Origin of the sequence: Deinococcus apachensis DSM 19763, from assembly GCF_000381345.1 — a bacterium.
Taxonomy (GTDB): Bacteria; Deinococcota; Deinococci; order Deinococcales; family Deinococcaceae; genus Deinococcus; species Deinococcus apachensis.
Genome location: NZ_KB906398.1, coordinates 810275 through 867184, shown reverse-complemented (window position 1 = coordinate 867184; position 56910 = coordinate 810275). Strand labels below are relative to the sequence as shown.

Annotated in this window: 57 protein-coding genes and 1 pseudogene (1 of these 58 running past the window's edge); 45 read left to right on the top strand and 13 right to left on the bottom strand. The window is 70.2% G+C overall.

The genetic code is table 11. From position 1 onward, the window contains the following. The 6 genes and pseudogenes from F784_RS0104395 to F784_RS0104375 all read left to right on the top strand — a co-directional run. Positions 1–18, top strand: partial view of an N-acetyltransferase gene (locus tag F784_RS0104395; RefSeq protein ID WP_019585492.1) — the end only. It extends 513 nt beyond the left edge of the window; only the last 18 of its 531 coding nucleotides appear in the window; the start codon falls outside the window, past its left edge; the stop codon is at positions 16–18. A 49-nt stretch (positions 19–67) separates the two neighbouring features. Continuing rightward, the gene (locus F784_RS0104390) at positions 68–1705 is read left to right on the top strand and encodes a hypothetical protein (RefSeq protein ID WP_019585491.1); all 1638 of its coding nucleotides are present in this window, start codon (positions 68–70) and stop codon (positions 1703–1705) included. 52 nt (positions 1706–1757) lie between these two features. Then, a complete protein-coding gene (carA, locus tag F784_RS0104385; protein WP_019585490.1) occupies positions 1758–2942 on the top strand; it encodes a glutamine-hydrolyzing carbamoyl-phosphate synthase small subunit in 1185 nt (394 codons plus the stop codon). A gap of 112 nt (positions 2943–3054) precedes the next feature. Then, positions 3055–3405 (top strand): annotated as a pseudogene (locus tag F784_RS26990) (deoxyribodipyrimidine photo-lyase); the annotation flags it as partial. A gap of 386 nt (positions 3406–3791) precedes the next feature. Continuing rightward, positions 3792–5363: a uracil-DNA glycosylase gene (locus F784_RS26765; protein ID WP_019585489.1), complete on the top strand. Its 1572-nt coding sequence runs from the start codon at positions 3792–3794 to the stop codon at positions 5361–5363. Next, positions 5360–6418, top strand: coding sequence for a DNA topoisomerase IB (locus tag F784_RS0104375; RefSeq protein ID WP_019585488.1), 1059 nt, complete (start codon positions 5360–5362; stop codon positions 6416–6418). Before F784_RS26765 ends, F784_RS0104375 begins: the two co-directional genes overlap by 4 nt. A 68-nt stretch (positions 6419–6486) precedes the next feature. Here F784_RS0104375 and F784_RS0104370 read toward each other — a convergent pair whose 3' ends face one another. The 3 genes from F784_RS0104370 to F784_RS0104360 form a co-directional block, all read right to left on the bottom strand. Continuing rightward, positions 6487–6909, bottom strand: a complete 423-nt coding sequence (locus tag F784_RS0104370; RefSeq protein WP_019585487.1) for a VOC family protein — start codon at positions 6907–6909, stop codon at positions 6487–6489. 21 nt (positions 6910–6930) lie between these two features. After that, a complete protein-coding gene (locus tag F784_RS0104365; RefSeq protein ID WP_019585486.1) occupies positions 6931–7389 on the bottom strand; it encodes a MarR family winged helix-turn-helix transcriptional regulator in 459 nt (152 codons plus the stop codon). A gap of 268 nt (positions 7390–7657) precedes the next feature. After that, a complete protein-coding gene (locus tag F784_RS0104360; RefSeq protein ID WP_019585485.1) occupies positions 7658–8770 on the bottom strand; it encodes an alpha-hydroxy acid oxidase in 1113 nt (370 codons plus the stop codon). Between the two features lie 66 nt (positions 8771–8836). On the opposite strand from F784_RS0104360, the gene F784_RS0104355 reads away from it, so the two are divergent. The 16 genes from F784_RS0104355 to F784_RS0104280 all read left to right on the top strand — a co-directional run bounded on the left by F784_RS0104355 (position 8837) and on the right by F784_RS0104280 (position 23398). After that, the gene (locus F784_RS0104355; protein WP_026332265.1) at positions 8837–9334 is read left to right on the top strand and encodes a DUF427 domain-containing protein; all 498 of its coding nucleotides are present in this window, start codon (positions 8837–8839) and stop codon (positions 9332–9334) included. Between the two features lie 200 nt (positions 9335–9534). After that, positions 9535–9945, top strand: coding sequence for a hypothetical protein (locus F784_RS0104350; RefSeq protein WP_026332264.1), 411 nt, complete (start codon positions 9535–9537; stop codon positions 9943–9945). Positions 9946–9948: 3 nt separating this feature from the next. Next, the gene (gene pth, locus F784_RS0104345) at positions 9949–10563 is read left to right on the top strand and encodes an aminoacyl-tRNA hydrolase (protein ID WP_019585482.1); all 615 of its coding nucleotides are present in this window, start codon (positions 9949–9951) and stop codon (positions 10561–10563) included. Positions 10564–10881: 318 nt separating this feature from the next. Then, complete coding sequence (locus F784_RS0104340; protein WP_245557754.1) at positions 10882–11928, top strand: M42 family metallopeptidase; 1047 nt, start codon at positions 10882–10884, stop codon at positions 11926–11928. A gap of 35 nt (positions 11929–11963) precedes the next feature. Continuing rightward, positions 11964–12521, top strand: a complete 558-nt coding sequence (locus F784_RS0104335) for a DUF4126 domain-containing protein (RefSeq protein WP_019585480.1) — start codon at positions 11964–11966, stop codon at positions 12519–12521. 269 nt (positions 12522–12790) lie between these two features. Beyond that, positions 12791–13186: a P-II family nitrogen regulator gene (locus tag F784_RS22285; protein WP_019585479.1), complete on the top strand. Its 396-nt coding sequence runs from the start codon at positions 12791–12793 to the stop codon at positions 13184–13186. Next, positions 13183–14481, top strand: a complete 1299-nt coding sequence (locus F784_RS0104325) for an ammonium transporter (RefSeq protein ID WP_019585478.1) — start codon at positions 13183–13185, stop codon at positions 14479–14481. The genes F784_RS22285 and F784_RS0104325 overlap by 4 nt, the downstream gene beginning before the upstream one ends. 305 nt (positions 14482–14786) lie before the next feature. Further along, on the top strand, positions 14787–15104 hold the full coding sequence (locus F784_RS0104320) for a V-type ATPase subunit subunit G family protein (RefSeq protein ID WP_019585477.1): 318 nt from the start codon (positions 14787–14789) through the stop codon (positions 15102–15104). Then, the gene (locus F784_RS0104315) at positions 15101–17119 is read left to right on the top strand and encodes a V-type ATP synthase subunit I (RefSeq protein WP_157464969.1); all 2019 of its coding nucleotides are present in this window, start codon (positions 15101–15103) and stop codon (positions 17117–17119) included. The genes F784_RS0104320 and F784_RS0104315 overlap by 4 nt, the downstream gene beginning before the upstream one ends. Before the next feature lie 62 nt (positions 17120–17181). Beyond that, on the top strand, positions 17182–17490 hold the full coding sequence (locus F784_RS0104310) for a V-type ATP synthase subunit K (protein WP_019585475.1): 309 nt from the start codon (positions 17182–17184) through the stop codon (positions 17488–17490). A 7-nt stretch (positions 17491–17497) separates the two neighbouring features. Continuing rightward, a complete protein-coding gene (locus F784_RS0104305) occupies positions 17498–18067 on the top strand; it encodes a V-type ATP synthase subunit E (RefSeq protein WP_019585474.1) in 570 nt (189 codons plus the stop codon). Between the two features lie 11 nt (positions 18068–18078). Beyond that, positions 18079–19059, top strand: a complete 981-nt coding sequence (locus F784_RS0104300) for a V-type ATPase subunit (RefSeq protein ID WP_019585473.1) — start codon at positions 18079–18081, stop codon at positions 19057–19059. Continuing rightward, a complete protein-coding gene (locus tag F784_RS0104295) occupies positions 19052–19378 on the top strand; it encodes a V-type ATP synthase subunit F (protein WP_019585472.1) in 327 nt (108 codons plus the stop codon). The genes F784_RS0104300 and F784_RS0104295 overlap by 8 nt, the downstream gene beginning before the upstream one ends. Before the next feature lie 86 nt (positions 19379–19464). Then, positions 19465–21231: a V-type ATP synthase subunit A gene (locus tag F784_RS0104290; RefSeq protein ID WP_019585471.1), complete on the top strand. Its 1767-nt coding sequence runs from the start codon at positions 19465–19467 to the stop codon at positions 21229–21231. After that, a complete protein-coding gene (locus F784_RS0104285) occupies positions 21228–22640 on the top strand; it encodes a V-type ATP synthase subunit B (RefSeq protein ID WP_019585470.1) in 1413 nt (470 codons plus the stop codon). Before F784_RS0104290 ends, F784_RS0104285 begins: the two co-directional genes overlap by 4 nt. Positions 22641–22729: 89 nt before the next feature. Beyond that, positions 22730–23398 carry a V-type ATP synthase subunit D gene (locus F784_RS0104280; RefSeq protein WP_019585469.1) on the top strand — a complete coding sequence of 223 codons (669 nt, stop codon included), beginning with the start codon at positions 22730–22732 and terminating at the stop codon, positions 23396–23398. Between the two features lie 42 nt (positions 23399–23440). Here the strand turns inward: F784_RS0104280 and F784_RS0104275 are convergent, their stop codons facing one another. The 4 genes from F784_RS0104275 to F784_RS0104260 all read right to left on the bottom strand — a co-directional run bounded on the left by F784_RS0104275 (position 23441) and on the right by F784_RS0104260 (position 26055). Continuing rightward, complete coding sequence (locus F784_RS0104275; protein ID WP_019585468.1) at positions 23441–24010, bottom strand: HD domain-containing protein; 570 nt, start codon at positions 24008–24010, stop codon at positions 23441–23443. 20 nt (positions 24011–24030) lie between these two features. Beyond that, positions 24031–24258 (bottom strand): hypothetical protein, encoded by a 228-nt coding sequence (locus F784_RS22280; RefSeq protein ID WP_019585467.1) that lies wholly within the window; start codon positions 24256–24258, stop codon positions 24031–24033. Positions 24259–24337: 79 nt separating this feature from the next. Next, entirely contained in the window at positions 24338–25321 is a 984-nt protein-coding gene (locus tag F784_RS0104265) for an NAD(P)H-dependent glycerol-3-phosphate dehydrogenase (protein WP_245557753.1), read from the bottom strand. Beyond that, on the bottom strand, positions 25300–26055 hold the full coding sequence (locus F784_RS0104260) for a class I SAM-dependent DNA methyltransferase (RefSeq protein WP_019585465.1): 756 nt from the start codon (positions 26053–26055) through the stop codon (positions 25300–25302). The genes F784_RS0104265 and F784_RS0104260 overlap by 22 nt, the downstream gene beginning before the upstream one ends. 162 nt (positions 26056–26217) lie before the next feature. On the opposite strand from F784_RS0104260, the gene F784_RS0104255 reads away from it, so the two are divergent. Beyond that, complete coding sequence (locus tag F784_RS0104255; RefSeq protein ID WP_019585464.1) at positions 26218–26685, top strand: hypothetical protein; 468 nt, start codon at positions 26218–26220, stop codon at positions 26683–26685. An 82-nt stretch (positions 26686–26767) separates the two neighbouring features. On the opposite strand, the gene hisD is transcribed toward F784_RS0104255, so the two are convergent. The 3 genes from hisD to F784_RS0104240 all read right to left on the bottom strand — a co-directional run bounded on the left by hisD (position 26768) and on the right by F784_RS0104240 (position 30033). Then, the gene (gene hisD, locus F784_RS0104250; RefSeq protein WP_019585463.1) at positions 26768–28147 is read right to left on the bottom strand and encodes a histidinol dehydrogenase; all 1380 of its coding nucleotides are present in this window, start codon (positions 28145–28147) and stop codon (positions 26768–26770) included. Between the two features lie 78 nt (positions 28148–28225). Further along, positions 28226–28870, bottom strand: coding sequence for a hypothetical protein (locus F784_RS0104245; protein WP_019585462.1), 645 nt, complete (start codon positions 28868–28870; stop codon positions 28226–28228). Next, positions 28867–30033, bottom strand: a complete 1167-nt coding sequence (locus F784_RS0104240) for a phosphopentomutase (RefSeq protein WP_019585461.1) — start codon at positions 30031–30033, stop codon at positions 28867–28869. The genes F784_RS0104245 and F784_RS0104240 overlap by 4 nt, the downstream gene beginning before the upstream one ends. Before the next feature lie 141 nt (positions 30034–30174). On the opposite strand from F784_RS0104240, the gene lptB reads away from it, so the two are divergent. Both lptB and F784_RS0104230 read left to right on the top strand, forming a co-directional pair. Next, positions 30175–30945 (top strand): LPS export ABC transporter ATP-binding protein, encoded by a 771-nt coding sequence (gene lptB, locus F784_RS0104235; protein ID WP_019585460.1) that lies wholly within the window; start codon positions 30175–30177, stop codon positions 30943–30945. A gap of 13 nt (positions 30946–30958) precedes the next feature. Further along, entirely contained in the window at positions 30959–32815 is a 1857-nt protein-coding gene (locus F784_RS0104230; protein WP_019585459.1) for a DUF3084 domain-containing protein, read from the top strand. A 6-nt stretch (positions 32816–32821) separates the two neighbouring features. Here F784_RS0104230 and F784_RS0104225 read toward each other — a convergent pair whose 3' ends face one another. Next, entirely contained in the window at positions 32822–33097 is a 276-nt protein-coding gene (locus F784_RS0104225; protein ID WP_019585458.1) for a hypothetical protein, read from the bottom strand. Between the two features lie 171 nt (positions 33098–33268). On the opposite strand from F784_RS0104225, the gene galT reads away from it, so the two are divergent. The 12 genes from galT to wecB all read left to right on the top strand — a co-directional run bounded on the left by galT (position 33269) and on the right by wecB (position 48670). Further along, a complete protein-coding gene (galT, locus tag F784_RS0104220; RefSeq protein WP_019585457.1) occupies positions 33269–34357 on the top strand; it encodes a galactose-1-phosphate uridylyltransferase in 1089 nt (362 codons plus the stop codon). After that, entirely contained in the window at positions 34344–35393 is a 1050-nt protein-coding gene (galK, locus tag F784_RS0104215) for a galactokinase (protein WP_026332262.1), read from the top strand. The genes galT and galK overlap by 14 nt, the downstream gene beginning before the upstream one ends. A 495-nt stretch (positions 35394–35888) precedes the next feature. Then, on the top strand, positions 35889–37049 hold the full coding sequence (locus tag F784_RS0104210; protein ID WP_019585455.1) for a glycosyltransferase family 1 protein: 1161 nt from the start codon (positions 35889–35891) through the stop codon (positions 37047–37049). Positions 37050–37309: 260 nt separating this feature from the next. After that, positions 37310–39169, top strand: a complete 1860-nt coding sequence (locus tag F784_RS0104205) for a glycoside hydrolase family 2 protein (protein ID WP_019585454.1) — start codon at positions 37310–37312, stop codon at positions 39167–39169. 268 nt (positions 39170–39437) lie between these two features. Beyond that, positions 39438–40982, top strand: a complete 1545-nt coding sequence (gene rpoD, locus F784_RS0104200) for an RNA polymerase sigma factor RpoD (protein WP_019585453.1) — start codon at positions 39438–39440, stop codon at positions 40980–40982. A gap of 231 nt (positions 40983–41213) precedes the next feature. Next, positions 41214–42680 carry a DUF4129 domain-containing protein gene (locus tag F784_RS26760; RefSeq protein ID WP_019585452.1) on the top strand — a complete coding sequence of 489 codons (1467 nt, stop codon included), beginning with the start codon at positions 41214–41216 and terminating at the stop codon, positions 42678–42680. Then, positions 42677–43666, top strand: coding sequence for an AAA family ATPase (locus tag F784_RS0104185; RefSeq protein ID WP_019585451.1), 990 nt, complete (start codon positions 42677–42679; stop codon positions 43664–43666). Before F784_RS26760 ends, F784_RS0104185 begins: the two co-directional genes overlap by 4 nt. 62 nt (positions 43667–43728) lie before the next feature. Beyond that, complete coding sequence (locus F784_RS0104180; protein ID WP_245557752.1) at positions 43729–44778, top strand: DUF58 domain-containing protein; 1050 nt, start codon at positions 43729–43731, stop codon at positions 44776–44778. A 68-nt stretch (positions 44779–44846) separates the two neighbouring features. Then, positions 44847–45116, top strand: a complete 270-nt coding sequence (locus tag F784_RS0104175; protein WP_019585449.1) for a hypothetical protein — start codon at positions 44847–44849, stop codon at positions 45114–45116. A gap of 221 nt (positions 45117–45337) precedes the next feature. Then, positions 45338–45961 carry a uracil phosphoribosyltransferase gene (gene upp / locus F784_RS0104170; protein ID WP_019585448.1) on the top strand — a complete coding sequence of 208 codons (624 nt, stop codon included), beginning with the start codon at positions 45338–45340 and terminating at the stop codon, positions 45959–45961. A gap of 342 nt (positions 45962–46303) precedes the next feature. Further along, complete coding sequence (locus tag F784_RS0104165; protein WP_019585447.1) at positions 46304–47446, top strand: MraY family glycosyltransferase; 1143 nt, start codon at positions 46304–46306, stop codon at positions 47444–47446. Between the two features lie 66 nt (positions 47447–47512). Then, positions 47513–48670, top strand: coding sequence for a non-hydrolyzing UDP-N-acetylglucosamine 2-epimerase (gene wecB / locus F784_RS0104160; protein ID WP_019585446.1), 1158 nt, complete (start codon positions 47513–47515; stop codon positions 48668–48670). 6 nt (positions 48671–48676) lie between these two features. Here the strand turns inward: wecB and F784_RS0104155 are convergent, their stop codons facing one another. Further along, a complete protein-coding gene (locus F784_RS0104155; RefSeq protein ID WP_019585445.1) occupies positions 48677–49006 on the bottom strand; it encodes a hypothetical protein in 330 nt (109 codons plus the stop codon). A gap of 91 nt (positions 49007–49097) precedes the next feature. On the opposite strand from F784_RS0104155, the gene F784_RS0104150 reads away from it, so the two are divergent. Further along, on the top strand, positions 49098–50033 hold the full coding sequence (locus F784_RS0104150) for a diacylglycerol/lipid kinase family protein (RefSeq protein ID WP_019585444.1): 936 nt from the start codon (positions 49098–49100) through the stop codon (positions 50031–50033). Positions 50034–50104: 71 nt separating this feature from the next. On the opposite strand, the gene F784_RS0104145 is transcribed toward F784_RS0104150, so the two are convergent. Then, entirely contained in the window at positions 50105–50815 is a 711-nt protein-coding gene (locus F784_RS0104145; protein WP_019585443.1) for a tetratricopeptide repeat protein, read from the bottom strand. Between the two features lie 159 nt (positions 50816–50974). On the opposite strand from F784_RS0104145, the gene F784_RS0104140 reads away from it, so the two are divergent. From F784_RS0104140 to F784_RS0104110, 7 genes are all read left to right on the top strand, one after another. Next, positions 50975–53830 carry a hypothetical protein gene (locus F784_RS0104140; protein WP_019585442.1) on the top strand — a complete coding sequence of 952 codons (2856 nt, stop codon included), beginning with the start codon at positions 50975–50977 and terminating at the stop codon, positions 53828–53830. A 44-nt stretch (positions 53831–53874) separates the two neighbouring features. Then, positions 53875–54840, top strand: coding sequence for a protein-methionine-sulfoxide reductase catalytic subunit MsrP (gene msrP, locus F784_RS0104135; RefSeq protein WP_019585441.1), 966 nt, complete (start codon positions 53875–53877; stop codon positions 54838–54840). A gap of 71 nt (positions 54841–54911) precedes the next feature. Then, positions 54912–55466: a protein-methionine-sulfoxide reductase heme-binding subunit MsrQ gene (locus tag F784_RS0104130; protein ID WP_245557751.1), complete on the top strand. Its 555-nt coding sequence runs from the start codon at positions 54912–54914 to the stop codon at positions 55464–55466. A 52-nt stretch (positions 55467–55518) separates the two neighbouring features. Further along, entirely contained in the window at positions 55519–55881 is a 363-nt protein-coding gene (locus tag F784_RS0104125) for a DUF3208 domain-containing protein (RefSeq protein WP_026332259.1), read from the top strand. After that, positions 55878–56096 carry a hypothetical protein gene (locus F784_RS0104120; protein ID WP_019585438.1) on the top strand — a complete coding sequence of 73 codons (219 nt, stop codon included), beginning with the start codon at positions 55878–55880 and terminating at the stop codon, positions 56094–56096. The genes F784_RS0104125 and F784_RS0104120 overlap by 4 nt, the downstream gene beginning before the upstream one ends. Next, positions 56093–56653, top strand: coding sequence for a type 1 glutamine amidotransferase family protein (locus F784_RS0104115; RefSeq protein WP_019585437.1), 561 nt, complete (start codon positions 56093–56095; stop codon positions 56651–56653). Before F784_RS0104120 ends, F784_RS0104115 begins: the two co-directional genes overlap by 4 nt. A 17-nt stretch (positions 56654–56670) precedes the next feature. Beyond that, positions 56671–56898 carry a hypothetical protein gene (locus F784_RS0104110; RefSeq protein ID WP_245557750.1) on the top strand — a complete coding sequence of 76 codons (228 nt, stop codon included), beginning with the start codon at positions 56671–56673 and terminating at the stop codon, positions 56896–56898. The last annotated feature ends 12 nt before the right edge of the window (positions 56899–56910 follow it).

Sequence of the window (56910 nt, the reverse complement as noted above, 5' to 3'; positions counted from 1 at the left end):
TACAAGGAGCTGGAGTGAGGCAGATGTGCGTCCCCAGTATGCCGAGCTCACGGCTAGGATGGGGGCTATGAGACTTCCCCTCACGGCTGCCCTGACCACGCTCCTCGCCGTCTCCGCTGCCGGGGCTGCCCCGCTGGCCGAGCAACTTCCGGCGGGGGCTCTCCTGACCCTGGAGACGCGGAACGCCGCGCCCACCTTTGGACGTGTCGCGGGTCTGTTGGAACGTGCGCTGGGGGTGGACGCCGAGGGGGAGGCGGGGCAGACCGTCCAGGGGCTTCAGGCGATCCTGGCCGACTCGCTGGGGCAGGAAGCGGCGCTCGGGGTGTTCACGGTGGGCCAGGGGTCCAACTTCTCGCCGGAAGTGCTGGGCGTCACGCGGGCGGGCGACCTCGCCTCCGAGTTCTTCGGGGCGCAGCTTCCCAAGGTACCCGGGGCGCGGGTGGGAGCGTATCCCCTCGTGCGGGCGGGGAACGTGTTCGCTGGGCAGGCGGGCGGCCTGGTCTACTTCTCCACCGACAAGACGCTGCTGATGAATTACCTGGGGCGGCTGGGGGGCAAGGCTGCCCCGAAACTGGGCGATTCCGCGACCTACACCACACCTACGCGGACGGTGGGCAACCAGGAGCTGAGCCTCTTCCTCAACTTCTCGGGGATCGCGAAGGTCGTTCGGGGGCAGTTCGCGCGCTTCGGGCTGCCCCGGCTGCTCTCGCCCATCGTGGACGCGGTGGACACGCTGGGGCAGTACGCGGCGGGCTTCACAACCACGGCGGCGGGGCTCACGGCCCGCAGCGCCCAGGTGCCCAACGCGCAGGGCAAGGATCAGCCCCTGCGCCGCATCCTGACCCACACCACCAACTTCCGCGTGCAGGACGTGATTCCCGCTGATGCTGAGAATGTGTCGGCGAGTGCGTGCGCCCCTGAGCAGCCCGCGTATGTGGCCCGCTGGCTCACCCGGGTGGACCTGCTGGAGCCCTTCGGGTTCCTGACGGACAGCCAGCTCGCCAACTACCTGGAACGGAGCAGCCAGTATCTGGGGGACGAGTGCGCCCGGGTCACCCTGGCGGGCGGGAGCCGGGCGGGGCTGAACACGAACGATCCCCTCGCTGCCCTGCGGTACTCCGTCACCTACCAGCGCGTCACCGAACGCGCCGCCGCGGAAGCGCAACTGCCCGAGTACGCCGCGAGCGTGAACGCTGCCCTGGCGGGGCTGAAAGGCAACCTCGGGGGCCTGTTCAAGGGGCTGACTGGGTCGTTGACCTCCGGTGAGCAGAGCCCAGCGGAAGCCGCGGCCCTGAACACCGCCAACCGCAGCCTGGAGGACCTGACGAACGCTCTCGGCCGCCTGAAGATGGTGTACGGCTTCCGCGGCGACTATCTCGTCACGGCCTACAACGAGGAGGCGCTGCGGGCCGCCCTCGCCGGGGGTGCCCCGACGCTTGGCACCAGCGACGCCTTCCGGGCTGCGGGCATCAACCTGACGAATGCGGCGGGGTGGAGCTATGGCCGCAACCTGCCGGACCTGAGCGCGGCGGACTTCCAGGCCGCCCTTGCTGCGGCGACGACCGGCGGGAACGCGGACCCTATGCTCGGCCGCTTCTCCAATGTCTTCGCCGACCTCATCAACCGGTATGACGGCATGACGTCACAACGCTCCTTGCAGGGCGGTGTCATCATCGGTCAGTCGTCGGTCCAGTACCGCTGGTGACCGGCGCCGACCATGAAGCGCGTCCCGTGAGGCGCGCATGGAGGGCTTATCTATGATCAGAAAAGAACGGGCGATCCTGGCCCTGGAAGACGGCACGGTGTACCGCGGTTACGCTTTCGGGCACCGCGGCGAGACGGTCGGCGAGGTGGTCTTCAACACCTCCATGACGGGTTACCAGGAGATCATGACAGACCCCTCGTACAACGGGCAGATCGTGACGATCACCTATCCCCACGTGGGCAACTACGGCGTGGCGATCTACGACATGGAGAGCAACAAGCCGTACGTGCGCGGCTTCATCTCCCGAGAGTTTTCGGGCGAGTATTCCAACCACCGGGCGCAGCAGTCGCTTGAAGCCTTCATGCAGCAGTACGGCGTGGTGAGCATCCAGGGGATCGACACCCGCGCCCTCGTGCGGCGGCTGCGGACGGGCGGCGTGGTCAAGGGTGTGATCGCCCACCGCTCGTACACTCACCCCGGGGACCCCTACGGCGAGTTCACCCCCGCCGAGGAGCAGGTCTACGTCCAGCGCGCCCGCGACCATCAGGACATCGACGGGCACGACATGACGCGGGAGGTCACCACCCCGCTGCCCTACGCCTTCCCCACGCTGCGGCACGGCAAGCGGGTCGTGCTGATGGACTTCGGGATCAAGCACACCATCATCGAGCGGCTGTCGGAGGTCGGGATCGAGCCCATCGTCGTTCCGGCGCACACCACCCCGGCGCAGATCATGGCCCTTCAGCCGCACGGCCTCTTTCTGTCGAACGGCCCCGGTGACCCCGCCCCGCTGGAGTACGCGCACAAGACCGCCTGGGAACTGATGGGCCTGCTGCCCACCTTCGGCATCTGCCTGGGGCACCAGATTCTGGGGCTGGCGGCGGGCGGCCAGACCTTCAAGATGAAGTTCGGGCACCGGGGCGGGAACCAGCCCGTCAAGAACCTGCTGACCGGGAACGTGGAGATCACCTCCCAGAACCACGGGTACGCGGTGGACATCGAGTCCATCCCGAACGGCTCGTTCGTCGCCACGCACGTCAACCTCAACGACGGCACGCTGGAGGGCATGGCGCACAGCCGTTACCCCGTCTTCTCGGTGCAGTACCACCCGGAGGCCAGCCCCGGGCCGCACGACAGCCGCTACCTCTTCGACCGCTTCATCGAGGAGATTGACGCCTTCGACGGGGCGAACGGCTCGCCCGTGGTGAAGGCCGTGACGGGGAGGCTGGGCGTCTAGGCTTCTCGTGATTGAGGGCGGGTCGTCCAGAGAGGCGGCCCGCTTTACCTTTTCCTGAGTGTGGGCGGGCGCCTACCGTCCACGCGGATGAGGTGGGGGAGACTCCTCCCCGATGCCCCGTCCGCCCAGCGGTCCCCCGGTGCAGGTCGTCTGGTTCAAGAAGGACCTGCGCGTGCGCGACCACGCTCCCCTGATTCGGGCAGCGGAGCGCGGGCCTGTGCTGCCCCTTTACCTCTACGAGCCCGAGCAACTCCACCACGAGGAGTTCGCCGGGCACCACCTGACGTATCTGAACGGCTGCCTGGCCGAGTTGGACGAGCGGCTCCGGGTGCTCGGCACTCCCCTCGTCGTACGCCGGGGCGAGGCGGTCGCCGTGCTGGAAGAACTGTCCGAACTCGTGCCCATCGGCGGCCTGTGGGCACACGAGGAAACCGGGAATGGGGTCAGCTACGGGCGGGACCGGCGAGTGCGGGCCTGGGCGCGGAAGCGGGGCATTCCCTTCACCGAACTGCCGCAAAGCGGAGTGGTGCGGAGGTTGCGCGACCGGGACGGCTGGGCGGACACGTGGGAGGAGAGAATGGCGGCGCCGCTCGTCCCCACGCCCTCCGCTTTGAGGGGGACGGACCTCTCACCCGGCGGCTTGTGTACCCACGCGGAACTGGGCGTCCCACCCAACGACAAGCTCATCCTTCCTGGTGGAGAGTCAGTCGCCCACGGCATCCTCGACTCGTTCCTCACCGTGCGCGGGGTGGACTACCAGCGCGAGCTGAGCAGTCCCCTAACCGCCGAGGAAAGCTGCTCTCGTCTCTCAGCCCCCTCGCCTTCGGGACCATCTCGCTGCGGGAGGTCGTGCAGGCGACCCGGCGGCGCCTCGCGGCGGTCAGGGGTGAACCGGACGCTGATCCCCGCTGGGTGCGCTCCCTCCGCTCCTTCGAGAGCCGCCTGCACTGGCACTGCCACTTCATCCAGCGCCTGGAATCCGAGCCGGAGATGGAGTTTCGGAACCTCAACCCGGTCTTTGACGGCCTTCGGGAGCCCCACTGGGATCAGGAGTTCTACGACCGCTGGTCGCACGGGCAGACGGGGTATCCCCTCGTGGACGCCTGCATGCGGATGCTGCACGCGACGGGCTGGCTCAACTTCCGCATGCGCGCGATGCTCGTCTCCTTCGCCTCGCAGCACCTGTGGCTGCACTGGCGGCCGATTGGTCTCTTCCTGGCGCGGCAGTGGCTCGACAACGAACCCGGCATCCACTGGTCGCAGATGCAGATGCAAAGCGCCACGGTGGGCATCAACCGCGTCCGCATCTACTCGCCCACCCGGCAGGCGCGGGAGCAGGACCCGGATGGAACCTTCATCCGCCGCTGGGTGCCGGAACTCGCGGACGCGCCCCTGGATTTCCTGCACGCCCCGTGGGAGTGGAGCGGCTCGGCGCGCCTGGATTACCCGCCGCCCATCGTCGATGAAGGAAAAGCCGGGGCCGCCGCGCGGGCCAGAATCTATGCTGCGCGGGAGAGTGCAAGCTTCGAGGCCGAGGCCCGGCGCATCTACGGGCGCCACGGCAGCCGCAAAAAGGCCGTGCTGCGCGCCGAGCGGGCCGCCCGGGGCCTGCCGCCCAAGCCCGAGAAGCCGCCCCGAACTGCCCCGAAACGGAGATCCCCACCCATGAGTGACCAGCCCGACCTGTTCGGCCTCACGTCCAGCGACCCCAAGTCCGGGGTCCCCAAACCCATCCTGCCCGCCGGTCTTCCCGAGTCGTGGCAGCGCGCCCTCGCCCCCGAGTTCGCCGCGCCGTACTTCCACACCCTCAAGGATTTCCTGGTCGAGGAACGCCGCACCCACAACGTCTTTCCGCCCGCACCCGACGTGTTCAACGCCCTGCGCTACACGCCGCTGGAGAACGTGAAGGTCTTCATCCTGGGCCAGGACCCTTACCACGGCCCCGGGCAGGCGCATGGCCTGGCCTTCAGCGTGCGGCCCGGTGTCCGTCCGCCCCCCAGTCTCGGGAACATTTACAAGGAGTTGCAGAGCGACGTGGGGTTCAAGCCGCCGCGGCACGGCTACCTGCACCACTGGGCCGAGCAGGGCGTCCTGCTGCTGAACGCTGTCCTGACCGTTCGCCAGGGCGAGCCCAACAGCCATGCGGGCAAGGGGTGGGAGCAATTCACCGACGCCGTGATCCGCGCCGTGAACGACAAGCCCACGCGGGTCGTGTTCGTGCTGTGGGGCGCCTACGCCCGCAAAAAGGCCAAGCTCGTCACCAACCCGCAGCACGTCATCATCGAGTCGGCCCACCCCAGTCCCCTCAGTGTGGCGAAGTTCCTGGGCACACGGCCCTTCTCACGGGTAAACGCCGCGCTGGAGGAGGCGGGGGAGACGCCGATTGACTGGCAGTTGCCGATGGAGGCCCGCGAGTCATGACGAGCCGCACCGAAATTCTTCAGGACGAATACCTCCGCCGCGAGGGCAACAAGCCCGACGAGTTCCGCTACTTCTGGCCGGACGGGGAGGAGTACACCGACGAGGAGGGCATCGCCCGCATCTCGGCCCTCGCCGTGCCGCCCGCCTACGAGGGCGTGTACGTCTCACCCGACCCCGACGCGGAGCTTCAGGCCTTCGGGCGCGACGCCGCCGGGCGCCTCCAGTACCGCTACCACTCCGACTTCGTGCAGGCGGGGGCGCTGAAGAAGTGGCAGCGGCTGGCCCGATTTGCCGACGCCCTGCCCACCCTCCGACAGGCGACCGCCTCCGACCTGCGCCTCTCCGGCCTGCCCCGGCGCAAGGTCCTTGCCGTCATGACGAGGCTCCTTCACGTCGCCCACTTCCGGGTGGGCAGCGACGCCTACATGCGTGCCCACAAGACCTACGGCCTCTCCACCCTGCGGCAGCGGCACGTGAAGCTGGAAGGGGGCGCCATCACCTTCCACTTCCGGGGCAAGCACGGCATCGAGCAGCACAAGACGGTGCGGGACCGCACGCTCGCCACCAACGTGGAGCGGCTGCTCGAACTGCCCGGTCCCTGGCTTTTCCAGAGCGTGGACGACGGGGTTCGAACCCGTGTCCGTGCCCCCGATCTGAACGCCTATCTGCGCGAGGTCATCGGCCCCTTCACCGCCAAGGACTTCCGCACCTGGGGCGGCACCCTGATCGCCGCCGAATTCCTGGCCGAGGCCGGGCCGCCCGAGTCCGAGCGGCAGGCCCGCAAGACGCTGGTGGAATGCGTCAAGTACGTCGCCGAGGACCTGGGCAACACCCCCGCCGTCACCCGCGGCAGCTACATCTGCCCGGTGATCTTCGACCGCTACCAGGAGGGCAAGGTGCTGGACGACTACGAGCCCCGCGCCAACCGCACCGAGCCCGAGCTGGAGGGCCTGACCCGCGCCGAGGCGGCGCTCAAGCGGATGCTGGAAAGCGAGAAGGCGCTCAGGACGCCGAGGACGAGAAGGAGACAGAAACAGCAGGTGGAGGCGGCTTAGGGTTGGGGCGGGCTTCGCTGGCGCTCAGCATGACAACGCTTCTGCGCCCCGCCGCACCGGACGTGGAGCTACCCGTCCGCCGCCTGCCCAGCCCAGGGACTGCCCTCCGGTGCCGGGACCCACTGGACCAGTTGCAGGATCACGCCGTTGGGGTCCGAAACCTGGAAGTAGCGCTCGCCCCACGGCTCGGTCTCGATGGGCGTGACGATGGGCACCCCTTCGGCCCGCAAGCGCGCGTACTCGGCGTCGATATCGTCCACCACGAAGACGACGAGCAGCCCCTGCCCGGCGCTTCCGGCGATGTGCCGCGGCTTGAAGGTGGACAGGCCCGTTTGCAGGAAGATCAGGTTGAATCCCGCGTCCCCCCGGGTCAGGGACGCCACGCCTTCATATTCCATCTCGGGCACGAAGCCGAAGTGCCGTTGCAGGAACTCGGCGGAGGCGCGGAGATCCGGCACGTTGAGCGACAGGGCCGACTGGGTGATCTGCATGGTTGTTCCTCCTGGGGGAGATCAGGGGGCCGGGTTCGCGTCCTGCTCCAGCCGCTCGCGCAGGGCACGGAGCGTGGTCAGCGCGGCCTGGAGGGTTTCTGAGGTCTGCCCTTCACCCATCCGGTTGGCCCACTCGGCCTGTGCGGGGATGAGGTGGGCGGCAGCGGCCTCTCCTTTCGCCGTGAGCTGGACCAGCCGGGCGCGGCGGTGCCCCGGATTGTCCACGTAGGCTAGAAAACCGTCCCGCTCCAGGGCGTCGGTGAGTTGCTGCACGCTCTGCCGCGCCAGACCCATGACCCGGCTGATCTGCGCCACCGTAACGGGACCGTGTTCCACCATGCCCAGCACCTGCCAGCGAGCACTGCTCAGCCCCAGGGGACGGGTCAGGCGGTCGCCCGCGTCCAGCAGCCGTCCGTTCAGCCGAAAGACCTCCAGCAGCAGGTCGGTGAAGGCGGCCCCCTCCGCCGTAAGTTCGGGCATGGAGGTTCAGCCTAAGCTCCTGACAGGTTCCTGTCAAATTTGAGTAACGGCAGGCAGACTTTTGGCTCTACTCGGAGCCACCTCTGGAAGCTGCCCGGATGGGGCGAGGTCGCCGGTTGGGCGCCCCCTCACCCCTGGCTGCGCCAGGCCCTCTCCGCGAGCGGCTCTACGAGTCACACGAGGGGAGCGGGTCAGAACCGCCCGAGGGGCAGAGGCACCAGGGCGTTGTCCTTGCTTGAGATCAAAGCCTGAATGGGAGGCGCTGTGCTCACATCCGCACCAGGTCCCGCCCCACCTGCCCGATGTTCTGCTTGCCGCACAGGGCCAGCGCCAGCCGCACCTCGTCGTGGAGGAGGTCGAGGGTGCGCCGCACGCCTGCTTCTCCTCCCGCCGCGAGACCCCATAGGGTGGCCCGGCCCAGGAAGACGGCTTTGGCTCCCAGTGCGACGGCCTTCAGAACATCAGTCCCCCGCGTCACCCCGCCGTCGAGATAGACCTCGACGTGCCCCGCGACCGCTTCCACGACCTCCGGCAGCGCCTCGATGCTGCTCACGGCGGTATCCAGTTGCCGCCCACCGTGGTTGCTGACCCAGACGTGGCAGGCATGCTCGGCGGCGAGCAGGGCGTCCTCGGCGGTCAGAATGCCCTTGAGCACGATAGGCAGGGACGTGACCGAGCGCAGCCACGCCAGGTCGGCCCAGGTGAAGGTCTTGGAGATCAGTCCCTGGAAGTAGTTCACGAGTTGCGACCCGGACTCCGATTCCAGCTCGGCCAGGCGCTCCCGGCTCCCCACGTTCGGGACCTTCAGGTGCGGCGGCAGGGCGAAGCGGTGGCGTTCGTTCGGCTCGCGGCGGCCGACGAAGGGGGCGTCCACCGTCAGCACCAGCGCCCGTGCGCCCGCCATCTCCGCCCGGCGCACGACCTCGGCGCTCAGCTCGCGGTCGGTGTATGGGTAGAGCTGGAACCAGAAGCGGCCCGGCGCCTCCCGCGCGACCTCCTCTATGGGCGTGTTGGAGAAGGTGCTGAGCGTCATCACGCTGCCCGCCGCGGCGGCCGCCCGCGCCGTCGCCCGCTCCGCCTCCGGGTGGGCGAGGCCGTGAAAGGCGCTGGGGGCGATCCCGACCGGGAGGCTCAGGGGCAGGCCCAGCACCTCGGTCCGGGTGTCCACGTTGGACACGTCCACCAGCATCCGGGGGCGCAACCGGATACGGCGAAAGCCCTCGCGGTTCGCCGCCAGCGTCACCTCGTCGTTCGCGCCGCTGGCGTAGTACTCCAGCGCGTTGCGATCCAGGCGGGAGCGGCCCAGCGCCTCGATGTCAGCGAGGTTCACCGTGCCGCTCAGCTCGGGAGTCTCGGCGTCCGGCAGATTGACGGTGGTCATGGGCTAGGCTACCCGATGGGGGGAAGGCCGACAGCCCGGATCGGCGGGAGCGATCACACTGCCCCCATGCCGCGTCCCCAACCCGTCAAGCCCGGTCCCGGTCAGGAGAGCGTGTGGGACTACCCTCGCCCTCCCCGGCTGGAGCGCACGGCCTATCGCATCGAAATCTGGCTCGGTGGGGTGAAGATCGCTGAGACGACCGAAGCCTTTCGCGTCCTGGAAACGAGCCATCCCCCCACCTACTACCTGCCGCGCGCGGCCTTTCTGCCGGGCGTGCTGACCCCCGCGGGCGGCGGCAGCGTCTGCGAGTGGAAGGGCGGGGCGTCGTACTGGACGCTTCAGGCTGGAGGAAAAACAGCTCAGGGTGCGGGCTGGAGTTATGAACGTCCCACTCCTGCTTTCCGGGAGATCGCGGGCCATATCGCCGTCTATGCGGGCCGGATGGACGAGTGCCGGGTGGACGGCGAGCCCGTCATTCCCCAACCAGGCGGCTTTTACGGCGGCTGGATCACGCCGGACGTGGTCGGGCCATTCAAGGGGGAGCCGGGCACGCTGGGCTGGTAGAGTTCGGCACGTTTGGCGACCGTCCGCTGGCCCGCCGTTTTCCTCGCGCCGCACGTGCTGGAGCGGAATAGGGCGTGAGGGTGAGGACGCTCATCCCCACCATGCACGTACGGATGAAGACAGTTGTGGCCTCCTTCTCCAGCGCGAAATTGGGGGACAAGGACCGGGCCGACCTCGCCGCCCCCTGCTACCCTTGGCCCATGACGGCTACGGACGCTCAGGTACGTGCGCGGCTCACGGCGCTGGCGCAGGCGCTGCGGCATTTCCACTCGGCGCTGCTCGACTTTGCCAAGGGCGAGTACGAGTTCCTGCACGGTCCAGTGGGGGGACCCTTCGCGCTGTACTCACTGGTGATGAACGACCCCTCCTTTCAGTGGCTGCGGCCCCTTTCGGGCCTGATGGCGACGCTCGACGAGGTGCTCGATACCAAGGACACTGTGCTGACGGACCGCAACGTGCAGGACGTGCGTCAGGCGCTGGGCCTCCTCTTCGCCGAGACCGACACCCGCTTCGCCGACTTTCGTGCTGGGTACGCGAGGGCGAGGGGCGAGGCCCGCGTGCGCGAGACCGAGGCCCAGTGGCGCGCTACCCTGAACAGCCTGGAGGCCTGAACCTTGAACCTCGTCGTCGGCCTGGGCAATCCGGGCGCGCAGTACGCGCGGACCCGGCACAACGTCGGCTGGCTCGTCGTGGACGAGGTGGCCCGCCGCTGGGGTGCCATCTGGCGCAAGGACAAGGATGCCGAGGTGGCCGAGGTGCGGGTGGGCGCGGCTCCGGGCGCCAGGGTCCTCCTCGTCAAGCCGCAAACCTTCATGAACACGTCGGGCAAGGCAGTGGGGCCGCTCGTCGCCTTCTACAAGCTGGAGCCGGACGGCCTCCTGGTGGTGCAGGACGACCTCGACAGCCCCTTCGGCCTCCTCAAGTTCCGGCTGGGTGGGCGGCACGGCGGGCAGAACGGGGTGCGCGACCTCATCCGCGTGCTGGGGACCGAGAAGTTCCCGCGCCTGAAGGTCGGCATCTCCCGCCCCCCAGCGGGCTGGGACCCGGCCGACTGGGTCCTCAGCAAGTGGCGCGAGGAGGAGGCGGGCACCCTCGCCGAACTCGTGCGGCTGGGGGCGGACGCGGTGGAGGTCTGGGCCACGCAGGGGCTGGCAGAGGGGCAGGCCCGCTTCAACGGGACGGACCTGCGGCCGAAGCCGGAACCCGAGGCAGTGCCCTCGGTGTCCTAATCAGGTGAGTACCCCCTGGCCGGGAGCCATTCACCTGTGCCGACGGCCCGGTCAGCTTTGGTCACCTCCCTATTCCAAGTCTCAAACACCCGCGCTGGAACGTAATCTTTTGCCCCTCCCCCTTGAGGGGGGAGGCTGGGACTCGGAGAGCTGCTGGCAGAGGGGGTGAACGGGCACGCCCCCCCAACGCCGCAGAACCCCACTGCCTCAGAAAACGGGCCGGACCACTGGTCATGCTCACCAGCCGTCCGCCTGAGTCGAACAGCGGCCGGTAGAGATTCGATCAACCCTCTCCCCGTGCGGCGTATCCTGGCCCGCGTGACCACAACTGAACTGCGGCTGGACCTTCTTCGTCAGCTCTCCGACCTCAACGGCGTGCCGGGCAACGAGGACGCGGTGCGTGACCTCGTGCTGCGCGAGCTGGAGGGCCTGGCCGACGAGGTGCGGGTGGACGCCCTCGGCAACGTGTTCGCCCTGCGGGGCGGTGAGGGCGAGGGCAAGCGCGAGCGCGTGATGCTCAGCGCCCACATGGACGAGATCGGCTTCCTGGTGAGCTTCATCGACGAGCGCGGCTTCCTGCGCCTCCAGGCGCTCGGCGGCTTCGACACCCGCAACCTCTTCGCCCGCAACGTGACGGTGCAGACGCGCGGCGGCCCCCTCCCGGGCGTGATGACGCCGGGCGGTAAACCTGTCCACATCGCCACGCCGGAAGACCGCAAGAAGGTGCCCGAGGTCAAGGAATTCTTCGTGGACCTGGGCCTGGACGGTGAGGAGGTCAAGCGGCGCGTGCGGGTGGGCGACATGGTCACCCTCGACCAGACGGCCCGGCAGGTGGGCAAGCTCACCGTGGGCAAGGCGATGGACGACCGTGCCAGCGTGTTCCTGCAACTGGAGGTGCTGCGCCGCTTCCGGGACACCCGCCCCCGGCACGATGTGGTCGCCGTCTTCAGCGTGCAGGAGGAGGTGGGGCTGCGCGGCGCCACGGTGGCGGCCTACGGCGCCGAACCCACCCTCGGCATTGGTCTGGACGTGACCCTGGCGGTGGACACCCCCGGCGTCGGGCCGGAGGAGGCGGTCACCCGCCTGGGGGACGGCATCGGCATCAAGGTCTTCGACTCCACCATGATCTCGACCCGCTGGCTGGTGGACGACCTCGTGGACCTCGCCGAGCGGGAAGGCATCCGCTACCAGCTTGAGGTGCTGCCGCTGGGCGGGACGGACGGCGCGGCGATTCAGAAGTCGCGGGCGGGTGTGCCCAGCGTGACCCTCAGCATCCCCACCCGCTACATCCACACCATCGTGGAAGCCGTCCACGAGGACGACCTGCGGGCCGGGGTGGACCTGCTCGCGGCCTACCTGCGCTGAGGCAACCCCGGGGAGCGGGGCGCGTATAGGGAGAGATGGAACTGCTGTCCGGGTTGCTCTCCTCCCTCGGCCTGTCGGGCGCGGCGGGTCTGAACGCCTATATCCCGCTCCTCGTCGTGGGACTGCTCTCCCGCTCCGGCGTGCTGCACCTGAGCGCGCCCTACGACCTGCTGGGGAATCCCTGGGTGCTGCTGGGGGTCGGGGTGCTGGGCCTGCTCGACTTCGTGGGCGACAAGATTCCGGGCGTGGACCATGCCCTTCACCTCGTCGGCGGGGTGGTGAACGCGGCGGCGGGGGCGGTGCTTTTCACGGCTCAAGCCGGAATCGCGGACGTGCCCCCGGCGCTCAGCCTGGCGCTGGGCCTGCTCGTGGCGGGCGGCGTCCACACCACCCGCGCGGCCATTCGCCCACTGGCGACCGCCACAACGGGCGGCTTGGCAAACCCGGTCGTCAGCACCGCCGAGGACGGGGCGAGTCTCACCCTCAGCCTCCTCGCGGTGTTCGCCCCGCTGCTCGCCGCGCTGGGGTTGGCGGGCGTCCTCGTCCTGGCCTACCGGCTGTGGGCAGGGAGGCGGGCACGCCGAGTGACCTGAACAATCCAACGCAACAAGGGGGGGAGAGGCCGAGGGGGCTTCTCCCCTCAGCCTTGTGGCCTCCCGAATTCGTCCCGTTGTTCAGAGGGTTCTCCACAACCCGCACTTCTGTCACCTCTGACCTCTCGCTAAACCCGCTCGATCTGCAATCTGTTCGCATCAGTCTGTACATCTGTTCAACTTTTCGTTGACATCCCGCACCTCTCCTCCTACCCTGGCTCCATGCAGGGATGCGAACACTGCAAATTGAGCGGGAAAAAGGAGACGCCATGAAACTGATCACGGCGGTCGTGCGGCCCGAACGGGTGCAGCAGGTCAAGGAGGCGCTGTTTCAGGCGGGGATCAGCGGGATCACCCTCAGCCGCGTCTCGGGGCATGGCGGCGAGCAGGAGGTGGTCGAGCACTACCGCGGCACCCGGGTGATGATCGAATTCCGCGAGAAGGTGGAGTTCCGCATGGCCGTCTCCGAGCCCTTTGTGGACGTGGCGATCCGCGCCATCTGCCAGGCCGCCCGCACCGGCGAGGTGGGCGACGGCAAGATCTTCGTGCAGCCGCTGGAACGGGTGATCCGCATCCGCACCGGCGAGGAGGACAACGCCGCGCTGACCCCCGTCACCGAGACGAAGCTCACGCCGGGCGTCCCGGTCCAAGGAGCCCTGCCATGAAGAAACTCCTGCCCCTGCTTCTTCTCCTCGGCGGCGTGGCCCTCGCGCAGGATGCCAAGCCGGAACTCAACGCGGGCGACACGGCCTGGATGCTCGCCTCCGCCGCGCTCGTGCTGCTCATGACACCCGGGCTGGCCTTCTTCTACGGCGGCCTGACCCGCGCCCAGAGCGTGCTGAACACCATGATGATGAGTGTGGTGTCCATCGGCCTGGTCGGCATCGTCTGGATGGTCGCCGGATACACCCTCGCCTTCGGGGAGGGCGGCAATGCCTTGATCGGCGGGCTGAGCCACCTGGGGCTGGAAGGACTGAAGGACCAGCTCAGCGGCACCATCCCGTCGTACGTCTTCGCGGCCTTCCAGGCGATGTTCGCCATCATCGCGCTCGCGCTGGTGAGCGGCGCGGTGATCGAGCGGATGCGCTTCGGGGCCTTCATCCTCTTCGGCGGGCTCTGGAGCCTGCTGATCTACTCGCCGCTGGCCCACTGGGTCTGGAGCGCGGACGGGTGGCTGTTCAAGCTCGGGGCGCTGGATTTCGCGGGCGGCACGGTCATCCACATCGCGGCGGGGATCAGCGCCCTGGTCGCGGCGATGGTCCTGGGATCGCGGATAGGCTTTCCCCGCACGGCGCACGTGCCGCACAACGTCCCCTTCGTCCTGCTGGGTGCGGGATTGCTGTGGTTCGGCTGGATGGGCTTCAATGCCGGAAGCGCACTGAGCGCCGGGCAGACGGCGGGGCTGGCCTTTATCACCACGCTGGTCGCGCCCGCCGCCGCCATGCTGACCTGGCTGGGCTGGGAGAGCAGCCGCAGCGGCAAGCCCACCGCCGTCGGGGCCGCCACCGGTCTGGTCGTGGGCCTGGTCGCCATCACCCCTGCCTGCGCGTTCGTGAGCCCCTGGGCCTCGGTCATCGTGGGAGCCCTCGGCGCGACCGCCTCCTTCTGGGCCGTGCAGTACAAGCACGCCATGCGGGCCGACGACTCGCTCGACGTGTTCGCCTGCCATGGCGTTGCGGGCATCGTGGGGGCCATACTCACTGGGGCTCTCGCCTGGACGACCGGACAGGGCAAGCCGGTGGGCGAGCAGGTTCTGATCCAGCTCGTCGGCGTGGCGGCCAGCGTGGTCTGGACGGGCCTGGGCTCGCTGATCCTGCTGCGGCTCGTCAGCCTGTTCACCCCGCTGCGCGTTCCGGCCAGCCAGGAGATCGCGGGCATCGACATCAGCGCCCACAGCGAGCAGGGCTACAGCGAGAACGAGACCGGCCTGGGCGCCCCGGTGTTCCTCGGCGGCGACTGAAGGGCACCCCTCCTTCCGACCCTCCACGTCCTCCTGCCCCCGGCCGCATCCCCGGGGGCGGGACTTTTCCCGGCACCCGCGCCATCTGAGGATGATTGTCCTCGGCTAAAACGAACCTTATGGTACTATCTGCGCGGGCTTGACAGCACTCTTCGTCGGGCCCGTGATTCTACAAGTGGGCTCGTGCCCTGGTGCGCTCCATTCCCCGTGGGTGGAGCGCCGTGAACCACGGAAGCCGGACACTGGAGAAGTCAAGTGAGCCGCATTTCTACAAGACCGTGTTGTGAGGAGAAAGGAGGAGCGATTTGGACGCCGCTAGTCGAATCCTGAGTGAACTCGCCACCCGCGAGCGGGCTCTGGACGCGCAGTTGGAGGCCGCCCGAGCCGAGGCGCAGCGCGAGGTCGAGGCCGCCGAGGCGCAGGCCGCGCGCATCCTGCAAGACGCGCAGGCGCAGGCCGCGCAGATGCGCCGCGAGTTCGAGGAGGTGCTGGCCGGGCAGACGGAAGCGATCCGCGCCGAGGCCCGCGCCCACGCGCAGCAGGAGGTCGGGGCCGTGCAGTCCCGCAGCGAGGGCAAGCTGGGCCCCGCCGTCGAGCACATCCTGAGGGCGGTGCTGCCTTGATCAGCCGGATGCACCAGGTGATCGTCGCGGGCCGTCAGCGTGACAGCCGCGAGGTCATGGCTGCCCTGCAAGGGGCGGGGGTGCTGCACATCGTTCCCCTCGACGCCGAGGGGTTCGAGACCGGGCCGCTGGGCGGCGCCGCCGCCGACGAGCGCCGCAACACCGAGCGCCTGCTCGCCCGCACCGAGACCACCCTGGGGGAACTCGGCGCCGTGCGTGGCGCGTCGGCCCCCCTGCTCCCCGAGGGCGAGTGGGCAGCGCGGGTGGAGGAGGTGGCCCAGCCCGCCTCGGCCCTGGGGGCGCGCGAGAGCGAACTCCAGGCCGACCTCGACACCCAGGGCGCCTACGGCGAGGTCGTGCGCGTCCTCGCGCGGCTGGCGGGCGGCGTGGACCAGAGCCGCCGCCTCGCGCTGCTGACCTTTACGGTGGGGGCGCCCGAGGAACTGCGCGGGGTCGAGGACGCCCTGCGCGCGGACCTCGGTGACCGCTTCGCCCTGGCGAGCGACCGGGTGAACGAGCGCGTGGTCGCGGGCGCTCTGGCCGTGCCGCGCGCCGACCGTGAGAAGGCCCGCGCGGCACTCTCGCGTGCCCGGGTGGGCGAGCTGCGCCTGCCGGGCCGCTTCGACGCGATGCCGGTCGGCGCCGTTCAGGCCGAGTTCGAGCGAATCGCCCGCGAGAACCCTGGGGCGCTGGATCAGCTCCGGGCCGAGAAGCGGCGCCTCGCGGACGCCCACGGTCCCGCGCTGTTCGCCATCCGCGACGCGCTGGCCGACCGGGTCGCCATCGACGACGCGCGCTCGCAGTCGGCGCGCGGCAAGTACGGCTTCGTCCTTCAAGGCTACGTGCCCGACGAGGGCCTGGGCGCCTTCCGCGCGGCGCTGGACGCGATGAAGGGCCGCGCCCTGTACGAGGTGCAGCCCGTCAACGAGCACCACGCCGAGACGGTCCCGGTGAAGCTGCGGAACAACAGCTACGTGCGGAACTTCGAGTTCCTGCTCAACATCTCCGACCCGCCCCGCTACGGCACCTTCGACCCCTCGTGGGTGGTGGCGGTGTTCTTCCCGCTGTTCTTCGGCTTCGTGGTCGCGGACATCGGCTTCGGGCTGCTGTTCCTGATCGCCTCGCTGTGGATGCTGGCGCGCAGCCGCCGCGGCCAGAGCTTGCCGGTCGGCCTGCTGGGCACCACCCTCGACCCCAAGACGCTGTACCAGGTCGGGTACGTGCTGCGGACCATGAGCCTGTGGAGCATCCTCTGGGGCATTCTCACGGGTGAGTTCTTCGGCAATGTGCTGGAGAAGCTGCACGTGTTCTTCGTGGACCCGGCCCTGACCCAGCGACTGTGGGGCGTGCGGCTCGGCGAGGCGGAGCATACCTCCGGCCTGATCCCGATCCTCTTCCCGCGCACCCTGCCGGAATTCAGCACCACGGTGCTGCTCATCTGCCTGATGCTGGGCATCGTGTTCCTGTTCTGGGCGTGGGGCCTGCGCGCGCAACTCAGCCTCAAGCACCGCCACATGCACCACTTCTGGGAGGCCGCGGGCATCCTGGGCGGCATGGTGGGCCTGGTGTCGCTGGCCTTCATCTCGCAGGCGGGCCGCGATTTCGGCGCTCTGGGGAACTTCAGCGACTGGCGCGTCCTGGTGATGATCGCGGGCTTCGTGATCTTCCTGCTGGGCGTCGTGCTCGCCCGCGCGCCGCTGATGCTGATCGAGATCCTGTCGCAGGGCGGCTTCATCATCTCCTTCACCCGCCTCTTCGCGGTGGGTGTGGCGGCGGCCATCCTCGCCAATCTCGCCACGGACGTGGGCTGGGGTCTGGGCGGCACGTTGCCGATCATCGGCCCGATTCTGGGAATCATCGTCGGGTTCCTGGTGCACTCTTTCCTGTTCGCCCTCACGATTCTGGGGCACATCATGCAGCCTCTGCGTCTGATGTGGGTGGAGTACCTCAACCCCACCGGCTACTTCCAGGAGAGCGGCCCCCGCTACCAACCCTTCGCTCGCAACCTCAAGTGACCCCCCATTCACACGGTCATTTGACGCCCGCACCTATGACAGCCACCTTTCGGAGGAACCCCATGAAGAAACTCGTCAAGTACCTGCCCGCCCTCACCGCCGCCACCGTCGCCAGCTCCGCGCTGGCCCAGGAAGCCGCCGCTGGCGCCGCCACCGGTGACGCCAACGCCGCTGGCCTGCGCGCCATCGGCGCGGGCCTCGCGCTGGGTCTGGGCGCCGTGGGCACTGGCCTGGCGCAGGGCCCCATCGGCGCCGCCGCCGCGGGCGTCGTTGCCGAGCGTCCCGAGAAGTTCGGCCAGATGGCGATCTGGTTCTTCATCCCGGAAACGCTCGTGATCTTCGGCTTCGTCGGCTTCTTCCTGCTGCGCTGAGGATCCTATGAGCCTCGGTGACATCCTCGAAAATGAAACCCGCGACGAGATCGCGCGGATCCGGGCGCAGGCGCAGGAGCGCTCGGCCGCCATCCTCGCCGCGGCGCGGGAGCGGGCGACCGCCCTGCTCGACAGCCAGAAGCGCAGCCTCGATGCCGAACTCCAGGCCGGGCTGACCCGCGCCCGCAGCGCCGCCGATCTGGAGGCGAACGCCCAGCGTCTGGGCGCAGCCGACCAGGTGCAGGCCCGTGCCTTCCAGCAGGCGGAGGCCGAACTGCGCGGCGCCCCCGCTTCCCCCCAGTACCCGCAGATTCTCGCGCGGCTGATCCAGGAGGCGAGCGCGGCCCTGCCGAACGCCGAGGTGGTGGAAGTTCACCCGAACGAGGTGACGGCCGCCCAGATGGCGCTCGCACAGCTCGGCGTCCAGGCCCAGGTGCGCCCCAACCCCGCCATCGAGACGGGCGTGCGGCTGGTCGGGCGCGGCGGCAAGACGAGCGTGCAGAACACGCTGCTCGGCCGCCTGCAATCGGGCCGCGACTCCTTGACGGCGGAGGTCGCGCGCCTCCTGAACGGCTGAGGGGAGGGACTTTGACCAACCCTTACGGTTACATCAACGGCCGCGTGCGGATGCTGCGCGCCGACCTGCTGCCCGGTCGCGTCATCGACGACGCGGCGGGGGCCGGGAACTACGCCGAGTACCTGCGCGTGGTGTCGGAGACGCCGCTGCGCGAGGATATGGGCGACGCGACCGCGCAGGACGCGGGCCTAGCGGAACTCGACTCCGCCCTGAGCCGCAACTACCTGCGGAGCATCCAGCACCTGCGCTCCATCGCGGTGGGGCAGCCCGCCCGCGAGGTGGAAGCCCTGCTGCTGCGCTACGACGTGCTCAACGCCAAGACGCTGGTGCGCGGGGTTCAGGCGGGCCGGAACAGCGAGGATATCCTCACGGCCCTGGTGCCCGCTGGGACGATCCCCTGGCCCGTGCTCCAGGCGGCGGCAACCGCGACGGATGTGGCCTCGCTCGCCCAGACCCTCGCGGTGGCGGGCGGCAAGATCGGCGGCGTGCTGCGGTCGGCGGTCAGCGCGGGGGCGAGCAGCCTGCTCGACCTCGAAGTCGCCCTCGACCAGGGGTACTACCGCACGGTCCTCGCGGGCGTGCGCGGCGTGAACGTGCGCCGTTACTTCACCCGGGAGATCGACGTGCGGAACGTCCTGATCGCGCTGCAACTGCGCGGCGGAACGCCTTCCTCCCGCTACTTCATCCCCGGCGGGCGGGACGTGACTGAGGCCGACTTCCTGCGCGTCGCGGGGGGCGACAACACCCTCGGCGACCCCTACCTTCAGGCCATCCTGGAGGCGCCGGACCTCGCCAGCGCCGAACTCGTCGCCCGGCGTCAACTCGACGAGGCCTCGCGCAACGTCGCTATGAGTGACGCGCTGGGTGCGGGCATCGTGTTGGACTACCTGCGCCGCAAGGAGCAGGAGATCGCCAAGCTGCGCCTGATCGGGCGCGGAAAGTTCTACAACCTCCCCGCCGAGGAACTCAGGAGGGAACTCGCCGATGCATAGGGTCGTCGTGCTGACCGACCACGAGACCGCGACCGGCTACCGCCTGGCGGGCAGCGAGGTCGTGGAAACCACCCCTGCCGCCGCTGAGCGGGACCTGGAACGCCTCATCACCGAGGGGAACTACGGCCTGGTCGCGGTGGACACCGGCCTGATCCCCGACCCGGCGACGGCCACCGCCCGCATCATGCGGGGCCGGGACCTCCCCATCCTGCTGCCCATCCCCAGCCTGCGGGACGCCTTCGCCTCCGACACGGTGGACGCGAAGGCCTACATGGGCAAGCTGGTGCGGGACACCATCGGATTCGACATCAAGCTTTAATGTGAGGAGTCCAGAAGCGGAGGCGTTGGGGTTGGGATTGTCCTGACGCCTCCATTCGCACCCCTTCCCCCTCTCAAGGAGACCAGATGACGCAGACGCAGAACAAGCAGGGCGTCGTGCAGAACATCGCCGGACCGGCCGTCATTGCGGGCGGCATGTACGGCGCAAAGATGTACGACATCGTGCGCGTGGGCAAGGAACGCCTCGTGGGCGAGATCATCCGCCTCGACGGCGACACCGCCTTCGTGCAGGTGTACGAGGACACCAGCGGCCTGACCGTCGGCGAGCCCGTGGAGACCACCGGCCTGCCGCTGTCCGTGGAACTCGGGCCGGGAATGCTCAACGGCATCTACGACGGCATTCAGCGCCCCCTCGACAAGATTCGTGAAGCGTCGGGCGACTTCATTGCGCGCGGCATCGAGGTGTCCAGCCTCGACCGAACCAAGCGCTGGAGCTTCACGCCGACTGTGCAGGTGGGCGACACCGTCACGGGCTCCTCGATCCTGGGCACCGTGCCAGAGTTCTCCTTCACCCACAAGATCCTGACGCCCCCCGAGGTGCAGGGCCGTCTGCGGATGGTCGTGCCCGCGGGTGAGTACACCATTGACGACACCATCGCGGAGCTGGAGGACGGCACCCCGCTGCGCCTCGCGCACTACTGGCCCGTCCGCGCGCCGCGCCCGGTGGCCCGCAAGCTCGACCCCAGCCTCCCGTTCCTCACGGGGATGCGGATTCTCGACGTGCTGTTCCCCCTGGTGATGGGCGGCGCGGCGGCGATCCCGGGGCCGTTCGGCTCGGGCAAGACCGTGACTCAGCAGTCGGTCGCCAAGTACGGCAACGCCGACATCGTGGTGTACGTGGGTTGCGGCGAGCGCGGCAACGAGATGACGGACGTGCTCGTGGAGTTCCCGGAACTGGAAGACCCCAAGACCGGCGGCCCGCTGATGCACCGCACCATCCTGATTGCCAACACCTCGAACATGCCGGTGGCGGCGCGTGAAGCGTCGGTGTACACCGGAGTCACGCTCGCCGAGTACTTCCGCGACCAGGGCTACTCGGTCTCGCTGATGGCCGACTCCACCAGCCGCTGGGCCGAGGCGCTGCGCGAGATTTCCTCTCGTCTGGAGGAGATGCCCGCGGAAGAAGGCTACCCGCCCTACCTGGGCGCCAAGCTCGCCGCGTTCTACGAGCGCGCGGGCGCGGTGAAGACCCTTGCGGGTGAGGACGGTGCGGTCTCCGTAATCGGCGCCGTGAGCCCGGCGGGCGGCGACATGTCCGAGCCCGTCACCCAGGCGACCCTGCGTATCACGGGCGCCTTCTGGCGTCTGGACGCGGGTCTGGCCCGCCGCCGTCACTTCCCGGCGATTAACTGGAACGGCAGCTACAGCCTCTTCACGCCCATCCTCGACCGCTGGTACCGTGAGAACGTCGGCCCCGACTTCCCGGAGCTGCGCCAGCGCATTGGCAACATCCTCCAGCAGGAGGCCAGCCTCCAGGAAGTCGTGCAGCTCGTCGGCCCCGACGCGCTTCAGGACCAGGAGCGGCTGGTGATCGAGGCGGGCCGCATGCTGCGCCAGGATTTCCTCCAGCAGAACGGCTTCGACCCGGTGGACGCCAGCGCCTCCATGCCCAAGAACTACGGCCTGATGAAGATGATGCTGAAGTTCTACGACGAGGCGGAGGCCGCCCTGCGGAACGGCGCCACCATCGACGAGATCATCCAGAACCCCGTGATCGAGAAGCTCTCCCGCGCCCGCTACGTGGCCGAGGGCGAGTTCATGGCCTACGGGGAGAGCGTGATGGACGAACTCGACACCACCTTCAAGCGCACCGCCCAAGGAGTGAGAGCGTGACCACCCTCCTGAAGAAGGAATACAACGACGTCGCGTACATCTCCGGGCCGCTGCTGTTCGTGAACGCGGCCAGCGACCTGGCCTACGGCGCCATCGTGAACATCCGCGACGGCTCCGGCCGCACGCGCGGCGGGCAGGTCATCTCGGTGTCCGACCAGAACGCCGTCATCCAGGTGTTCGAGGAGACCCGCGGCCTGGACCTCGCCACCGCCTCGGTGAGCCTGGTCGAGGACGTCGCCCGCCTGGGCGTGTCCAAGGAGATGATTGGCCGCCGCTTCGACGGTCTGGGCCGCCCCATCGACGGGCTGCCGCAGGTCGTCGCCGAGCAGCGCCTGAGCATCAACGGGCAGCCCATGAACCCGGCCGCTCGCGCCAAGCCCGAGGAGTTCATCCAGACGGGCATCTCGACCATCGACGTGCAGACGTCACTGATCCGCGGCCAGAAGCTCCCGATCTTCTCGGGCTCGGGTCTGCCGCACAACGAACTCGCCGCGCAGATCGCCCGCCAGGCGAAGGTGCCCGGCCACGAGGGCGACTTCGCGGTGGTGTTCGCCGCGATGGGCCTGACCCAGCGCGAGGTCAGCTTCTTCACCCAGGAGTTCGAGCGCACGGGCGCGCTGGCCCGCTCGGTGCTGTTCCTGAACCGCGCGGATGACCCCGCCGTCGAGCGTCTGCTGACGCCCCGCATGGCGCTGACGACCGCCGAGTACCTGGCGTTCGAGCACGGCTATCACGTCCTCGTGATCCTGACCGACCTCACGAACTACTGCGAGGCGCTGCGCGAGATCGGCGGTGCACGAGAGGAGATTCCCGGCCGCCGCGGCTTCCCCGGGTACATGTACACCGACCTGGCGTCGCTGTACGAGCGCGCGGGCGTGGTCCAGGGCAAGCCCGGCTCGGTCACCCAGGTGCCGATCCTCTCCATGCCCGACGACGACATCACCCACCCCATCCCCGACCTGACCGGCTACATCACCGAGGGCCAGATCGTGGTGGACCGTGGCCTGAACGCCAAGGGCGTGTTCCCGCCGATCAACCCCCTGCCCAGCCTCAGCCGCCTTCAGGGCAACGGCATCGGCAAGGGCAAGACGCGGGCCGACCACAAGAACGTGTCCGACCAGCTCTTCGCGGCGTACGCGAACGGCCTGGACCTCCGCAAGCTCGTCGCCATCACGGGTGAGGACGCGCTGACCGAGACCGACAAGCTGTACCTGCGCTTCGCCGACGATTTCGAGACGTACTTCATCGGCCAGGGCGGCCAGGACCGCTCCATCGAGGACAGCCTCACGGTGGCCTGGGGCATCCTCTCCAAGCTGCCCCAGAGCCAGCTCACCCGTTTGAGCCGCGACTCCATCGACAAGTTCTACGGAACGAAGCTCGACGAGATGTGGCGGGGGAACCGAATCTAACGGTCGGTGGGGAGTGGTAAGGTGTCGGGGGGAAGACCCCTGGCACCAAGCCACTTCCCACTCACCCCACCGACGAAGGAGGTGGACCCATGGCAGGACAGATCAGCCCCACCCGCTCGGCTCTCCTGGCGAGCAAGGCCAGCCTCAAGACCGCGACGGGCGGCGCCGACCTCCTCAAGCGCAAGCGTGACGCCCTGATCGGGGAGTTCTTTGCCCTGGTCAAGGACGCGCTGGCCGCCCGCGAGCAGCTCGGCGGCGTGAGCCGCGGCGCCTACACCAGCCTGTTCGGCGCGAAGGCGTGGGACAGCCCGGAGGCCGTCGAGAGCCTCAGCCTCGCGGCGAGCGGGGACTACGCCGTCGACATGCAGATCGAGAGCATCTACGGCGTGAAAGTGCCCCGCATCAACATCCCCGAGCGCGGGCAGCAGATCAACTTCAGCCCGATCACCGTGGGTGCCCGGACCATCCAGGCCGCGACCGACTTCGGCGGCGTGATGGAGGCCATCGTCAAGGTCGCCGCCACCGAGACGAAGCTGCGGCGCATCGGCGAGGAGATCAAGAAGACCTCCCGTCGCGTGAACGCGCTGGAGCAGGTCGTGATCCCCGGCATCCAGGACGACATCCGCTTCATCCGCGGCGTGCTCGACCAGCGCGAGCGCGAGGAGAGCTTCCGCCTGAAGAAGATCAAGGCGAAGCTGGAGCGCGACAAGGAAGAGCAGAACGCCCAGGCCGGGCAGCACGGCACCGCCGCCGACTGAACGCCGAAAGCCCCAAGACCGCCTCCTTGTGGGGCGGTTTTCTTATTGCAGCCGTTCGAGGGCAGAGGCGAGGTTGACCCGGGCTTGGGCCTCCAGCCCCGCGAACTCGGGAGTAGTGAAGATGCGCTCGCGGTCGAGGAAACTCTGGAGGACGCGTGCCCGTCCAGCCCGGTACGCCTCCTCGGGCACGAACGCGTATTCCTGGCGGATAGCGGAGTCGTAAGCAGCGAACATCCGGGAATCAGCACCCAGAATGCTCAGATCGGCGTCCACCAGCAGGGCCTCGTCCCGTGTCGTCGGAGGGGCATCGTGACGGGTGGCGAGGATGAGGCGGCGCACCTCCTCCCCCAGTTCTGGAGAAAGGTCCTGTTCCCGCAGCCACTCCCCGAATACCTTCGCGCTCCGCTCCTCGTTGTCGGACGCTCGCGGGTCGTACACGAGGTCGTGGCCCCAGGCGGCGAGGGCAAGCGCCGGGGTGAGCAGGCCGCGCGCGTCGAGGGCGTGGAGGACGGCCCGCACGTGGTCGGCATTGTGATAGGCGCGGTGGGGCTGGGCGTAGAAGGGGAGGGCGAACGCCTCGGCAGGGGCCAGCAGTTCTTCGCCCTGCTTCATCCCGGCGCCAGAAGGGGAAATTACAGTTCCGCCGAAGCGCTGGGGACCGCCGCCTTGCGCCTGCCGGACGCCCGGGGAGCAGGCGCGGCAGGTCGATGGTCGGGGTCAAGGCCGCACAGGATGTTGTAGGTGCGGCGGATATCGGCGGCGCGGGCCTCGACGTAGCCCTGGCCCATCTTGCCCTCGTAGGTGTTGTTCTGGGTCAGGTCGATGGCGAGTTGCAGGGCTCGAGTCTCGAAAGTGTCCATATTCACCCTTCGTATAGCAGCCGACCCTCAGGTGAGCGTCAGGGTTGCCCAGCCCTCTGGCCCGATCAACCTAGACTCCTTAGCCCTCCAGCTCCGGCTTGGCGTTCCGGCCCATCAGGCTGGCGATGCCCACGTCCGGGGTCCACTCGCCATTTGCCACCCGCGCCACCGCCCGCACGATGGGAAGGTCGTGCCCATGGGCGGTGGCCCAGACTTCAAGGAGGCCAGCGGTCCGCAGCCCTTCCACCACTTTCCCGCCCTGTGCTGGGTTCTCGCCCCGGGCGATGGCCTCGCCCGCCGCGCGGTTGCGGCTGTGGCGGCTGGTCGCGGTCGCCACGAGGTCGCCCAGCCCACTCAGGCCATACACGGTGTCCTCGTGGGCGCCCTGCGAAACCAGATAACGGCTCATCTCGCGCAGGCCCCGGGTGATCAGGGCCGCCTTGGCGTTGTCGCCCAGGCGCAGGCCGTCGCCCAGCCCCGCCGCGAGGGCCATGACGTTTTTGAGCACGCCGCCGAGTTCCACGCCGACCTCATCGCGGCTGGTGTAGACGCGCAGGGCAGGGGAGACGAGGGCAGTCTGGACCGTCTCGGCCAGCGCCGGGTCGGCACTCGCCACCACCGTCGCGGCGGGCAGGCCCCGGCCGACCTCCTCGGCGTGGTTGGGGCCACTTAGAACTGCAACCCGGGTGAAGCCCAGCGCCCGCGCCAGGTCAGTCAGCCGTCCCCCGTCGGGCGCGAGGCCCTTGGCGCACAGCACCACGCCGAGGTCGCGCGGCAGCTCGGCCAGCAGGTCCGGCACACCGACGCTGGGCACAACGACGAGCGCGAAGTCCGAGCCATCCACCGCCCGCCCCAGGTCCGGGGTCACCTCCACCCCATCCGGCAGCACGACGCCCGGCAGGTATTCGCGGTTCTCGCGCTCCTCGCTCAACCGGGCCGCGAAGTCGGGGCGCCGTGCCCAAAGCGTCGCCGGGTGACCCGCCCGCGTCGCCGCGACCGCCAGCGCCGTGCCCCAGCCCCCCGCGCCCAGCACCGGAACCTTCAGGCCCACGCGAACACCCACACCCGCGCCGTGTCCTCCGAAGGAGGCGCGTAATCCGGGTACTCCACGATCTCCCAGCGCGAGAACCCGGCCCCCGCAAGCAGCGGTTCGAGGTCCGCCGGGTCGTAGCCGCGCTCGCGGTGTTCCTCCACAAATTCGTCCAGCCCGCCCTCGCCGTCCTCCACCCGGCAGAAGGCCTGCACCACGCCGACCTCTTCGCCAGGGTCGTAGTGGTGCGACCAGTGGTAATGCACCTCGCGGCCATCCGGCAGATGAGCCAGTCCCTCGATGCTGCTCCCCTCCCACAGTTCCCGCACGCCCAGCCGGGTGTTGAGGTCGCAGGCGAGCAGGCCGCCAGGCCGCAGGTGCGCGTGCGCCCGTTCCAAAGCCGCCCCCAGCTCGCCCGGCGTCAGCAGGTTGTTCAGGCTGTCGAATACGCAGGTCACGAGGTCGAAGACTTCATTCAGGTCGAAGGTCCGCAGGTCACCCACGCTCAGGGCCACGTCGGCAGGCAGGCGTTCGCGCGCCACCTCCAGCATCTCGGCGCTGCCGTCCAGCCCGTGGACGCGCAGGCCCGACCCGTGCAGTTCGCGGGTAAACGCGCCGGTGCCACAGGCGAGGTCGAGCGCCGTCTCCGCCTCCAGCCCCCCGTCGCGGGCGTACGTCAGCACGAAGTCCGCCCAGTGGTCGTACTCCACGTCCGCCATGATCGCGTCGTAGACAGCGGCAAGGGCGGTGAAGGGAGGTTTTTGCATCGCCGCCACTATAGCCGCCCCCAGGAAATAAAGGCCGCGTCAGGTGTCCGCAGTCCCTGGTCCCCCGCATGAGCTTCCCGTGAGCCCAGCGGGAAGGGTTGCCGGGTTGCCCCCGCCCGCCACACTCGGTAGCGTGGGGCACATTCCCGAGGAGGTTTCGCCATGAAGAAGATTCTTGCTGTCGCCACGCTCGGTACCCTCGCCCTCAGCTCGTGCAGCATCTTCGGCACCCGCAGCGCCGCCGTCTCCGGACAGCTCAAGGGGTTCAGCCCCAACCAGAACCTCGGCCTGGCGGTGGTCGGGTACAACAACGGGCAGTACACCGCGAACGGGTCCGAGCCCCAGGTGATCGACAAGTTCCTGACGGGTGGGTACACCCTGGCCCTGCCCCGTAACGTGCCCTACGGCACCTACCGGGTGGTCGTGTTCCGCGACGCGAACAACAACGGCCGCTTCGACACGGGCGACGTGGTTCTCAGCCGCGACAACGGCAAGCTGCTGGTGTACGCCAGCCGCGACAACCAGTTCTTCCAGGGCACCAAGTACGGCTGGAACATCTACAACGGTACCTCCGACATCCAGACCGAGATTCTGAACAACTACGATCTGCAAGCTGTCGCCGGAGGGTAAACGGAGGGCAGGACAGGGGGAAGGCTAACGGGCCTTTCCCCCTTACCTGTTTCGACCATCGGGCCAGAGAAGCTCAGTTCCCCTACAGCTCGCGCTCCTCCGTTCCTTTCACCGCCTCCAGCGTCGCCTCCGGGTGGGCGTCGGGCACTGCGGATGTTAGGCGGGCCTCGATGGCGCGGGCGTGGGCTTCCAGCCCCTCGGCGCGGGCGAGGACGGCAGCGGGGGGACCGATGCGGCGCAGGGCGGCCCCGTTCACGCCCACCACAGAGATGATGTTCTGGAAGTCGCGGACGTTGACCGGGCTCATGAAGCGGGCGGTGCCGCCCGTCGGCATCACGTGGCTGGGACCCGCCACGTAGTCGCCCAGCGCCTCCATACTCGCCTCGCCCACGAAGACGCCGCCCGCCCGGCGCACCCGCCCCAGCAGGCTCCAGGGGTCGCGGGTAAGCAGGCACAGGTGCTCGGGGGCGTACAGGTTGGCGAGGTCGAGGGCTTCGTCCAGCGTGGCCGCGAGGACGATCTTCATCCGGGCGAGCACGCTGTCGCGCGCCCAGCTCCGGTTGGGCTCGGGCAGGGCCTCGAGCTGGCCGTCAATCTGGTTCTGCACCTCGACGAGCAGGTCGCGGCTGGTGCCGACCAGGACGGGTTCGGCTCCCAGGTGTTCCGCCTGGGCGAGCAGGTCGGCGGCCACGAAGCGCGGGTCGGCGCTGTCGTCGGCCACCACGAGTGTTTCGGTGGGTCCCGGCAGGCTCTCGATGCCCGTCTGTCCGTACACCATCCGCTTGGCGATCACCACGAAGAGGTTGCCCGGCCCGGCGATCTTGTCCACGGCGGGCACACTGGCCGTGCCATAGGCGAGCGCTCCGATGGCCTGCGCGCCCCCCACCCGGAACACCCGGTCAATCCCGACCTCCCGGGCCGCGACCAGGATCGCCGGGTTCACCGCCCCGTCCCGCGCGGGCGGCGTGGTGACAATAATTTCCGGCACGCCCGCCACCCGCGCCGGAACCGCCGTGTGGATGAGCGTGCTGATCAGAGGGGCGAGGCCACCGGGCACATACACCCCGACCCGGCCCAGCGGGCGGACAAGCTGGCCCAACGCCCCGTCTGGCCCGTGTTCCAGAAAGCCGTGGGCCGGTTGTTGCTCGTAAAAGGCCCCAACGCGGCTCACCGCGAGGCGGATGGCGTCGTGCAGTTCAGGTTCGACCCGCGCGGCCTCGATTTCCTCGCGGGGGACTTCCAGCGCGTGGATACGGGCGCCATCCAGCGTTTCGGTCCACCCCAGCAGTGCGTCGTCGCCCCGTGCCCTCACATCGGCGAGGATGCGCGTGACCACTTCCTCGGGCGTGAGGGGCTCGCCGAAGGTGGCCTCGATGCGGGCCAGGACGCTGTCGGGAACGGGAATTTCGGAAAAGGTTCGGGTCAGGGCCGCGCGGGCGGCGTCACCTTGCAGGACTTGCATGGGGGTCTCCGGGAAGCGGTCAGCTTGGGAAGAGGGCGGAAGTGCAAGGCAGCCTGCTGAACGCTGATGGCTGAACGCTCACGACGCCCGCCGCCGCCGCCGCTCGGGCTGCGGCTTGCGGGGCGGCTGGAGGGTGGCCTCGACCGGGCCGAAGTCGGTGGGCTGGATCAGGCGCAGCAGGCGGTGGGGGGGCTCCTGCTCGATATAGACGTAGGCGCCGCCGGGCCGCAGGAAATAGGCGTGGGCGGTCAGGCCGCCGACCTCCGTATCCGGCAGGCGCTGCACGAGGACGCGACCGCCCGTCAGCCGCGCGTCGGCCCGGTCCACGTTCTCCAGGGTCCGCAGCCACAGCAGCAGCGACACCGGGTCGTGATGGTCGGTGGTGAGCGGGGCGGTCGCCTCCTCCTTGCCCTGGCGCAGGGTGGTCAGGCCCGAGCGGCGGTCGAAGATCGTCTCGAAATTCGCCCGACCCCGCCCGTCGCCCTCGGCGTAGTGCAGGCTGGTGAGGGAGCGGGGGTGAAGGCGGCTGGTCTGCACCCGCCGCACCTCCGGCAGCACGCCGCCAAAGTCGGTCTGCACCCGCGCCACGACTGCGCCCCGTTCCGGGTGGATCGTCCACTCCTGGTTGCCCGCGTACCGCCCGCCCAGCGAGAGAGTGAGCGTAAAGGCCTCCGGCTGGGTGCGGAAGTCGGGCACGTCCGGCGCCCGGGGTTCGCCGTTCACTTCAGGGCGGTCCAGAAGCTCTCACCCGGCCCGGCCCAGCTTGCCCCCAGCGCCTCGGCGGCGGTCGCGCCCACATCGGCAAAGGTCGCGCGCTCCCCCAGGTCCACCGCTCCCGTCAACCCGGGGCGCCAGGCCAGCAGCAGCCCGTACTCGCGGGTGTGGTCGGTGCCGTGCCAGGTGGGGTCGTTCCCGTGGTCGCTGATGACGAGGAGCGCCCCGTTGCCAGGCACCGCCGCCAGCAACTCCGGCAGCGCCGCATCAAACTGCTTAAGCGCCGCGCTGTAGCCCTGCGGGTCGCGGCGGTGCCCGAACTTCGCGTCGAAGTCCACCAGATTGGTGAAGATCAGGCCGTTCCCCCCCTGCCGCATCCGCGCGAGCGTCTTGGCGATCCCGTCCGCGTTGTTGTCGGTGTGAATCTCCTCGGTGAAGCCCCGGTGCGCGTAAATGTCGGGGATCTTGCCGATGCCGACCACGCTCTGCCCCGCCGCCTTCAACGCGTCGAGCACGGTGGGCGGCGGCACGAGCGAGAAATCCCTGCGGTGCTCGTTCGCCCGCTCGAAGGGGTATTCGCCCCGGAAGGGCCGGGCGATCACCCGGGCAACGGCGTACTCACCTTGGAGGATTTCGCGCGCCGCCTGGCACCAGGCGTACAGCGTCTCCAGTGGCACCACGTCCTCGTGCGCCGCGATCTGGAACACGCTGTCGGCACTCGTGTACACGATGGGAAAGCCGGTGCGAAGGTGCTCCTCGCCGTAGTCGCGGATCACGTCCGTGCCGCTGTAGGGCTTATTGCACAGGTGCCCGCGCCCGGTCACCGCGTCGAAGCGGTCCATCACGGCGGGGGGAAAGCCGTCGGGGAAGACTTGGAAGGCGTGTTCCAGTTGCACGCCCATGAACTCCCAGTGGCCGGTGCTGGTGTCCTTGCCGGGGCTGACCTCACGCAGACGGCCAAAGGCCCCCTCCACCTCGCCCCCCGGGAAGATGTCGGGTGAGGTCCGTACGGTTGGCACCCGGCTCAGCCCCAGGCGGGTCAGATTGGGAAGGGGCACCGGGGCCGCCTCCAGTGTGTGGTTGAGGGTGTGCGCCCCCGCGTCGCCGAAACTGGCCGCGTCGGGGAGCGCCCCCACCCCCACAGAATCGAGCACGATGATGGTCAGCAGCATGGGGTCAGTGTAAGGCGGGGAGGGGCAGACCCATGGCTGGATCAGGGCCGGAGCCTGACCCGGACTGCGCCCTCCGGCCCGCCGACCCTTCGTTCCCACCCTCACGGCTGGGGCTGGCACCCCCGTGCTACGCTCGCTGACGTGACCGCCCCCGCCGCCTTCCCCACCGTCCCAGTCGTCACCGCGCGTCCCGAACTCACGGCACAGGGCCTTCGCAAGACGTACGGTCGGCGGCAGGTCGTGCGCGGGGTGGACTTCAGGGTGCGGCCGGGCGAGATCGTGGCGCTCTTCGGGCCGAACGGGGCGGGGAAGACGACCACCTTCTACATGCTGGTGGGCTTCATCCGCCCCGGCGGGGGCAGCATCTGCATCGGGGAGCGCGACGTGACCCGGCTCCCCATGCACGAGCGGGCGCGGCTGGGCCTGGGCTACCTGCCGCAGGAGCCCAGCGCCTTTCGCAAGCTGAGCGCCCGCGACAACCTGCTCGCCATTCTCGAATACCAGCATCTGCCCCGCGCCGAGCAGGAGGCCCGGGCCGATTCGCTGCTCGCCGAGTTCGGGCTGACGCATCTGGCGAACTCCTATGCCTACCAGCTCTCGGGCGGGGAGCGGCGGCGGCTGGAACTCGCCCGCGCGCTTACCACCGATCCCGACTACCTGCTGCTCGACGAGCCGTTTACAGGCGTGGACCCCAAGAGCATCCGCGAGATTCAGCGCCTGATCCGCGACCTGCGTGACCGCCGGGGAATCGGGGTCTTCATCACCGACCACAACGTGCGCGAGACCATCGCCCTGACCGACCGGGTGTACCTGATGTTCGACGGCGAGCTGAAGTTCCAGGGCACGCCGGACGAGTTCGCGGCCGACGAGGACGCCCGTCGCCACTACCTGGGCGACGACTTCGAGCTGTAAGGGGAGAAGGCTCGTGCTGTGGCTTTTTCTGCCCTTCGTGATCCTCCTCTCCGGGGTGGTCGCCTACGCCGCCGACACCATCGCCAAGAAGGTGGGCCGCAAACACCTGCGCTGGTTCGGGCTGCGGCCCAAGACGACGGCGCTCATCGTCGCCGTGCTCGCCGGAATGGGCATCAGCGCGGCGAGCCTGGCGGCCTTCCTGCTGCTGAACCGCTCGGCGGTGAACACCATTGCGCAGGCGGACCAGCTCCGGCCGCAGATCAACGCGCTGCGCGAGGAGGTCCGGGGAGTGCAGGGTGACCTCCGGGCCGCGCAGCGTGAGCGTGACACCGCCCGCCAGGAGGCCCAAGCGCTGCGCCGGGAGCGCGAGGCGGCGCAGGCGAGCCTCACGCAGGCGAACGCTCAGTTGCAGGCCGCGCGGGAGGGGCGAGCCGCGGCCCAGGCCCAGCGTGAGGCCGCCCAGGCGCAGGCACAGGCCCTCCAGACCCGCGTGACCGAACTGACCCGGCTGCGCGAGACGCTGGAGGCCCGCGCTGAACAGAGCCGCGCCCGCCTGGCCGCCAGCCGGGACCGCGCCCGGGAACTGGACGCCCGGGTGCAGACGCTCGGGAAGCAGGTGGAGACGCTGGACGCCCGCGCCGCCCAGGCGGAGGCCCAGGTCACCCAGGCCCAGACCCGGGCCCAGGTGGCCCAGACGCGCGCCGAGCAGGCCCAGGCCCGCGCGGCCAAGCTTGACACCCAGGTGCGCGCCTTAGAGGCATCCCGCCAGGGGATCGAGGCCGAGCGCAATCAGTTGGCGGGGGAACGCGACGTCGCCCGCAAGGCCCGCGACGCCGCCGTGGCCGCCGCCACCCACGCCGAGGCCCAGCGTCTCGCCGCCCAGAAGGAGCGGGACCGGCTAACCGCCGAGCGCGCCAGCCTGATCGCCGAGCGCGACGCCGCTGCTGGGGAACGGGACGCGGCCAACCAGGCCCGCGACGCCGCCATCCGGCAACGAGACACCGCCGCGCAGGCGCGTGACGCGGCAACGCAGGAGCGGGACGCCGTGGCCCAGCAGCGGGACGCCGCCACTCGCGCCCGCGACGCGGCCTTCCAAGCCCGCGACGCCGCCGCCCGGGAGCGCGCCGCCATTGCCGCCGAGCGCGACCGGATCAGGGCCGACCTGGCGACCCTGCGGTCCCAGCAGGCCGACCTGCGCGCCGCGAACGAGGCGCTGGCCCGCGACCTCGCCTCCACCCGTGCCAGTCTGGGCAAGCTCCAGGACGAGTATTCCAGCACCCGCAACGAACTCAGCGCCAGCCGCAGCGCGGACCTCGCCTTTCCGAAGAACGACCTGGTGTACGCCGGGGTCGTGCCCAGCGTGCGGAATCTTGACGGCTTCCTGCAAAACGCCGCTGCCGCCGCGAGCAATCGGGGCGCGAAGGGGAGTCCCGCCGCCCGGCTCAGCCCCTCTGCCCGCTCGGCCCTGGAAACCAAGCTGCGCGGCCTGAACGCGAGCACCTTCGTCCAATGCCGGGCGGCGAACAACACGGCTGTGGGCTTTCCGGTCGACCTGACCTGCGACGCCCGGCCCAACACTGTGCTGTACCGGGGCGGCCAGCCCATCCGCCGTGCCACCGTCACATTGGGCGGCGACACCCGCGCCCTCCAGGGCCAGATTCAGGACCTGGTGCAGGACGCGGTCGTGGATCTCACCACCCGGGGGGTGCCCGGGGAGTACATCACCAACCAGGGGCTCGACGTGAACGAGTTCGTGGACCTGATCACCCAGCTCAGCAGCCGCACGGGGCCCAGCGCCACCGTCGCCATCGCCGCCCGCGACGATGTGCGCCCCGGCGGCCGGGTGGACCTGTACGCGCAGCTCCCTTGAGCCCGGCTACCGGAAGTGGGCAGGGACCCGCTCATCCACGGTGGGCGGCGAGGCATACAGGCGCGCGTCCAGCCATAGGCCGACCGCGACCTGCGACAGCCCCAGCGTGCGCGTCACGTTTGGTCGCTCGGCGCACCACTCCATCAGTGGACGCACGCCCGGCAGGGGCATCCACCACAGCAGGCTGTGCCCCACTGGTCGCAGCACCGAGATCAGCCCGTCACCGATCAGGATGACGGCCAGGACTTCGAGGGCGCGCTTGGTCCACAGGCTTGACCTCATGCTTTCCTCCCGGCCCCAGTCTGCTCCGGGCAGGGCCCCGGGGGAACATCACTCCTCTTCAGAAAAGCCCCGGCCCCGCTCTCATGCCGCCGCCCGGCGCTGCCCCTTCCCGGCGAAACAGGCTATGCTGCCCCCCGAACGTGCCTAGCGGGAGGACAGAGACGGGTGACCATGCATAAATCGGAGTTTGTGAAACCGGACGGCCGGGCCCTGACGCTCTACGGGCGGGCCCCGGTCGAGGTCGAGAGTGAGATTCCCAGCCCCGACCCGCAGCCTGTGGTCGCGCGGCCCCAGATGCGCTGGCATCCGGTGCGCGGCGAGTGGGTGATGTACGCGGCGCACCGCCAGAACCGCACCTTCCTGCCCCCGCCCGAGTACAACCCGCTCGCACCCACCCACGACGAGGCGCACCCCACCGAGCTGCCCCGGGGCCGCTACGACATGGCGGTCTTCGACAACCGCTTTCCCAGCCTGATCCTCGACGCGCCCCAGCCCGACCCGGTGCCCGGCGTGCCCGTGCGGCCCGGCGTGGGCAAGTGCGAGGTCGTGGTGTTCAGCCAGGACCCGAACGGAACCCTGGGCGGCCTGCCGGTCGAGGAGGTGCGCCTGCTCCTCGACGTGTGGGCCGACCGGACGACCGAACTCGGCCGTGATCCCCGGCTCCAGTACGTGATGCCCTTCGAGAACCGCGGGGTGGAGGTCGGCGTCACGCTGCACCACCCGCACGGCCAGATCTACGCTTACAACCACCTGCCCCCAGTGCAGACCCGCGCCCTGGGGCAGATGCGGGCCTGGCGCGAGGAGCATGGCCGCCCCTGGCTTACGGACTTCATCCAAACCGAGCGCGAGGCCGGGCTGCGGCTCATCCGGGACGAGGGCGCGGCGCTCAGCGTGGTGCCGCCCTTCGCCCGCTTCACCTACGAGACCTGGGTGCTGCCCGGCCGCCCCGCCGCCTTCCTGTCGGACCTGGAGGACACGGAGCGGGACGCCTTCGCCGCCGTGCTCAAGGACGCCCTGATGCGGCTGGACGCGCTGTTCGGGGTGCGGATGCCCTATCTGCTGACGGTGCAGCAGGCGCCCGTGGACGGGGGAAGCTATCCCGAGTGGCCGCTGCGAATCGAGATTTCGCCGTACCTGCGCGCCCCGGGCCGAATGAAGTACCTCGCCGGAACCGAGCAGGGCGCGGGCGAGTTCGCCAACGACGCGCTGCCCGAGCAGAAGGCCGCCGAGCTGCGGGAGGTGTCCCTTGCCATCCTTTGAGGAAGTGTTCGGCCGCCCGCCGGAGGTCACGGCCCGGGCGCCGGGTCGGGTCAACCTGCTCGGCGAGCACACCGACTACCAGGGCGGCTTCGTGCTGCCGAGTGCGATTCCGCAGCAGACGACGGTGGCCCTGGCCCGTCGCGAGGGGGGAGTGCACCGCCTGTACTCCGACAATTTCGGCCAGACGATGGAGGTTCCGCTGGGCGAGAAGGGAACCGAGTTCGCGCCGTACGTGACGGGCTGCATCTCCGTGGCGGGGGTGCAAGGCGCGCTCGATGTGTGGATCACCTCCGACGTGCCCTCCGGGGGTTTGAGCAGCAGCGCCGCGCTGGAGATCGCTACCCTGCGAGCCCTGCGGGAAAGGTATAGTCTGGACCTCAGCGACGTGGACCTCGCCCTGCTGGGGCAGCGGGTCGAACATGAGTTCGTGGGCGTGATGAGCGGCATCATGGACCAGATGGCGAGCAGCCTCGCCGACGCGGAGCACATGCTGTTCCTGGACACCCGCACCCTGGAGCGGCGCAGGCTGCCCCTCCCCGCGGGCGGCGAAGTCCTCGTCCTGGACAGTGGCGTGCCCCGGCGCCTGGCTGAGAGCGGGTACAACGAGCGCCGTGCCCAGGTGGAGGAAGCCTCCCGCCTGCTCGGCGTGCGCGAGCTGCGGGACGTGACGGACGTGGCCGCCCTCGCGGACCTGCCCGACCTGCTCCTGCGCCGCGCCCGCCACGTCGTCTCGGAAAATGCCCGCGTCCTGGAGGCCCTGGACGCCCCCGCCCCCAGGTTCGGCGAGCTGATGAACGCCTCACACGCCAGCCTGCGGGGCGACTACGAGGTGACGGTGCCCGAGGTCGACCGGCTGGTGGCGCTCCTCCAGGCTCACCCCGCGACCTACGGCGCCCGGATGACGGGGGCGGGGTTCGGCGGGGCCGTGGTGGCGCTCGTGGAGGTCGGCTACGCTGGGGCTGTGGCCCGTGATGTCCTCGCCGAGTACGGCGGGGAGGGGCGGCAGGTCGTTCCCCGCCCCCAGGAGTCCATCTAGCGCCCCCTCCACCGAGGCAGCGTCAATCCCTGTTCCGCTCACCAACTGGTGGGAACAGGGAATTTTTCCATGTCTTCCGGACTCAGTTCGTTGGGGAGTCTGCAAAGCCCTACCACCTAAATCTCCTCACAAGAAATGAGAGTTTTCTTTAGGCGGCTTCAGCGCTTTCTCTGGGTAACGTCAGGGGAAGGAGGCTGCGGGTTCATGGGGCTGGGAAGCTCATGTACAGGGGCGTGCCTATACTGGTTCTCATGCGTTTCAACGGCTCCCAGAGGGATCTCCTGCTTCTGAAAGCCTCTCTGGGATTTCCGTAGCGTCACGGAAGTGGCCCGGCGTGAACGCGAGCCGGGGTGTGCCCGACTCTGAAACGGAACCTGTTGCCACAGAGGCCGGGTTCCGGCGACCCCGATCAATCACAGATGCGCTCAGCACATTCAGCCTCATACAGCCGTCCCGGTGCGGCTGATTCTCAATTCCATTTCAGGAGGAGCCCCCATGCTGAAGTCCCAGCCCGACATCGTCTGCCTCTCGCATCTGCGCTGGAAGTTCGTGTATCAGCGCCCCCAGCACCTGATGACCCGGGCGGCCCGTACCCGGCGCGTGTACTACCTGGAGGAACCGGTGGACGACGGCGCCCAGCCCTATCTGGAGGCGAGCACCGACGGGGGCGTGACTGTGCTGACGCCCCACATTCAGCCGGGGCTGTACGGTGACGCCGCCGAGGAGGTCACCGCCCGGCTGCTGCGTCCCTTTCTGGCGCGGGAGGGGGTGAGGCGGCCCCTGGCCTGGGTGTACACGCCCATGCGGCTGCCGCTCCTCGACGTGGTGCAGCCCGGGAGCGTGGTGTACGACTGCATGGACGAACTCGCCAACTTCCGCAGCGCCCCTCCCAAACTGCGCGAGCGCGAGCAGGAGTTGTTCCGGCAGGCGGACGTGGTGTTCACAGGCGGGCACCGGCTGTACGAGGCCAAACGGCGCCAGCACCCGAACGTCCACCCCTTCCCCTCCAGCGTCGACGTCAGCCACTTCGCCCAGGCGAGGGCCGGTCTGGAGGACCCCGCCGACCAGCGCGACCTGCCCCGGCCCCGCCTGGGCTTCTACGGCGTCATCGACGAGCGTTTCGATATCGAGCTGGTGGGCGAACTGGCCCGGCGTCGCCCAGAGTGGCAGTTCGTTTTGCTGGGGCCGGTGGTGAAGATTGACCCGGCGGAGTTGCCGCGCGGCGAGAACCTGCACTACCTGGGGATGAAGAGCTACACGGAGTTGCCGTCGTACCTGGCGCACTGGGACGTGGCGCTGCTGCCCTTTGCCTTGAACGAGGCGACCGAGTTCATCAGCCCGACCAAGACGCCTGAATACCTCGCGGCGGGCCTCCCGGTCGTCTCGACTCCCATTCGGGATGTGGTGCGGCCCTACGGGGAGCGCGGGGTGGTGAGCATCGCGCAGGGCACGGACGAGTTCGAGGCGTCGGTGCTGGCGGCACTCGGCCAGGACCAGACCGGGAGGCGGGACCGGGCGGACGCGCTGCTGGCGGGTATGTCGTGGGACCGCACCTGGGAGGAGATGGAGGCTCTGCTGCTCCGGGCGGAGGCGGGACCGGGCGCCCCCCGCAGCGTGGCGCGGGCCGGAACCTTCCCGGCGGGGGGCAGCGACTGAGCGGCGGGCCTCCAAAGCTGGCGCAGGACGAGCGTTCCGGGGAACTACCCCGGGGCGCTGTTTTTGGGCTTGTGCTCGTCGGGGAGAGGCCCGGGTTTCCCGTCCCTTGAGAAACATTCCCACCTCCACGCAAAAGGGGGAAAAAAGGTTGACCTCTCTGCCCGGTCAGGCTCCATACTGTCATGGCCCATTTGCGGGACCGCGAGTTGTGGCCGGGTGGCAGAGTGCCACCGCGGACCAGCCCGGCACAAGGAGAGGATTTGCGTTACTCCACCCACCCCACCCCGCTGCTGGAGCGCGAACACTGGCGCGACCTGGGCGGCCTGTGGCAGTTCTGTTACGACGACGAGGCGCGCTGGCGCCACCCCGGCGAGGTGATCTTCGACCGCCAGATTCTGGTGCCCTACGCCCCCGAGAGCCGGAAGAGCGGCATCGGGGACGAGGGCTTTCACCCGGTCGTGTGGTACAGCCTGACCGTGACGCTCACGCCCGAGGAACGCTCGGGCCGGCTGCTGCTGCACTTCGGCGCGGTGGATTACCGGGCGACCGTCTGGGCGAACGGCAGCGTGGTCGCGCAGCACGAGGGCGGGCACACCCCCTTCACCGCCGACATCACCAAGCAGGCCCAGGCGGGCGAGACCGTCGAGATCGTGGTCCGCGCCGAGGACGACCCCCAGGACCTCGCCAAGCCGCGCGGCAAGCAGGACTGGCAGCGCGAGCCGCACTCGATCTGGTATCCCCGCACCACCGGCATCTGGCAGACTGTCTGGCTGGAGCGCGTGCCCGAGACGTACCTGCGCCGGGTGCGCTGGTCGAGCAACATGCAGAGCTGGGAGATCGGGTTGAACGTCGAGGTCGCCGGGCCGCTGCCCCCCCACATGAGCGTGCGCGTGCGGCTCTACCGCGACGGGGAACTGCTGGCCGATGACCGCTACGCGGTGCGCCACACCGAGGTCTCCCGCCAGATCTCCCTGGCCGACCCGGGCATCGACGACTTCCGCAATGAGCTGCTCTGGAGCCCGGCCCATCCCCAACTGCTCGACGCCCAGGTCGACCTGCTGGTGGGCGACCGGGTGATCGACCGGGTGCGCTCCTACACTGCCATGCGCTACGTGGCGGTTCACGGCAACCGCTTCCTGCTCAACGGGCGCCCGTACTACCTGCGCATGGTGCTCGACCAGGGCTACTGGCCCGACAGCCTGATGACGGCCACCGACGACGAGCTGCGCCAGGACGTTGAACTCATCCGGCGGCTGGGCTTCAACGGGGCGCGCAAACACCAGAAGATCGAGAACCCCCGCTGGCTGTACTGGTGCGACGTGATGGGCGTGCTCGTCTGGGAGGAGATGCCCAGCCCCTACCGCTTCACCCCGCAGGCCGTCAAGCGCCTCACCCGCGAGTGGGAGGAGGTGCTGGAGCGCGACATCTCGCACCCCTGCATTGTGGCGTGGGTGCCCTTCAACGAGTCGTGGGGCGTGCCGGACCTGCCCACCAACCCCGCCCACCGCGACTACGTGCGGGCGCTGTACCACCTCACGAAGACCTTCGACTCCTCGCGCCCGGTGATCGGCAACGACGGCTGGGAGCATGTTGCCACCGACATCCTCACCATCCACGACTACGCCGACGACACCGAGGCGCTGCGGCGGCGCTACGGCACCATCGAGTCGACCCGGCTCTCGCTGGAGCAGCAGCAGCCCGCCGACCGGGCGATCACGCTGGGCGGCTTCGAGGTGATGGGGCAGCCGGTGGTGCTCTCCGAGTTCGGCGGCATCGCCTACATCCCCAACCACGAGAGCGGCTGGGGCTACAGCGAGTCGCAGAGCGAGGTGGACTTCCTTCAGGACTACGCGGCGCTGCTCGCGGCCATCCACGACTGCCACGGCCTCTCGGGTTTTTGCTACACCCAGCTCACCGACACCTTCCAGGAGAAGAACGGCCTGCTGTACGAGGATCGCCGCCCCAAGGCGGACATGCTCAAGCTCGCCAAGAGCACCCAGGGCAACCGCACCGCCCGCGAGATGACCATCGACCCGGTCCTGAACCCCTACGGCAACTCGCCGCGCTGGCTGAACCGGCAGCGGGAGCCGCTGGTGCTGGCGGAGACGGCGGAGGACTGAGGAAGTCCGGTGGAACCATGATCTAACCTGTTCCACCGGATTGAAGGGAGAAGGAACAAAAGGTTGCCGGGAAAGGATCGGACGAAAACTGGATGAGCGGCCGAGTGGGGGCAGGCGCCTCCCGGGAACCTGGCGGCCCCTCGCCGCGTATCTCTCTTTCCCCCAGGCTTCCCGATGGTGACCGGCATCTGAATGCCGTGGGGGGGTTTGCTAGACTGACGCGCCCCGGCCCCCTTCGCCGCCTTCCCCGCACGCCACAGGAGCACGCATGGCAGAACCCACCAAAGCACGGACCCGCAGCAAAGTCCCGGCCTCCAGCGCGGGTGTGACGGCCGACGGCCCCGCCGAGAGCCTCGTCAAGACGCCGACCTCCCGCGCCCCCGCCCTGCCCGCCGAAGAAGTCACTCCCCGGGAGGCGGCGCCCCGCAAGGCCACGGCGAAGTCGGCCTCGGCCAAGAAGGCGGCTGCATCGACCGACCCGGCCCCCGACACCGACGCGGGAGCCGAGGGCGCGCCCACCCCGTCCCGCAAGGCCTCCGCCAAGGCGGCGCCTGCGGGCAAACCGGCGGCCAAGGCCGGTCCCGCCGACAAGCCCTACTACGCGCACCCCAGCATTCAGGAACTCCTGAAGGCGGGCCGCGCGGCGGGCGTGCTCTCCAGCGAGGAGATCGCCGCCGCCCTCTCGGTCGCGCTGGAGGCGAACGGGTTGGACCCCGAGAGCGCCGAGGCCTTCGAGGACATGCAGCTCTACCTCGCTGCCCAGAACATTGAGGTGCAGGACCTCGACGACGAGGACGAGGACACCGACCTCGACGACGTCGAGGAGGGCGCGGCCCCCGGCGCGGCTGCCGAGGGCGACGAGGAGGAGAAGTACTTCGACGACATGCCGCGCGCGGTGTCCAACGACCCGGTGCGGCAGTACCTCCACGAGATCGGCCGGGTGCCGCTGCTCACCCTGGAGGAGGAGATCGCCCTCGCCCGCCGCATCGAGGAGGGCGAGGAGGCGCGCAAAACGCTGGAGGAGGAACCCGACCTCGAAGACCGGGCCCGCCGCCGCCTGATGCGCCAGATGGAGGACGGGGCCGCCGCCCGCCAGGGCCTGATCGAGGCGAACCTCCGCCTGGTCGTCTCCATCGCCAAGAAGTACACCGGGCGCGGGCTGGGCTTTCTCGACCTGATTCAGGAGGGCAACCAGGGCCTGATCCGCGCGGTCGAGAAGTTCGAGTACCGCCGCCGCTACAAGTTCTCGACCTACGCGACGTGGTGGATTCGCCAGGCGATCAACCGCGCCATCGCCGACCAGGCCCGCACCATCCGCATCCCGGTCCACATGGTCGAGACGATCAACAAGCTGACGCGCACCGCCCGCCAGCTTCAGCAGGAACTCTCGCGCGAGGCGACCTACGAGGAGATCGCCGAGGCGATGGGTCCCGGCTGGGACGCCAACAAGGTGGAAGAGGTCCAGAAGGTCTCCCAGGAGCCCGTCTCGCTGGAAACCCCCATCGGTGACGAGAAGGACTCCTTCTACGGCGACTTCATCCCCGACGAGAACCTCGACTCCCCGGTGGACAACGCCGCCAAGACGCTGCTCTCCGAGGAACTCGAAAAGGCCCTCTCCAAGCTCACCGAGCGCGAGGCGATGGTCCTTAAGTTCCGCAAGGGCCTGGTCGACGGCCGCGAACACACGCTCGAAGAGGTCGGCCAACGCTTCAACGTGACCCGCGAGCGTATTCGCCAGATCGAGAACAAGGCGCTGCGCAAGCTCAAGTACCACGAGAGCCGCACCCGCAAGCTGCGCGACTTCCTGGATTGAGTGTGGAGAACTTCCGGCCCCCGTCCCTGTGGCGGGGGTTTTTGCCATCCGGGCTTCGGTGGTGAGTGGGTGAACTGATGTCTGTCGCCCTGGGCAGCGCGAAGGGCCTCACCCAGGACGCGGGATGGAGCCGCTTTGCTGACGCTCAGCATGACCACTTCATGCAGGAAGACGCCCGCCAACCTGCGCCCCGCCCCTTCCCCCACTGCGCTAGGCTGGGGTAGAACTCCCGTGGCCCTGTCCCCAACTTCCCCGCGTCCCGCGCCCTTCTGGGCCGACCGCTCGCTGCTGCTGCTCGCCGCCCCGCTTGTCGGCGTGGCCTGGCTGCCGTGGTGGGCCATGCTGGGGCTGCCGGTGGCCCTGGCGCTGACCCGGCGGGGAGACGGGCCGCGGTCGGTGCGGGTGCCGCTGCTCCTGCTGGGGGCGGGCGTGGGTCTGGTGGGGTCGCTGCCGGGAATGCGGGGGCCGGAGGGGGCGGTGGCGTTCATCCAGGCGTTCGTGACGGTCATGGGCGGCACGGCGCTGGTGTACCTGGGCGTGTCGGCCCTGGAGGAGAGGCGGGTGGGCTGGGGCGCCGGGTGGCTCGCCGCGCTCCTCCTGCTGGGGGCGGTGGTGCCGGGGGGTGGTTCTGTCGTAGGGCTGGCCCTGGGTCTGCTCGCGCTGCTGCTGACCCTGCTGGGCGCGGCGGGCGTGGAGGAGCGGCCCCACCGGCGGCTGGCCGGGGGAGGAAAGGCCCTGCTGGGCACGGCGGGGGCGGCCCTGGCGGCGGCCCTGCTCCTCGCTCTGCTCGCGTTCGCGCTGCCGGGGAGTGGGACGGGCCGCCTCGGCCAACCAGGCAATTCACCCGCCGCCCCGGCCCAGGCGCAGGAGTCGCCCGCTGTGCCACCCCTGGCGCAGCCGCCCACTGCCCAGAGACAGGGCGAGGTGCGCCGGGTTCGCCCGGTTGGGAACCTGCCGGACCGCCTCCCCGGCGGCGACCTCGTGCTGTTGAGCGGCCTGCTGTTCTTCGCGGCGCTGGCCTTTGCGATGTGGCGGGCGCGGAGCCGCGAGCCCGGCGAGCCCTTCCGGTTCCAGTGGTGGGAGGTTGCGGCGGTGATGGGCGTGGGGTTGACGGCGGCGCTGTTGCTGGCGTTCAGCTTCGCCGCCCGTACCGGAGCGGGAGGAGACCTGGGGCCTGGGGCGTCGGCGGGGGCGGCGGGAACACTCGACACCCAGGCCCTCAGGGAGGTGAGCGACCCCCTTCAGCTCTTCTGGGAGCGGAGCCTCTGGGTCCTGAGCCTGCTTGCCTTCCTGGTGTTCACCGGGCTGGCGGCGGCGCTGTTCTGGCTGGGGCTGCGCTTTCGACCGGACCCGGCCGAGGCGGAGCCCGAGGAGACCCTCCCCTCCACCCCATACCCCGGCGAGGAGGAGGCGCTGCACCGCGTGCGGCTCGCCTACCGTGCGGCCCTCACCTCGCTCGCGGCCGTGGGCCTGGGGCGGGGCGAGGCGGAAACGCCCGCCGAACACGCGGGCCGGGTAACCGGGGTGAGACCCGCGCTGGCCGGGCCGCTGGGCACCCTCGTCGCCGCCTACGCCCCGGTGCGCTATGGGGGCCGGGTGACCGAGGACGACGCGGACGCCGCCGAGCGGGCCGCGCGTGAAGTGACGCACCTCACGGCGCAGACGGACAGAAAAGACACGGAAAGCGAGACGACATGACGAACGGAAGACGAACGGGGGAGCTGGCAGGCGTCCAGGCCTACGCGGGCCGGGTGCTGGAGAACGTCGCGCGGGTGCTGGTCGGCAAGGAGGACGTGACGCGGCTCGCGCTGGCGGGCATTCTGGCGGGCGGGCACCTGCTGCTGGAGGACGCCCCCGGCACCGGCAAGACGATGTTGGCCCGCGCGCTCGCCGCCAGCCTGGGCCTGGGGTTCCGGCGGGTGCAGTTCACGCCCGACCTGCTGCCCAGCGACGTGACGGGCGTCAGCGTGTACCGCCCCGCAACCGGTGAGTTCGAGTTCGTCCCCGGGCCGATCTTCACCGGCCTGCTCCTCGCCGACGAGATCAACCGCGCCACCCCCAAGACCCAGTCGGCGCTGCTGGAGGCGATGGGCGAGGGCCAGGTTACCGAGGCGGGCGTCACGCACGTCCTCCCGCCGCCCTTCGTGGTGGTCGCCACCCAGAACCCCATCGAGCATGAGGGCACCTACCGATTGCCGGAGGCGCAGCTCGACCGCTTCCTCCTCAAGCTCTCGGTGGGCTACCCCACGCCCGAGGAGGAGGTGCGGATGCTCGCCCGGCTCCAGGGGGCGCACCCCATCGACACGCTCGGCGCGGTCGCCACGCCCGACGATTTGCTGTCGGCCCGGGCGGCGGTGCGCGAGGTGCGGGTCTCCGACGACCTGCGGCGGTACATCGCGGCGCTCAGCGCCCGGACCCGCGCCCACCCGCAGGTCGCCCTGGGAGGGGGGCCGCGCGCCAGCCTCGCCTTGCAGGGGGTGGCGCAGGCCCTTGCGGCACTCGCGGGCCGGAGCTTCGTGCTGCCCGACGACGTGAAGGCCGCCGCACCCGGAGTCCTCGCCCACCGCCTCAGCCTGCGGATCGAGGCGCGGCTGGCCGGAACTCGCCCCGAGGAGATTGTCGCGGACGTGCTGCGGCACGAGCCGGTGCCCGCCGAGCCCCTCCCCACCGGAGCCGCCCCCTGAACCTGCCCGCGCTGCTCCTCGTCCTGGCGGCGCTGCTGCTCACGGTCCTTGCCGCGTTCCTGGTGTCACGCCGTCCACCCCGGGTGACGCTGACCCGCGAGTTTCCGCCCCAGGGTTTCGAGGGGGACCAGCTCCCTTACCGGGTGCGGGTTGAGGTCGAGTCCCGCTGGCCGCTGCGCGTGCTCGTCGAGGACCCCACGCCCCTGACGGTCGTGGCGGGGGAACAGGTGGCCCTGGGCGGGCTGACCCTGGGCCGCAGCGTGACCGAGCGGCGCACGACCCTCACCCTCAACCGCCGGGGCGAGTACGCCTGGGCGGGCGGGGCGCTGCGCTGGGCCGATCCGCTGGGGCTCTTCTGGCACTCCGCCCCGCTGCGGGTTGCCGCCCGGCTGGAGGTCTATCCCGGCACGCACGGCCTGGTTCTCCCCGATCTGCTGCGCCCGTTGCTGAGCGAGGGCAACCTCTCGCGCACGCTGGGGCTGGAAGACCCCATCAGTCTGCGCGGGGCGCGGCCCTACCTGCCGGGCGACCCGCCGGGGCGCGTCCACTGGCGCCTCTCGGCCCGCACGGGCAGCCTGACGGTGCGCGAACTCGACCGCACCGCCGCGAGCAGCGTGACCGTCTTTCTCGACCTGAACGGCAGCGAGGTGTTCGTGGACAGCGTGGTGCGCTTGGCGAGCAGCCTAATTCAGGAGGCCCTGGCACTCGACCTGCCCGCCTGCGTCACCACCACGGCGGGGGCCACGCCCACCGGCCGCACCCCGGAGACGTTGCGCGCGGCCCTGCGCCTCCTCGCCCGGGCCACCCCCGACTTCACCCCGCCTCTCATCCCCCCGACCCGGGCGGGGGGCAACCTCATCGTGCTGACGCAGCGGGCTGGTCACGCCCTCGTCGAGCAGGCCATGCGCGCTCGCGCCACCGCGAGCCGCGTCGTCATCGTCGCCGTCCCCGAGGGCTTTTACCTGGAGCCCGGCGAGACGCCCCGCCGCCAGTGGGTCGAGGCGCCCGACACGGTGCGCGACCTGGAGCGCCGGGCCGGGATTCTGGCCGAGGCGGGTGTGCTCGTCTTCGTGCTGCGCGGCAACCAGAGCGTGCTGCGGCTGGGCGCCTGAAACCTTAAAGGGACGCTCACGCCGCCCCCCGGAAGCCCCTGCTAGCGTGGAGTCACAGGAGGGTTTCCATGACCGACCGCGACGACACCCGGAATGTCCCGTCCGAGACCATCAAGACCGAGGACGAGATCAGCAACGTGGACCTGCAATTTATGGGCAAGACCAACGAGCGCCGCGACGCCCTCAAGGACGCCCACGCCGAGGCGAGGATCGCCGACGAGTTTCAGGACCTCGGCCTGGACAAGCAGGACGTGGCGTCGGACGGCAGCATGATCACCAGCGACCCGGCCAGCACGAACCCCGGGGAAGAGACCTCGCAGGACACCAGCCGGGACTGAGTTGCCGGGCGAGGGTCGGTGGGGCGGGTGCCCTGCCGATCCTCCTTTGTGGTTGAGCAAATAAGGCCGCCGTGCCGTCGGCAGCACCGGGGTGGAGGGAGGCGAAGCGTCTTGCACCAGGGAAACGCCCTGTGGTTCAGCAGATATGGAGCATTCTGAGCGGGCCACCACGCTCCCCTCCGCTCCCAGCTACTGGCCCGTCCGCCGGGTATGGTGGGAGCATGGTCACGGCCGTCACCCATCCCCTGGTCCAGCACAAGGTCTCTCTGATGCGCGATGTCCATACCGGTGTCAAGGAGTTCCGCGAACTCGCCGCCGAGGTCTCCATGCTCCTCGCCTACGAGGCGATGCGCGACCTGGACCTGAGCCCCACCCACCTCACCACGCCAATTCAGGAGGGGGACTTCCCCATGCTGAGCGGGAAGAAACTCGCGCTCGTCGCCATCCTGCGCGCGGGGCTGGTGATGACGGACGGCATCCTGAATCTGGTGCCCGCCGCCAAGGTGGGGCATATCGGGCTGTACCGCGACCCCCAGACGCTCCAGCCGGTCGCCTACTACAACAAGCTCCCCGCTGACATCGCCGAGCGCCGGGTCTTTCTCACCGACCCCATGCTCGCCACGGGCGGGAGCGCCAGCGCCGCCATCGCGTTCCTGAAGGCGGCGGGCGCCCAGACCATCAAGCTGATGTGCATCCTCGCCGCCCCCGAGGGTATCGCCGTGATCGAGCGCGATCACCCGGATGTGGAGATCGTGGTCGCCGCCGTGGACGAGCGCCTGAACGACCACGGGTACATCGTGCCGGGGCTGGGGGACGCGGGAGACCGGATTTACGGAACGAAGTAGGGGAGGGGAATAGTCCTCTCCCCTTGCGGGAGAGGGCCGGGGTGAGGGGGCGTGTCACCGGCGCAACCCGCTGTCCCCACGAGAGGGCCAGGACATCCCGACTGGCCTCCGGATGCCCGGCCCGCTCACCCCCTCTGCAAGCAGCTCTGCGAGTCCCGGCCTTCCCCCAAGGGCGAGGAGCTTTGGCCGCTGCCCTGGACGTGATTTTTTCCTTCCGTGGACCCGGGTAGACCTATCAGGTGACGCACCCGGCCCAGCAGGGACCGCTCAACTGGGCCGTCACCAAGGCATCCTCCCGCTTCGCCCTTCCCTCACCGCCAGCCTTTAGACTCCGGGCAGCATATGGAGTCCCTCAAGGCGCTCGCGGCGCAATTCGGTATCGCGGACCTCTTCGGGCGCGGTTTTTTCAGTGTGGTGCTCACGTTCCTGACAGCCTGGGTGTTCACCTGGCGCTTCATTCCCCGGGTGCGGGCCTTTGCCATCAAGGTCGGGTGGGCGGATATGCCCAACGAGCGGCGGCTGAACAAGGAACCGCTGCCGAATGCGGGCGGTCTGGCGATCTTCGCGGGCTTCCTCATCAGCGTGGTCGTCGCCTGGGCGCTGCGGCCCATCGTGATCGAGCAGGTGAACATTCAGGTGCTGGCGATCCTGCTGGGCGCCTCAGTCCTCGTGCTCACCGGCTTCATTGACGACCAGTTCGGCCTCTCACCCCTCTTCCGGCTGCTGGTGCAGGCGCTCGCGGCGGTGCTGCTGATCGTCAACGGGCTGAGAATCGACTTCAACGCCATCCCCTTCCTGCCCACGCTGCCCGGCGCGCTGAATGAGCCGCTCAGCGTGGGGCTCACCCTGCTGTGGATCGTGGGCCTCACGAACGCCGTGAACCTGATGGACGGGGTGGACGGCGTGGTGGGCGGTGTGGGCTTCGTGGTGAGCATGGTGCTGCTCGTCACGGCGGCGCAGTTTCCCGACCGGGCGGCGGCGGTCGTGCTGCTCGCCGGGCTGGCGGGGGCGGCGCTGGGCTACCTGCGGCACAACTTCAACCCCAGCCGCATCATCATGGGGGACGCGGGGGCCTACCTCTTCGGGTACACGCTCGCCGCCGTGAGCCTGCTGGGCACCCTGAAGGTGAGCGCGGGGGCCAGCCTGCTCGTGCCCCTGATCGTGCTCGCGCTGCCCGTGCTCGACACCACCCAGGTCGTCATCGGGCGGCTGGCGCGCGGCATTCGCAACCCGCTCGGCCACCCCGACAAGACGCACATTCACCACCGGGTGTTGGCCCGCACGGCCTCGGCCCGGCACACCGCCGTGATTCTGTGGGGCGTGGCGCTGCTCTGCGGCGTGATCGGGATGGTGGCGCAGGGGGTGCCCCTCGCCGCCATCGTGGCGACGGTCGCTGCCGTCCTGCTGTGCCTGTGGTTCGTCGCCTACCGCCGGGTGCGGGCGCTCGACCGCGAGGCGGCCCGGGTGGGGGGTCAGGGCGGGTAGGAACTTGCCAACTGGCGGGGCTGGGCGCAGGAGTCCGGCCCCGCTCCCTTTGATACCGTGGCCGGGATGACCAGCCCGGCCCTTCCCCCCCAGCCCAGACGCATCGTCCTCGCCTTCGGCACCCGGCCCGAGGCGACCAAGATGGCGCCCGTGTACGCGGCGCTCGCCCGGCAACCCGGCCTCACACCCCTGATCCTCTCGACCGGGCAGCAGCGCACCATGCTCGACGAGGCGCTCGCCGTCTTCGGCCTGACCCCCGACGAGGACCTGAACGTGATGACCGAGCGCCAGACCCTCGCCGACCTCACCGGGCGCATCGTGCCCCAGGCGGGTCGCAAGCTGCGCGAGATGGGGGCGGACATGGTCCTCGTCCACGGCGACACCACGACCTCCTTCTGCGTGGCCCTGAGCGCCTTCTACGAGGGCATTCCGGTCGGCCACGTGGAGGCGGGGCTGCGGTCGGGCAACATGGGGGAGCCCTTTCCCGAAGAGGCCAACCGCCGCCTGACGGGCGTGCTGACCACGCTGGATTTCGCGCCCACCCCTGGCAGCCGCGCCAACCTATTGCGCGAGGGCAAGGGGGAGGAGGGCATCTTCGTCACCGGCCAGACCGCCGTGGACGCCGTGCGCGAGGTCGCCGGGCGGGTGCCGCTGCGGCCCGAGTGGCGGCAGAAGCTGGAGGCGGGGCAGCGGCTGGTCACCGTCACGATGCACCGGCGCGAGAACCTGCCGGTGATGCGGGAGATGGCCGAGGCGCTGGCGGACGTGGCCCGCGCCCACCCCGACTGCTATTTCGTGTACCCGGTTCACCTTAACCCCGCCGTGCAGGAGGCGGTGCGGCCCGCCCTGGGTGAGTTGCCCAACTTCGAGCTGACCGACCCGCTCGATTACGCGAATATGGCGCCCCTGATGGCCGCCTCGACCCTGCTCGCCACCGACAGCGGCGGTCTTCAGGAGGAGGGGGCGGCGCTCGGCGTGCCCGTGGCCGTCCTACGCAACGTGACCGAGCGGCCCGAGGGGGTGGAGGCGGGGGTGCTTGTCCTGGCCGGGAATGATCCCGTGCAGATGCGCTCCGTTTTAACGACCCTGCTGGATGACGAGGCGACCCTGGCCCGGATGCGTACGGCCCGCAATCCCTACGGCGACGGGCGGGCCGCGGGGCGCATCGCAGGGGCGGTGGCGTGGCACTTCGGGCTAACCACGAGGCCGGAGGACTGGGCGTAGGGGCGATCAGTCCTCCCTGTCCAGTTCCTGGGTCAACTTCTCGCTCCAGGCGCGGCCCTCGTCCCCGCCCCACAGCAGCCAGGCGATGTACCCGCGCGAGGGCTTGCCTCCGTCCTCGCCCGTCTGGTCGAGGTTGTCGTGCGCGTGCCGCGGGAAGTAGTGGGCGACGTGCCGCACCTCCTCGGCGGAGAGGTCGCCGCCCGCCGCCAGCTTCTCGGCCATGTGTTCCCCGACCTCCGTGCCGCCGAAGCCGTGTTCGTCGCGCAGCCGCAGCCCCAGCGCGGCGTTCTCCTGCACCTTTTTCGGAATGCTGAGGTCCGTCTTTCCCTGAGCCATGCCCCAGCGTGGGCTGCCCCGTTCAATCGTGGGTGAGGTGCTCTTGCCCTCCCGTTAGGACGGTGTGTTCTCACCCTATGCTGGGAGAAGCGTGATCCACACACCTTCGCCTCCCCTTGTCCCCGACCGCCACTATGCCGTCGTGCTCAATCCTTCTGCCGGACGTGGCCTGGCCCGGCGCGAGTGGCCCCGGCTGGAGGCGGAACTGCTCGCCCGTGGCCTGCCCTTCGAGGTCATCAGCGAGCCGAGCGGCGTGGCGGCCCGAACCCGCGTCGAGGGCCTTCCGTCCGGGGTCGCTGTGCTGGCCGTGGGCGGGGACGGGACGGTGGGGGCCTTGCTGCCCGCACTCGTGGGGACGGGACGCCCCCTGGGCATCGTTCCACTGGGGAGCGGGAACGACTTCGCGGGAATGCTGGGGTTGCGGCCCGGGGACTTCGCAGGGGCGCTGGGCCGCCTCGCTTTCGCTCCCCGGCGGGTGGACGCCCTGCGCGCCACCATCCTGTCGGGCGAGGGGGAGGGGAGGACGCATCTCCTCCTCAACGGCCTGGGCATGGGCTTTGACGCCGAGGTCGCGGTCCTGACCCTGCGCGCCCCCACCCGGCTCTCCGGCTTCGGGCGCTACGCCTGGGCCGCGCTCGCCGCGCTGCGAAACCTCGCGCTCACGCCCGTCACGGTGGAGGTGGACGGCCGGGTGCTGTACGAGGGGCCGAGTGCCCTCACCGCCGTGATGAACGGCACCCGCTACGGCGGCGGCTTCCAGATCAGCCCCGCCTCCGATGCCCGCGACGGCCTGTTGCACGCGCTGGCGAGTGGGCGTGTCAACCGGGCGCAACTGCTGACCCTGATGGGCCGGGTGCTGCGGGGCCGCCACCTCGGCCATCCGCGCGTTCACCACGCGCCGGGCCGGGTGGTCACCGTAACCTGGGCGCGGCCCACCCACCTGCACCTCGACGGGGACCTCGCCGGGCGGGTGACGGCGGTTCGTGCGGAGGTGCTGCCGGGGGCGGTGACGTTGCTGAACGGGTAGGGGCCAGCAGAAAAGCAGAAAGCCCCAGCCGTAGCCCGGGCTTCCTCCTCTCTTTCTGACTGCCGATCGCCTTACTGCAAGCTCGCCAGCTTGGCCTTCGCCGCCTCCAGATCACGCTTTTCCCAGAAGGTGTTCGCGGGCAGGCTGACGGCCTTCTGAAGCTGGGCCGCAGCCCCCGCCTTGTTGCCCTGGAGGAGCAGGGCGTTGGCGTACTCGATGCGGTGGACGGCCACGTCGGGCTCCAGCGAGATGGCTTTCTCGAAGTTGGGCACGATCTGGTTCTTCTTCGCGCCCGTCAGGAAGGTGGCGGCCCCACCCTTGCTGACCAGGTTGGCGTGCCACAGGCCCAGCGCGACGTAGGCACCCGCCATATTGGGGCGCAGCCGGATGGCCTGGTCGAGGTTCTTGCGCACGTCCCCCGCAAGGTTCAGGCTCTGGAGGATGCCCACGAACTGTGCCAGGCGACCTTGCGCGCGGGCCAGCTCGAAGTAGGCGTCCGCGTTGTTCTTGTCGAGGGCGATGGCCTGCTTGGCGTAGCCCTGAGCCTTTTCGAACAGGCCCTTTTTCTGCGCGTCGGGGCTCAGGCTGGCCCCGGCCGTCGTGGCCTCGGCGGCCAGGGCGAAGCCCGCGCTGGTGTTCAGGGCGGCCGCGGCGGTCGCGGCCTCCTGCCACTTGCCCTGGTCGTAGAGGGCCTGGGCGGTTTGAATGCTCTGGGCGCTGGCGCTGACGGCCAGGGCGAGGGCAAGGGTCACGAGGGCCGGACGAAGGGGGGTCTGACGCATGGTTCCTCCTGTGGAAAAAGATGGGATGGACGTGAAAACTGGACCGAGTATACAGAGAGCGGGCTCGGCAGTCTGACGAAGCCTTCAGGTCCGGCGTGTTTCCCACTTTCTTGCACCGGGTCCAACCCACTGGGCGTGGGGTGGTAGCCTCACTCCAACATGGACTGGAAGGGGACCCTGGCGGACCTGCGCGCCCACCTGCCCCCGGCGCGGGAGGGGGGGCGGGAGCGGCGCGGCAGCCTGCGCTGGCTGGAGGCCGAGATGCGGGCGCGGGGGGCGAATCCCGCCTCGGTCCGCAACATCGTGTACCGGGACGTGGGCACGCCCGCCGACAAGGCTGCCCTGCGCGCCCTGCTGGGGGACCTCGCGCGGGAGGCCGGGCGACCGCTGGCGGGAGAGGCCGCGGGGGTCAGCCCCGCCCCCCTTCCCGACGAGCTGGAACTGCTGGGCCGCAGCAAAAAGCGGGCGTACAAGCAGTTCCTGGCGGGTGTGCGTGCGGGCCGCGTTTCCCGGCTGATCGTCACGGGCCGGGCGGGGGCGGGAAAGACGATCCTGCTCGACCACGTGGAGCGGGCGCTCCCCGGGGTGGAGGTGCGGCGGCTCAACTTGCGGGGGGACGCGTCGGTGATGCTTGACCTGTCCGGGGCGGGCAGTTCCTTTGCGGAGCGGGCGCAGGTTCAGGCGGACGCCGCGCGGGCGGCCTTCCCGGCGGCCCCCGGCGTGCTCCTCGCCCGCGTGACGGCGGACCTGAACTTCGCCGGGGGACCGCCCCGACTGCCCGGCGGCACGCCGACCACGCCCGCCGCCTGGGCCGCCGAACACCTCCTGCGCCGCGCCCCCCCGGGCGTCGCGGTGCTCCTCGCCCTGGAGGACCCCTCCGGGCTGCCGGATGGGGTGGCCGAGGTTATCAAGCTGCGCCCCCCCACCCCGGCCGAGGCGCGGGCCTATCTGATGGCCCGGCTGGGCGTCACGCGCGAGCGGGCCGACGCCCTGGTGCGCGAGACTGGGCGTCACCTCGACAGGCTCGCGCTGCTGGCCGGAGGTGGGCCGGAGGGGGCCACTCCCGACCGCCTGCTCGCCGACCCGGACGTGCGGCGCCTGGCGGTGGCGCTCGCGGCATTGGAGGGGGGGACGGCGGGCGTTTCCGGGGCCATTCTGGAGGTCGCGCTGGGGCTGCCGCTCACAGGGCTGCCTCCCCATGCCCGCGCCCTGCTGCGAGGGGAGGCCTCCGGCTGGACCCCCGTCCCCGCCCTCGTGGTGGCCCTCCCCCATGTTCCCGCCCGCGAACGGGAGGAGGCGCTGCGCCGACTGACCGACACTCCTCCCGCCCCTGGCCTCGCCCCCGCCCGGCTGGCCGCCCTCACCGCGCTGGGCGAGTGGGACGCCCTGGCCGCGTGGCTTGCCCGGCATCCCGACGATGCCCGGCACCTCCCGCCGCTGTGGCCGCGGATTCGCGCGCGGGCACGGGGCGGGACGCGCGAGGTGCTGGCCCGCGCCGTCGCCGCGCACCACGCCGGGCGCGGCGAGTACGACGACCCCCGCGCCCGGGACGCGCTCTTCACCCTGCTGGAATCCCCCGAACCCGCTGTCCGGGGCTGGGTACGGGTGAAGCTCGCCGAGAGCAGCGTGGACGCCGGGAACTTCGGGGCGGCGACCGCCCAGCTCGCCCATCCCGAGCTGAACGCTTCTTTGGAAGGGCGTCCTGGCCTCTGGACGACTGCCGCGCGGGCCGATGCCCTCCTCGTCCGGGCGGCGCTCGCCCGCTGGCGGGGGGACCTGGAGGCCGCCACCCACGCCGCGAGTGACCCGCGCACGACCCACGGGGGTCCCCGTGCCCACCTCTGGCGCGGCCTGATCGCCAAGGACGCGGGCCGCTGGCCGGAGGCGCTGCGGCACCTGCACCTCGTGCCCGCCGCCAGCCCGCTGCTCTCAGCCCGCGCGCTGTACCAGGAGGGGGACCTGCGGCTGCGCCTGGGGCAACCGGGCAGCGCCCTGGCCGCGCTGAACGGGGCGGCAGAGCGGCTGGAGGCGGCGGGAGCGGGGGCCGAGGAACGTGCCCACGCCCTGGCCCGCGCCGCCACCGCCCTGCGCCGCCTGGGCCGTCCTCGGGAGGGTGTGGCCTCGCTGCGGGCCGCCCTCGCCCTGCTGCCGGACGGCGAGGACCGGGGTGGGTGGGGCGACGCGGTGCTGCGCGCCCGGCTCCTCAGCGAGGGGGTGCCCATCCGGCTGGCGCTGGGGCAGCCCGACGCGGCCCTGGAGGACGCCGCCCGCGCCCTGGACCCCCTCGCCCGGCCCGGTTCCCGCCGCGCGGAGGCGGAGTACCGCACCCGGCGCACGCGCTACCGGGTGGCCCTCGCGTACCTCACGCGCGGGCTGGGGCGGCCGTACCTCCAACCCTTCGCGGGGGCCGTTCGGGATCACCCGGACCTCATCCATGCCCGCGCGCTGCTGGACGCCTTCCTGACCCGCCCACCCGCCCCCAGTGACCGCGAGCAGGTTCTCGCCTTCGACCTGCACCTCAGCCGGGCGCTGGCCAAGCCCGACCCGGGAGTGGCCCTGAACTACGTGACCCGCGCGCTCGACATGACCGACCACCCCTACGCTGAGGCGCTGGCCCGCGCTGGGTATGCCGAGGCGCTGCTGCGGGCGGGGCAGGACGAAGCAGCCCTCGCCCAGATCAACCGCGCCCACGCCCTCGTGCGGCGGGTGCAGGCGGGCTTGCCCGGCACGGCGGACGCCGACCCGGGCCTGGGCGCCCAGCTCCTCGCCCTGGAGACCCGGGCCACCATCGCGGACGGTCCCGCGACCCTGCGCTGGCTGCGCGAGGCGCTGACCGACCCCGCCCTCGCGCCCTTCCGGCCCGGCGTCTGGCGCGGGGCCGGTCAGGCGCTGGAAGAACGTCATCCCCACCCGGAGGCGGTGCTGCGGTCCCTCCATCCAGGCTGGGAGGCGGGAACGCTGCGGGTCCGGGACGCGCTCGCGCTTCTGGAGGCGCAGGGGGAGAACGGCCACTGAACCGAACCCCGGGGAAGGGCGTATACCTGTGAGGAGGAGACCCCATGACCCCCCCATCCCCCGAACGTGATGAGCCCGGCGCCCCTGATCCCGTTCGCCCGCGCCGCGAGTTCCTGAAAAACGCCGCCCTTTTCACCGGCACGGCCCTCGCGCTGGGCGGCGGCCTGGAACTGCTCACGCGCCGTCCCGGGGCGAGCGAGGCGGCGGGGGAGCCCCTGGTGCAGGCCCGCCGTCCCACCGGCCCCTACGACACCACCGAGGCGGTCACCCCCTGGGCACAGGCCACGAGCTACAACAACTACTACGAGTTCGGCCTGGGCAAGGACGACCCCGCCCGCCTCGCCGGAAGCCTGAAGACGCGGCCCTGGACGGTCCTGATTGATGGCGAGGTGCGGAAGCCCGTGCGGGTGGACATCGATACGTTGCAGTCCTGGTTCCCCCTCGAAGACCGCGTCTACCGCATGCGCTGTGTGGAGGGCTGGTCGATGGTGATGCCCTGGTTGGGCTTTCCCCTGGCGGCCCTGCTGCGGAGGGTCGAGCCGACGGGGCAGGCGAAGTATGTGCGGTTCACCGCTCTGGACGACCCCGCCCAGATGCCCGGCCAGCGCAGCCCCATCCTCGACTGGCCCTATGTGGAGGGCCTGCGGCTGGACGAGGCGCTGCACCCCCTCACCCTGATGGCGGTGGGGCTGGATGGCCGCGTCCTGCCCAACCAGAACGGGGCGCCGCTGCGGCTCGTCGTGCCCTGGAAGTACGGCTTTAAGAGCATCAAGGCGGTCGTCCGCGTCACCCTCACCCGCGAGCAGCCGCAGACGACCTGGGCGCTGGCCGCCCCCGACGAGTACGGCTTCTACGCGAACGTGAACCCCGCCGTGCCCCACCCCCGCTGGAGCCAGGCGACCGAGCGGCGCATCGGCGAACTGCGCCGCCGCCCCACCCTGCCTTTCAATGGGTACGCCGAACAGGTGGCGCATCTGTATCAGGGCATGGACCTGCGCCGCTTCTTCTGATGAGCCGGGCCGCCTCAAGTTCACGTTCTACCCCCCGCCGCGCCTTCCCGCTTCCCTGGCTGGAGCCGGGCGTGGTAGCTGGCGGAGTGCTGCCCGCCCTCGTGCTCGCCCTGGACGCGGTGACGGGGGCGCTCGGGGCCAACCCCGTCCAGCGGGCGACCCTCCAGACTGGGCTGCTCGCGCTCGCCCTGCTCCTCCTCTCGCTCGCCTGCACGCCCTTGCGCCTCCTGACCGGCTGGACCTGGCCCGCCCGTGTTCGGAAGGCCCTCGGCCTGCTCGCCTTCGGGTACGCGGCGCTGCACTTCCTGATCTACCTCCTCGACCACGGCTTCTCGCCCGGGCTGCTGCTGGAGGACGTGCTGGAGCGGCCCTTCGTGACGGCGGGTTTTGCGGCGCTCGTGCTGCTCGTGCCCCTCGTCCTCACGAGCACGCGGGATTCCGTGCGGCGGATGGGCTTCCCCGCCTGGCAACGCCTGCACCGCCTCGTCTACCTGGCCGCCGGACTGGGGGCGCTGCACTACTGGTGGGGGGTGAAAAAGGATCACACGGCCCCGCTGGTGGCAGCGCTGATCCTCGCCGTGTTGCTGGGCCTGCGTCTGCTGCCCAGGAGGCGGAGGCGCCCTTGAATCCTTCCTTATGACCTTCCGCCTTGGCCCGGACCGGGTATGCTGCGGGGCGATGAGCACCACTGAAGACCACGGGGCCGCCGGGGGCCGCGCTGCCGTGCGCCTGCTCCAGGGCTACCTGTGGCACCCCAAGGACGCCGACGTGGACCTGGAACACTACCTGCCCCACGAACTCGACGAGGCGCACGTGCTGTGGGACGCCGTGAACCCCCCCTTCGCCTTTTTCGAGAACGGCGAACCGACCGCCGGGCAGCTCTTCTACCAGTTCACTGTCCTGCGCCTGTACGACGACAAACCGGGGGGCGAGGACCTGCACGGGGACGCCGAAAAGGCCAGCGAGGCCTTGAATCCCCTGCTGGACGCCACCCCCGAGGGCGTGGGCTGGCAACTGTGGGAGGACCTGCGCGAACTATGAAGGGCGCCGTTCCTGGAACGGCTATCGCCTGGCTGGACCTGCGGGTGGAGGGTGATCCCCACCCCCGCCGCTTCGACAGCCCCGCCACCCTGCACACCTACCTGGTGCACGTCGAGCGCCTCTCGCCCGAGGCGGCGACCTTGTTGCTGGAGCGGGGCGAGGTCGGCCCCCCCGACGCGCGCCGGGTGTACCGGGTGCAGCCCCTGCGGCCATGACGGACGTGGCTGGCCCCGTCGTCGCCATTCCGGTCTACGTGGGCGTCAGCGAACTCGAACTGGGCCTCATGGTCGCGGTGTGTCGCCTGTGCGGGGGGGAGGAGGCAACCCGGACCGTCAACCGCTCGCGGGCGAGCATCGTGACCGCCGGGGGGTTGGTGAGTACGCCGCATGTGCAGTATGCGGCGCTGCCCGACCCCGCTGGCCTGCTCGTCCCCGGGGGCCCCGGGGCGCAGAAGGCGACCCGTGATCCCCTGCTGCGCGAATTCCTGGCCCGCCACGCCGCCCTGCCGACCGGGGCGAGCGGCAGTGGCCTCCTGCTTCTGGGCGACGCGGGCACGTTGCGGGGCCATACGGTGGGAGGACCCGCTGACCTCGCCGACACGCTCTGGGGCTATGCCCCGGACGGGGTGCGTCCCGGCGAGGTGGTCACGGATGATGGGCTGACGACCACCCCCGGTGGCCTCCCCGCCCTGCACGCCGCTCTCGCCGTCGCCGCGCGGGTCTGGGGCGAGGACGCGGCGAAGGATGCCGCCCGCCGCCTGGGGCACGCCTGATGGCGGGTGGGGGAGAGGTGTCGGAGCACGTCACGCTGCCAGGCGGACTGGACGACGACGTGCTGGCCGCCCTGCTCGCCACGCCTGGCGGCGCCGTCCTCCATGCCCGAAGCGGAGTGGACGCCACAGGTCGCGCCCGCACCGTCCTCACCCTCGCCCATCCCGACCCGGAGGTGGTTGCCCTCACGCGGCAAAATCTTCTGCGGGGCTGCCGGAAGGGGGGCGTGCGGGCCTTCGTCGTCTAGGACGCGGGAGGG

Coding starts and splice junctions, on each gene's coding strand:
- F784_RS0104290 (WP_019585471.1), top strand. CDS start 19,465: ATGACGCAGACGCAGAACAAGCAGGGCGTCGTGCAGAACATCGCCGGA.
- F784_RS0104225 (WP_019585458.1), bottom strand. CDS start 33,097: ATGAGGTCAAGCCTGTGGACCAAGCGCGCCCTCGAAGTCCTGGCCGTC.
- carA (WP_019585490.1), top strand. CDS start 1,758: ATGATCAGAAAAGAACGGGCGATCCTGGCCCTGGAAGACGGCACGGTG.
- F784_RS0104295 (WP_019585472.1), top strand. CDS start 19,052: ATGCATAGGGTCGTCGTGCTGACCGACCACGAGACCGCGACCGGCTAC.
- F784_RS0104390 (WP_019585491.1), top strand. CDS start 68: ATGAGACTTCCCCTCACGGCTGCCCTGACCACGCTCCTCGCCGTCTCC.
- F784_RS0104240 (WP_019585461.1), bottom strand. CDS start 30,033: ATGCTGCTGACCATCATCGTGCTCGATTCTGTGGGGGTGGGGGCGCTC.
- F784_RS0104115 (WP_019585437.1), top strand. CDS start 56,093: ATGACGGACGTGGCTGGCCCCGTCGTCGCCATTCCGGTCTACGTGGGC.
- wecB (WP_019585446.1), top strand. CDS start 47,513: ATGACCAGCCCGGCCCTTCCCCCCCAGCCCAGACGCATCGTCCTCGCC.
- F784_RS0104305 (WP_019585474.1), top strand. CDS start 17,498: ATGAGCCTCGGTGACATCCTCGAAAATGAAACCCGCGACGAGATCGCG.
- F784_RS0104185 (WP_019585451.1), top strand. CDS start 42,677: ATGACGAACGGAAGACGAACGGGGGAGCTGGCAGGCGTCCAGGCCTAC.
- F784_RS0104255 (WP_019585464.1), top strand. CDS start 26,218: ATGAAGAAGATTCTTGCTGTCGCCACGCTCGGTACCCTCGCCCTCAGC.
- rpoD (WP_019585453.1), top strand. CDS start 39,438: ATGGCAGAACCCACCAAAGCACGGACCCGCAGCAAAGTCCCGGCCTCC.
- F784_RS0104175 (WP_019585449.1), top strand. CDS start 44,847: ATGACCGACCGCGACGACACCCGGAATGTCCCGTCCGAGACCATCAAG.
- F784_RS0104125 (WP_026332259.1), top strand. CDS start 55,519: ATGAGCACCACTGAAGACCACGGGGCCGCCGGGGGCCGCGCTGCCGTG.
- F784_RS22280 (WP_019585467.1), bottom strand. CDS start 24,258: ATGGACACTTTCGAGACTCGAGCCCTGCAACTCGCCATCGACCTGACC.
- F784_RS0104260 (WP_019585465.1), bottom strand. CDS start 26,055: ATGCAAAAACCTCCCTTCACCGCCCTTGCCGCTGTCTACGACGCGATC.
- F784_RS0104275 (WP_019585468.1), bottom strand. CDS start 24,010: ATGAAGCAGGGCGAAGAACTGCTGGCCCCTGCCGAGGCGTTCGCCCTC.
- F784_RS0104310 (WP_019585475.1), top strand. CDS start 17,182: ATGAAGAAACTCGTCAAGTACCTGCCCGCCCTCACCGCCGCCACCGTC.
- F784_RS0104325 (WP_019585478.1), top strand. CDS start 13,183: ATGAAGAAACTCCTGCCCCTGCTTCTTCTCCTCGGCGGCGTGGCCCTC.
- F784_RS0104355 (WP_026332265.1), top strand. CDS start 8,837: ATGCCGCGTCCCCAACCCGTCAAGCCCGGTCCCGGTCAGGAGAGCGTG.
- F784_RS0104375 (WP_019585488.1), top strand. CDS start 5,360: ATGACGAGCCGCACCGAAATTCTTCAGGACGAATACCTCCGCCGCGAG.
- F784_RS0104145 (WP_019585443.1), bottom strand. CDS start 50,815: ATGCGTCAGACCCCCCTTCGTCCGGCCCTCGTGACCCTTGCCCTCGCC.
- F784_RS0104350 (WP_026332264.1), top strand. CDS start 9,535: ATGACGGCTACGGACGCTCAGGTACGTGCGCGGCTCACGGCGCTGGCG.
- msrP (WP_019585441.1), top strand. CDS start 53,875: ATGACCCCCCCATCCCCCGAACGTGATGAGCCCGGCGCCCCTGATCCC.
- F784_RS0104120 (WP_019585438.1), top strand. CDS start 55,878: ATGAAGGGCGCCGTTCCTGGAACGGCTATCGCCTGGCTGGACCTGCGG.
- F784_RS0104155 (WP_019585445.1), bottom strand. CDS start 49,006: ATGGCTCAGGGAAAGACGGACCTCAGCATTCCGAAAAAGGTGCAGGAG.
- F784_RS22285 (WP_019585479.1), top strand. CDS start 12,791: ATGAAACTGATCACGGCGGTCGTGCGGCCCGAACGGGTGCAGCAGGTC.
- F784_RS0104280 (WP_019585469.1), top strand. CDS start 22,730: ATGGCAGGACAGATCAGCCCCACCCGCTCGGCTCTCCTGGCGAGCAAG.
- hisD (WP_019585463.1), bottom strand. CDS start 28,147: ATGCAAGTCCTGCAAGGTGACGCCGCCCGCGCGGCCCTGACCCGAACC.
- galT (WP_019585457.1), top strand. CDS start 33,269: ATGCATAAATCGGAGTTTGTGAAACCGGACGGCCGGGCCCTGACGCTC.
- F784_RS0104165 (WP_019585447.1), top strand. CDS start 46,304: ATGGAGTCCCTCAAGGCGCTCGCGGCGCAATTCGGTATCGCGGACCTC.
- F784_RS0104210 (WP_019585455.1), top strand. CDS start 35,889: ATGCTGAAGTCCCAGCCCGACATCGTCTGCCTCTCGCATCTGCGCTGG.
- F784_RS0104370 (WP_019585487.1), bottom strand. CDS start 6,909: ATGCAGATCACCCAGTCGGCCCTGTCGCTCAACGTGCCGGATCTCCGC.
- F784_RS0104360 (WP_019585485.1), bottom strand. CDS start 8,770: ATGACCACCGTCAATCTGCCGGACGCCGAGACTCCCGAGCTGAGCGGC.
- upp (WP_019585448.1), top strand. CDS start 45,338: ATGGTCACGGCCGTCACCCATCCCCTGGTCCAGCACAAGGTCTCTCTG.
- F784_RS0104365 (WP_019585486.1), bottom strand. CDS start 7,389: ATGCCCGAACTTACGGCGGAGGGGGCCGCCTTCACCGACCTGCTGCTG.
- F784_RS0104140 (WP_019585442.1), top strand. CDS start 50,975: ATGGACTGGAAGGGGACCCTGGCGGACCTGCGCGCCCACCTGCCCCCG.
- F784_RS0104335 (WP_019585480.1), top strand. CDS start 11,964: ATGGAACTGCTGTCCGGGTTGCTCTCCTCCCTCGGCCTGTCGGGCGCG.